Below are 56,390 nucleotides of genomic sequence, written 5' to 3' on the forward strand. Positions count from 1 at the left end.
CGTGGTGCTGCTGGTGCCGCTGACCGAGCAGACCCGGGGGCTGGTCGACGAGACGTTCCTCGCCGCGATGCGGGACGGTGCCCTGCTGGTGAACGCCGCCCGGGGCCCGGTGGCCCGGACCGACGCCCTGGTGGCCGAGCTGGCCACCGGACGGATCTCCGCCGCGCTGGACGTGACCGATCCCGAGCCGCTGCCCGCCGACCATCCGCTCTGGGAGATGCCGAACGTGCTGATCACTCCGCACGTCGCCGGTTCGGTGCGGGGTCTGCTGCCCAGGGCGTACCGCCTGGTCGGTCAGCAGATCCGACGGTTCGTGGCCGGTGAGCCGCCGCGCAACGTGGTGGTGGACGGCTACTGATCCGATCCGGTGAGGTTGCGTCCGGCCGCTGCCACCAGCCTCGGCAGGTCCTCACCACGCACGGCCGGGAGCACGAACCACCGGCCGTCGTCGAGTTGGGCCACCGCCCGCCCGCGCGGGTCGGCCGCCAACTCGACCACCTGGTCCCAGGGGATCCGGCGCTCTCCGGCGAGCGCCCGTACCCGTAACCCACGCACGTCGGCGTCGGTGCCGGCCCGCCAGGCCCAGACGGCCACCGCCAGCGGCACGAGCAGCACCGGCAGCAGATAGGTGCGGGAGCTGGCCAGTGGCAGGGCGCCGATGGTGGCGACGATCGCCCCGACCAGGATGGCCTGGTTGTGCCGGAATCGTGCGGTGTCGGTGCGAGGCATGACCAGATGATCCCACCCGGGCGGAGACGGCCGGCGGTGGGTCGAGGTCGCGAGCGGCACGACCGCCGGGTTGAAGCGTGGGTCGTACGTCTCGACACTCAGTTGCCGTGAGATGACTCACTGTCGATTGGCCGTCACTTCCCGCCGAGCGACTCGTTCATCGATGGTGGGCGGTGGACCATGTCCGTCGTCCGCGTACCGCCCCCGTGCCCCCTCACGAAGGCGACCGTCGTGCCCGTCACGTCTGTGTTCCGTGCCGCCCCGTTGCGGGCCGGCGCACACCGTCCGCTCCTGCCGGAGATCTGCGTGTTCGCGGTCGCCGCCGTGCTGATCGCCCTCGGTGCCGCCGGTCCGGTGCCCGCCCTCGCCGTGGTGGCGCTCGCCGGTGCAGCCGCGTCCACACTGGCCGGGGTACGGCTGTCCCGGCTGACCCTCGCCCCCGAGGCGCTGGCCGGCGGCCCAGCTGCCGGACGGCTGGCCCGCCGTCGGGCGGCGCGTCCGCGTCGGGCGGCCGCCCTGCTGCACGCCGCGGTGGTGACCGCCGGCCTGACCGCGGCGGTGCTGCCGCTGGCCTCCGCCGGATACCGCCCGGCGGCCGCCACGGCCGGGCTCGCCGGCACCACCGCACTGCTCGGCGGTGGGCTGTTCAGCCTGCATCGGTCCCGTCCGTCGGTCCGTGGCCGGCTGCGTCGCCAACTCGACCAGGCCGTGCCCGGTGTCTGCCTGGTGCTCGCCGCCTGGCTGCTGCTGCCGTACGCCGGTGTGCCGGCCCCGGTGCGGCTGGCGGTCGCGGTGGCCCTGGGGCTGCTGGCCGTCGACGCGTTGGCCGTGCTGACCGGGGCCGGCCGTGACGGCGGCGCCGCCCGCTGCCGTGGCGGTGCCGGGTTGACTCTGCTCGCCCTGGTGCTGCTGGCCGCGCTGCCGGCCGGTCCCGCCGCCGGCCGTGCGGCGCTGCTGGCCGTGCCGCCACTGGTGGTCGGCGTGCTGCTGGTCGCCGCCGGGGTCCGACAGGTTGCGCAGGCCGCGCCCGCCCGGCGGACCGCCCTGGTCTGGCCACGGGCGGTGCTCCCACCGGTCGTCGTGGTGCTCGCCGTCGTCCACCAGTTGCAGGCCGGCCTCCTACCCGACCGTACGGCGGTGCTGCTCGCGCTCGCCGTGGTTCCGCCGCTGGTGGCGCGCGAGCTGTTCGGTGTCGCCGCCCCGACGCCGCCGGAGGAGTCGGCGGCCATCGCCCCGGCACCCTCGACGGCACCGACACCCGCCGGGCCGGGCGGCCCGGCCGGTCGCGTCGCCCTGCTACGGGCGCTGGCGGCCCGCCCCGAGCCGGTCTGCGGCGCTCTGCTCGTGGTCGACCTGCACCTCACCGAGTTGCCCGGCCGGCTGGTGCGCGACGACGTAACCGCCGAGGCCGTCCGTCGGGCCCGAGCCGTGGCGGCCGACGAGGACGAGGTGTTCGACCTGGCCGGTAGCGGCCTCGCGGTGGTAAGCGGGTCCGGGCCGGTGCTGGCGTACGCGCTGGGTACCCGGCTGCTCACCGCGCTGAGCCGGCCCTACGAGGTTTCCGGGGCGGTGTTGCGGTCGCGCCCCAGCGTCGGGCTGGCCGAGCTGGGCCGGAGCCGGCCGGAGGATCTGCTCCGCCAGGCGGACCTGGCCCGTCGGCGCGCGGCCCAGCTCGGCCGGGAGCGGGTCGAGTGGTACGACGCCTACCTGGAGGAGCAACTGGTCCGTCGGCTGGACCTGGAGCGGGAGCTGCCCGGCGCGGTTGCCCGGGGCGAGTTGGACCTGGTCTACCAGCCGGTGCTCGGCCTGGCCGATCGGGCTCCGGTCGGTACGGAGGCGCTGCTGCGGTGGCGCAACCCGGTACTGGGCACCGTGTTCCCGGCGGAGTTGCTCCCGGTGGCCGAGGATCTCGACATCATGGGCGAGCTGGGCGTGTGGGTGCTGGACCGGGCCTGTCGACAGTTGGCCGACTGGACCGTGGGCGGCCGACGGCTGTGGATGGCGGTCAACGTGACCACCCGGGAACTCATCTCACCGGACTTCGTGCCCCGGACGGCAGCGGTGCTGGAGGCGTACGGGGTGGGGCCCGACCAGTTGGTGATCGAGGTCGCCGAGCCGAAGGTGGCCGCCGAGTTGCCGACGGTGGTGGCCCGGCTGGCCGGCCTCCGCTCGATGGGCATCCGCACCGCGTTGGACGATTTCCGGGCCGAGCACGCCTCTCTCGCTCAGCTCCGGCGGCTACCGATCGACCTGCTCAAGGTCGGGCCAGAGGTGGCCACGGCAGGCGGTGACCCGCACCGGCCTCTGTTGGACGTGGTGGTCACCGTGGCCGAGCGGTTGGGCCTTGAGGTGGTGGCCGAGGAGCTGGAATCGGCTCACCAGGTCGAGGGGGCGCATCGGGCCGGCTGCCGGTACGGCCAGGGCTTCGAGCTGGCCCGGCCGGCGACCGCCGAGCGGGTCGAGGCGTACTTCGAGGAGTTCCCCTCGACGTCGCGCTGACCGGTGCGGCTTAACCGTTTCACCTGCTGGCGGGGGCAGGGCCGGTGCTGCCGCGTGGGGTCAGGTGCGGGGCCTCGTCCTCCAGCCCGACCGTCGGGGCTCCCTCGATCAGCTGTAGCAACTGGCGCGCCGCGTGCGCCCCGTACGCCGGGATGTCCCGACCCAGTGCGGTGAGCGGCGGATGCACCAGCCGGCACAGCGGGGAGTCGTCCCAGGCCACGATGGACAGGTCGGCGGGAACCGCGAGCCCCATCTCCTGGGCGACCGACAGCCCGGCGATCGCCATCACGTCGTTGTCGTAGATCACCGCGGTCGGGCGGACCCGGGAGCTGAGCAGCCGCCGGGTGGCCCGCGCGCCCTCCTCGCCGGTGTAGTCGGAGGAGGCGGTGACCGCGTCGGCGAGGCCGAGACGCCCGCACACCTCGGTGAACGCCTGGGTGCGGATCGCGGTGTGCTGTAGCTCGGGCAGGCCGCCGACCCGGGCGATCCGCCGGTGACCCAGGGCGTAGAGGTACTCCACCGTCTCCACCAACGCCGCCGCGTCGTTCGACCAGACACTTGGCAACCCGCCGGTGCCGGCGGGACCGCCGATCACCACGGCCGGCAGGCCCAGTTCCTCAAGCACCGGCACCCGCCCGTCGTCGGTCCGCAGGTCGCAGACCAGCACGCCGTCGACCCGCCGCTCGCCCCACCAGCGCCGGTAGACCGCGATCTCGGCGCTCTGGTCGGCCACCACCTGGAGGGTCAGCGCGTACGACCGGGCGGACAATTCCGCCTCGACGCCGCTGATCAGCTCCATGAAGAAGGGCTCGATGCCGAGGGTGCGGGCCGGTCGGGCGAGGATCAGGCCGATGGCGCGGGCGGTCGCGCCGGACAGGGCCCGGGCGGCGCTGCTCGGGCTGAACCCGATCTCGGCGGCGATGGCGAGAATGCGCTGCCGGGTCGCCTCGGAGACGCCCGGCTGGCCGTTCAGCGCGTACGAGACCGCGCCCTTGGAGACTCCCGCCCGCCGGGCGACGTCCGCGATCGTGGGGCGCTTCACCGGCGTACGTCCTCCTGAACCAGCTCGTCCTGCCGGCCGCATCGATGGCGCGGGCGGCGTGGGACACGCTACCCGTCCGCCTGCCCGTGGCGGCGGTACGGGGCGGCTCGCCGCCGACCGGAACCCGAACTTGTGCGGTTCAGTCTACTGGATCGGCTTGCCGCTGCCGTGCCTCGTCGCGGTCGGACTCACCCGTACCGGTGCGCAGAACTGCTTAATGTCAGGCGATTTCACGCATCCGAGCGGGCGCGAGGTTACGGCTCGGGCGCGGTGTTAACCCGTCGTTGACACGCTGAGACCACCCCCGTACGGTGGCCTCACTTATCCGGTTCAGTCAACGTTCCTCGATCTCTGGAGCGTTTCCAATGGTCTCGGAGGATGGGTCATGAGACGGTCTACGCCTCGGTGGCTGCGGGTCGCAGCCGTAGGTCTGACGGTTGGCTCTCTGGTCGTCGCGTGCAGCGGGCGCAGCACCCAGGGCGGCGGCGACAGCGGTGGCGCGGTGACGCTGACGATCAATTTCTGGGGCGACTTCGGGCTCACCGACCTGAAGGCGAAGTACGAGGCGGAGAACCAGAACGTCAAGATCGCCCTCAACTCGGGCGAGTACAACGCCCAGCACGAGGACCTGCAGAAGAAGCTGATCGCCGGCTCGGGCGCGCCCGACATCGCGGCCATCGACGAAGGCTTCATGGTCCAGTTCCGCAGCCAGGCCGACAAGTTCGTAAACCTGCTCGACTCCGGTGCCGGCAAGTACGAGACCAACTACCTGCCGTGGAAGTGGAAGCAGTCCCTGTCGGCCGACGGTGCCACCCAGATCGGTCTCGGCACCGACGTCGGTGGTCTGGCCATGTGCTACCGCACCGATCTGTTCGAGGCCGCCGGCCTGCCCACCGAGCGGGACCAGGTCTCCGCCCTCTGGCCCACCTGGGACAGGTTCCTGGAGGTCGGCCAGCAGTACACCGCCAAGACCAAGAAGAAGTTCCTCGACAACGCGACGAACCTGTTCAACCCGATCCTCGGACAGCAGCAGGTCGGCTTCTACGACGAGAACGAGCAACTGCGGATGGAGGGCGGCCCCAAGGTCGCCTTCGACTACGCGGTCCGGGCCGCCGACGCCGGTCTGTCAGCAAACCTCACCAGCTTCCAGGCCGACTGGGACAAGGGCTTCACCAGCGGCTCCTTCGCCGTACTGGCCTGCCCGGCCTGGATGCTCGGGCACATCCAGAACACCGCCCCCGGCACCAAGGGCAAGTGGGACATCGCCGCGGTGCCCGGCGGTGGCGGCAACTGGGGTGGTTCCTTCCTGACCATCCCCAAGCAGGGCAGGAACGTCGACGAGGCGTACAAGTTCGTGGAGTGGTTGATCCAGCCGGAGCAGCAGATCGAGGTCTTCAAGACGGTCGGCAACCTGCCGTCGCAGCCGGCGCTCTACGCCGACCCCGCGATCGCCGACTTCAAGAACGAGTTCTTCAACTCCGCGCCGGTCGGCCAGATCTTCCCCAGGATGGCGGAGGGCCTGACGCCGCAGTACCTGGGCAAGAAGAACGGCCCTACCCGGGTCGCCGTGGAGAACGTCATCAACCGGGTGCAGAACGGCACGCTCACGTCGGACGCCGCCTGGGCCGAGGCGATCAAGGAAGCCGAGAAGGCCAGCAGGTAACGCCATCGAGGTGGTGCGGGCGCGTGGTCGCCCGCGCCACCTCGGTTCCGGTCCGAATTCCCCGTCGCCCCTGGAGTGCCCATGCCCACCACGCGCGCGGCCCCCGAACCGGCCACCCGGCGCCCGCGACCCATTCCCGGCCGGTCGATGACCTGGCGTGACCGGCTGCACCGCTTCGACATGCGGTACGTGCCGTACCTGATGATCGCGCCGTTCTTCCTGCTCTTCCTCGTCTTCGGGCTCTTCCCGATGATCTTCAACGGCGTGGTGGCGCTGCGCCACTGGCGTCTGGACGACCCGGAGCTGACCGGCTGGGCCGGCGTCGAGAACTTCAGCCGACTGTTCACCGACGGCGACTTCGGCAACGCCCTCTACAACACCTTCGGCATCTTCCTGCTCTCCACCGTCCCGCAACTGCTGCTCGCGCTGATCATCGCGTCGCTGCTCAACCGCCGGCTACGAGCCCAGACCTGGTGGCGGGTCGGCGCGCTGCTGCCCTACATCACCCCGATCACCGCCTCCACGCTTGTCTTCAACGTCTTCTTCGCCCGTGACCTCGGCATGGCGAACTGGGCACTGGGCCTGATCGGCATCGGCACCGAGAACCCGATCGACTGGCGGGCCGACAAACTGCACTCCTGGATCGCCATCGCCACGATGGTCAACTGGAAGTGGATCGGCTACAACGCGCTGCTCTACCTGGCGGCGATGCAGTCCATCCCGCGCGACGTGTACGAGGCGTCGGCGCTCGACGGTGCCGGCCCGTGGCGTCAGCTCTGGCGGATCACCGTGCCGATGATCCGGCCGGTGGTCATCTTCACCGTGGTGCTGTCCACAATCGGCGGGCTGCAACTGTTCACCGAACCGATGCTGTTCGACCTCAACGCGCAGGCCGCCACCGGTGGCGCCGGCGGCGAGTGGCAGACCGTCGCGCAGCTGATCTACAAGGTCGGCTGGAAGGACCTCAACCTCGGCTACGCCGCCGCGATGTCCTGGGCACTGTTCCTGATCATCCTCGTGGTCGCGGCCCTGAACACGCTGTTGACCAACCGCATCTCGGGGGGACGCAAATGAGCGAGCGAAGCGAGGTGGCGGGATGAGCCTTCTGGAGCAACCCCGGCAGGCGACGCCGGCACCGCGCGGCGGACGCCGGCGGGCCGTGCTGCTGGGCCGGGCTCCGCAGGACACCCCGGCCGGCTTCTGGACCTACCTGCTTCTGGCCCTGAGCACACTGTTCGCGGCGTTCCCGCTGTACTGGATGTTCGTCATCTCCACCAGCACCGACGAGGCGACCTCCCAACTGCCGCCGGTGGTGATCCCGGGGGACCGGTTCCTGGTCAACCTGGACGAGGTCTTCTCTCTCCAGGATGTGTACTTCGCCGCCTCGCTGGTGAACAGCGTGATCGTCTCGACCGTGGTCACCGCGTCGGTGCTGTTCTTCTGCTCGTTGGCCGGCTTCGCCTTCGCCAAGCTGCGGTTCCGGGGCAGCAAGCCGCTGATGCTGTTCGTGATCCTCACCCTGACCGTGCCGAACCAGCTCGGCGTGGTCGCGCTCTACATCGTGATGGGCAAGCTGGGCTGGAACGGCACCCTGCTGGCGGTGATCGTGCCCGGTCTGGTCACCGCCTTCGGGGTGTTCTACATGCGGCAGTTCATCGTCAACACGGTGCCGGACGAGTTGGTCGAGTCGGCCCGGGTGGACGGCGCCACCACCATGCGGGTCTACTGGAACATCGTGTTGCCGGCGGTGCGGCCGGCGCTGGCGGTGCTCGGCCTGCTCACCTTCGTGGCCACCTGGAACGACTTCCAGTGGCCCCTGATCACCCTCAACGGCACCGACTATCCCACCTCGATGGTGGCCATCTCCGACCTGGCCAGCGGCAACTACGTCATCTACCGACGGGTGCTGGCCGGTGCGTTCGTGGCCACCGTCCCATTGTTGATCATGCTCGTCATCGGCGGTCGGCAGATCGTCCGGGGAATCATGGAAGGCGCGGTGAAATCTTGAGCGACGCGCGGGGGACCGGTCCGATCCGGCTGGCACTGCACGACGGGTGGACCATGCGGGCGGTGCCCGGCCAGCAGGTGCCACCCGAGGTCGACGGGGCGACGGTGCCGGCCACCCTGCCGGGCTGTGTGCACACCGACCTGCTGGACGCCGGGCTGATCCCCGACCCGTACCTCGACGACAACGAAACCGCGCTGGCCTGGATCGGCCGCACCGACTGGGCGTACGAGACCACCTTCGACCGGCCGGTCGGCGTGCACGGCCGCCTCGACCTGGTCTGCGCCGGCCTGGACACGGTCGCCACGATCACGCTCAACGACGTCGAGGTCGGCCGTACCGAGAACATGCACCGAGGTCACCGCTTCGACATCGGGTCGCTGCTCCGCGCCGAGGACAACCACCTGGTCGTACGCTTCGACTCCGCCTACCGGTACGCCGAGGCCCAGCGTGACCGGCTCGGCGACCGACCCAACGCGTACCCGGAGCCGTTCCAGTTCATCCGCAAGATGGCCTGCAACTTCGGCTGGGACTGGGGACCGACGCTGGTCACCGCCGGCATCTGGCAGGAGATCGCCCTGCACGGCTGGTCGGTCGCCCGCCTGGCGGCGGTACGCCCACTTGTCACAGTCGACGGTGACACCGGCCGGGTGGAGGTGCACGTCGACGTGGAACGGGCCGTCGACCGGCCGCTCACCGTGCGGGCGCAGGTGGCGGGTCAGCGGGCCGAGGTGACAGTCCCGGCGGGGCAACGCTCCGCGGTGCTGGCTCTCACCGTCCACCGCCCGGAACTCTGGTGGCCCCGGGGCTACGGGGCGGCCCGCCGCCACGAGCTGACGGTCACCCTGCACGATTCCGACGGCGGCCCGCTCGACGAATGGCACCGCCGGATCGGCTTCCGGTCGGTACGCCTGGACACCACCCCCGACGAGCACGGTGCCCCGTTCACGCTGTACGTCAACGAGGTGCCGGTCTTCGTCCGGGGCGTCAACTGGATCCCCGACGACGTCTTCCCCAACCGGGTCACCCGCCAGCGCCTGGCCCACCGCTTCGACCAGGCCGAGGCGGCCAACGTCAACCTGCTGCGGATCTGGGGCGGCGGCCGGTACGAGTCGGCGGACTTCTACGACCTGGCCGACGAACGTGGACTGCTGGTCCAGCAGGACTTCCTCTTCGCCTGCGCCGCGTACCCGGAGGAGGAGCCGTTCGCCACCGAGGTGGCCGCCGAGGCCACCGAACAGGTGACCCGCCTCGCATCGCACCCCTCGCTGGTGTTGTGGACCGGCAACAACGAGAACATCTGGGGCTGGCACGACTGGGACTGGCAGGAACCGCTGGCCGGGCGCAGTTGGGGGCGTGGCTACTACCTGGACGTGCTGCCCCGCATCGTCGCCGAGCTGGACCCGACCCGCCCGTACTGGCCGGGCAGCCCCTGGTCGGGCAGCGAGGAGATCCACCCCAACGACCCGGCGTACGGCACCACGCACATCTGGGACGTGTGGAACACCGACGACTACGTGAAGTACCGGGAGTACCTGCCCCGGTTCGTCGCCGAGTTCGGCTACCAGGGACCACCCGCGTACGCGACGCTGCGCCGGGCCCTCTCCGACGAGCCTCTCGCCCACGATTCGCCCGGCATGGCACACCACCAGAAGGCGGCCGACGGTGACCGGAAGCTGCGCCGAGGGCTGGACGCGCACCTGCCCGAGCCGCGCGACTTCGACGACTGGCACTGGCTGACCCAGCTCAACCAGGCCCGGGCCATCGCCCTCGGGGTGGAACACTTCCGCTCCCACCGGGGTCGGTGCATGGGCACCATCGTCTGGCAGCTCAACGACTGCTGGCCGGTCACCTCGTGGGCCGCCATCGACGGCGACGGCCGCCGCAAACCACTCTGGTACGCGCTACGCCGCGCCTACGCCGACCGGCTGCTCACCGTACAGCCGCGCGACGGTGGACTGGCCCTGGTCGCGGTGAACGACGGCGGGCTGCCGTGGCAGGCGTCGATCACGGTCACCCGGCTCACCCTGGCCGGGGAACCGAAGGCGAAGTCCACCCTGGAGCTGGCGGTGCCCGCGTACGACACGGTGACCCTGGCACTGGCGGCGGAGCTGGCCCGGCCCGACGACGCCCGGGACGAACTGCTGGTCGCCGACACCGGCGACCCGGCCGACCGGGCGTGGTGGTTCTTCGCCGAGGACCGCGACGTCCGATGGCCGGCGGCGGCCTTCGACGCGACGGTGCAGCCGACCGACGGCGGCCAGCAGGTACGTGTCACCGCCCGCACGATCCTGCGCGACGTGACCCTGTTCCCGGACCGCCTCGACCCGTCCGCCGAGGTCGACCCGGCGCTGGTGACCCTGCTCCCGGGTGAGTCGGCGACGTTCACCGTGCGGTCGGCGGCACCCATCGACCCCACCGCCCTCACCACCCGCCCGGTGCTGCGCTGCGTCAACGACCTGCCAGGAAGGGCCCCCTTCGCACGCCTCCGGTAGCGGAAGGCCCCTTCCTGACGGACACCACCACCAACCGAAGGGGAAGCCGATGAGGAAGAGACTGGCCGGCGTACTGCTGGCCGTGGCTGGCCTGCTGGCCACGGCGAACGCCGGGCCGGCCGTGGCCGCGACCCCGCGGGCACCGGCCGATGCCGCACCCCCGGCGAATGCCGCACCCCCGGCGACTGCCGCAGCCCCGACGCTGCCGGCGGGCGCCGAGGTTGCCGGCGGCCGGCACCAGGGGTTCGTGGTCCGCAAGGGCGACCGGCTGTTCGTCGACGGCAGGCCGTTCCGGTTCGCCGGGACGAACAACTACTACCTGATGTACAAGTCCCGGACGATGGTCGACGACGTGTTCGCCGACGCGAAGGCCGCCGGGTTCACCGTGCTGCGGCACTGGGGTTTCCTCGACATCGGCACCCCGGGCGGCTCCGACTCGGTGCACGGCCCCGCCGACGGCGTGTGGTTCCAGTACTGGGACGGCGAGAAGCCCGCGTTCAACGACGGCCCCGACGGCCTCCAGCGCCTCGACTACGTGCTCTACGCGGCCCGCCAGGCCGGCATCCGCGTGGTCATCCCGCTGACGAACAACTGGCGTGACTTCGGCGGCATCGACCAGTACGTGCGCTGGCGCGGCGCGGAGCATCACGACGACTTCTACATCGACCCGGTGATCCGTGGCTGGTACCGCGACTGGGTGTCACACCTGCTCAACCGGGTCAACCCGCTGACCGGGGTGGCGTACAAGGACGATCCGACAATCATGATCTGGGAGCTGGCGAACGAGCCGCGCTGCAAGGGCTCCGGGGTCTACCCGGCGTCGCCGCAGTGCTCCACCGCCACCATCACCGCCTGGGCCGACGAGATGAGCCGACACATCAAGTCGGTCGACCGTCGGCACCTGGTCGGCGTCGGCGACGAGGGCTTCTTCTGTGACGGTCCGGACGCCGGGCACTGGACTGTCAACTGCGGTGAGGGCGTCGACTCGGTCGCGCTGAGCCGGCTGCCCGCCGTCGACGTGCTCGGCTACCACCTGTACCCGGACCACTGGGGCACCGACGCCGACTGGAGTGTGCGCTGGATCGAGCGGCACAACCGGGAGGCGAAGCGGATCGGCAAGCCGGCGGTGCTCGGCGAGTTCGGCTGGCACGACAAGGCCACCCGCAACCCGGTCTACAAGCGCTGGGCCGACACGTTCATCCGCACCGGCGGCACCGGCCTGATGCACTGGATCCTCTCCGGCATCCAGGACGACGGCACGCTCTACCCGGACTACGACGGCTACACCGTCTACTGCCCGAGCCCGGTCTGCACCACCCTGAGCAACGCGGGCGAGACGATCAGGCGCGGCTTCCGCCCGCGCCCGCCGGTCGCCGACCACGACACCGCTGTCACCGAGGCCGGCACACCCGTCACCCTCAACCCGACAAGCAACGACATCGCGTACGCGGCAGCGATCCGGCCGTCCACAGTCGATCTCGATCCGGGCGTACGCGGACAGCAGCGCACGGTGTCCGTCTCCGGTGGCGCGTTCGCGCTGGGCGTCGACGGGTCTGTCGAGTTCACCCCGACCGACGGGTTCCAGGGCCGCGCCGTCGCCTCGTACACGGTCCAGGACACCGCCGGTCGGCGGTCCAACCTGGCCGAGTTGACCGTCACCGTCAAGCCGGCACCCGGTGACCCGATCGTGCTGGCCTCCTGGGAGAGCGGCCTGGAGGGCTGGGCGCCCGGCGACTGGCAGCCCGACGCCGGCACCCTGGCACAGTCCGACGCCTTCGCCACGGCTGGCGCGTACGGCCTGCGGGTCAGTGCGACCGGCGGCGGCTGGTTCGGGGTGACCCTGCCCGAGCCGGTGGACCTGTCGACCAAGGGCGTGCTCCGCTACGACCTGCGTACCTCGGCCTCGGCGGGCACCTCCACCTCGATCGCGGTGCAGACCGGCGAAGGTTGGGCCTGGTGCCAGTCGGCGTTCGGCTGGGTGGGCGAGGGCACCACCACCACCGTGGAGATCGATCTGCTGACCCAGATGTCCTGCGACGCCTCGGCCCTCGCCGACGTCCGCGGCATCCTGATCTGGGTCAGCCCAGGAGTCCACGACCTGGACCACCTGCGCGCTGAGTAGGCCGCGTCGGGGAGCGGTGCCGGGCCGGCGCGTGGTCCCACGACGCGCCGGCCCGGTAGCCCCTACCTGCCGGTCCTGCTCGCACCGCAGGGCCGGTGGCGGCAGGTGTCAGGCGCAGAGCGGGTCGCTTGTGTACGTCGTGCCGGAGGCGGTGGTCACCTTGCCGACCGCGCAGACCGTCATGTTCTGGCCGTAGAGCTGGTCGCCGTAGTACTGGGTGCCCGTACCGCCGTACCAACTGGTGTTGCCGTGCGGGTTCGACCGGTACACCCGGACCTGGACGGTGTTGTGCGGGCTGACCCGGTTGGAGATCCGACCCCAGTTGGTCTGGCAGGTCTCGCTCCAGCGCAGCTCCACGACGGCGAGGGTGGTCGAGCCCTGCATGATGTACTTCGGGTAGGTCGTGGCGTTGCGGGCGTTGGCGGAGCACCCGGTGTCGATCGGATCGGTGCCGTCGCAGCCGTGGCCGCTACAGGTGGCGGCACTGGCGGGCGTCGCGACCAGGAGGCTGGCCGTGATGAGGGCGCCTGCGGCAGCGGCGGCCAACCGCCGGGCGTTCCGGATCATTGTCTCTCCTGACCTCTGATGGGGCTGTGTCGGCCCCGGGGAATCGGCTCCTCATCTCTACCGTCCGTCGACACTGATCTCTACGCTGTGTCGCGTCGGACAATGAATCCCGGTTGTGGTCAATCAATTCGAGGAGCGGCCCATGGCCCGGGCGGAACGCCCCCTGGACCCCACCGCCGACCCGCTTCAGGCGTTCGCCGCCGACCTGAGGACCCTTCGTGACAAGGCGGGCCGCCCGACCTATCAGGCCCTCGCCCGGCGGGCCCACCGGTCCGCGAGTTCGCTGTCCGAGGCGGCCGGCGGCCGGAGGCTGCCCACGCTGGACACGACGCTGGCGTACGTGCGGGCGCTCGGCGGCGACGAGGCGGAGTGGACCGAGCGGTGGCGCGTCGTCGCCGGGCACGTCACGGCCAAGCAGGGGCACGTCGACCCGACCGGCGACCACGACGGCGGAAGCGAGACACGACCTGCCACCGTGCCGCCGGCCGCTGCGGGTTCCGGCGCGGCAACGCCTGCGGCTGCGGGTCCGGTCGCCGCGCCGCCCGCCGCGTCGGCGCAGGACGGTCAGGAACCGCTTGATCCGCCCACCCCGGCAGGTGACACCGCTTCGTCCCGACCGGTCGGGCGCACCGCCCGCGCGGTTCTCGCCGGGGCGCTGGTGCTGGCCGGGCTCGTCGCGGTGCCCTGGCTCGCCGGAGGGGTCGGCGAGCCGGAGGCGGGCAGCACCACCTCACCTGCGGCGGAGCCGACGACCGTGACGGTGGGCGTCCGCGACGGTGCCGACCCGAAGGACGCCGGGTGCGCCGCCGATGCCGAGGTGACCACGCTGGACAGCGCCGCCGTCCTGCTCGACGAAGGGGTGATCGGCACGGTCGAGTTGCGCTACGCACCGTCCTGCGGTGCGAGTTGGCCGCGATTCGTGCCGGTGCCGGCAGCGGTGGAGGTGCCTCGGCCCGCCCGGATCCAGCTCACCGTGTTCGACGGTGACGATGCCGGCCGGCAGGCCGACTTCGCGATGGATTACGCCGGCATCTCCACCTTCGGCAACCTGCTGACCAGCACACGGACCTGCGTCTGGGCCCAGGTGCAGCTTTCCGGCCAGGGCTGGGCCTCGCCCCTGGCGCGCACCGGCTGCTGGCGAGGCGCCACCCAGGTGAGACCGATCCCCTGAACCGCTCGCCCGGCTCACCGCGGCTCTCACCGAGGTCGCGGCGAACAGGCCGACGTCCTTGACGAACACGAGAGGAGCAGCGGCCATGGCCCTGGCGGATGCGTCGACCAAGGCTCCGACAGACGTCCCGGAGCTTGCCGTGGCCGAGCCGCCGGCCCCGTCGGACCTGCTCCAAGCGGTGGTTGACGCCGTCTTCGGCCCCGGCAGTGTGATCGCCTGGTTCGTCGGTCTGTTGATTCTCGTCGGGCTCTGGCTGAGATTCGGGTTCGACATCTACCGCGGTGCCCGGCAGGCGGGCGAGACGATCCGGGCCGCGGTCCGGATCAGCCTCCAACACCTGAGCCGGCACCCTCGACACCGGATCGTGGCGGCCTTCGTGACGACCCTGGTCGGTCTGGCCCTTCAGGCAGTATGGGTGTTCGCCACCTTCGCGTTCGTGTGTGCAGTCTCGGCGGCCGTGGGTGCAGCCGACACGGCCGACCCCCTGCGATGGGACCGCTTCACCGGCTCGTACACGATGACCTGTGTTCTTCTGCTGGTGGCCGCCTACGTGCTGGCCGTCGCCCGGCAGGACCGTCATCTCTCCTGGCTGGCCGTCCCGCCGGCCGCGCTGCCGATCGTCACGGGGGCGGTCGTCGCTCTGATCGCCCTGGTCGTGACGATCGCCTATCTGCTCTCGTGGTTGTTCGTGCTGGTCACGAAGCTCTTCACCGATCGGGCGGAGGGACCTGACTTCCTTGACGACGCCGTCGGGATGTGGGCGGTGGTGGTGGTTCTCGTTCTGCTGGCCCTCGGTGGATTTCTGGCAATGTGGCTCTCGGCTGTCACGGTGTCTGCCTGGCGGGGGCCGGCGCAAGAGCCGACCGGCGACCTTGAGTAGGCAGTGAGGTGCGGCGGCTCCGACCGGGGTTCGCCGCATCGGGTGCTCCCGACCTGCCGAGTTGAAGAATTTCGCAAGTGCTAAAGTCGTCAAGGTGCTGTCGGGATGGCGGCACCCGGAGGGAGGAGCGTGGCGTGTCGGTGCCGCTGTACCAGGCGAAGGCGGAGCTGTTCCGCACCCTCGGGCACCCGGTCCGGATCCGGGTCCTGGAACTACTCCAGGACGGCCCCAGGCCGGTGCGCGACCTGCTGGCCGCCATCGACGTCGAGGCGTCGAACCTCTCCCAGCAGCTAGCCGTGCTGCGCCGGGCCGGCATGGTCACGTCGCACCGGGACGGCCCCCTGGTGATGTACGCGCTGAGCACGCCCGACGTGGCCGACCTGCTGGCCGCCGGGCGGCGGATCCTCGGCGCGGTGCTCACCGACCGGGACGGGCTGCTCGACGAGTTGCGCGCTGGCGGACCGGACCGGTGACGGCCACCGACACCGGTCCGGCCAGCCCGGCCGGACCCGCCCTGTCCGCCGCCTGGGGCCGGGTCCGCGACCTGCTGCCGGGCCGCGCCGACTGGCAGGCGGTACGCCGCTCACCCCGCCGTGACCTGGTCGCCGGGCTCACCGTCGCCGTGGTCGCGTTGCCGTTGGCACTCGCCTTCGGGGTCACCTCCGGGCTCGGCGCGGAGGCCGGGCTGATCACCGCCGTGGTCGCCGGTGCGGTGGCGGCCGTCTTCGGCGGCTCGAACCTCCAGGTGTCCGGCCCGACCGGCGCGATGACAGTGGTGCTGGTGCCGGTCGTGGCGCAGTTCGGGGCGACCGGGGTGCTGATGGTCGGCGCGCTGGCCGGGCTGATCCTGATCGCCCTGGCCCTGGCCCGCCTCGGTCGCTACGTCCGCTACCTGCCGGTGCCGGTGATCGAGGGCTTCACCGCCGGCATCGCCGTGGTCATCGCCCTGCAACAGGTGCCGGCCGCGCTCGGCGTCACCGACGCGCAGGGCGACCGGGTGTGGGCGGTGGCGGCCGACGCGGTCACCCGTTTCGTCGTACACCCTCGGCCGGCCGCCGTCGCGGTGGCCCTCGGTGTCGCGGCGGTGATGCTGCTCGGTGCCCGGTGGCGTCCGGCGTTGCCCTTCTCGCTGCTGGCGGTGGCCGCCGCCACGCTGTTCGCCGAGTTCGTGCCGGTCGACCTGGTCCGGATCGGCGCGTTGCCGCAGGCGTTGCCCGCACCGTCGCTGGACTTTCTCGACCTGTCGGCGGTGGGCGTGCTGCTGCCCGCCGCGTTCGCGGTGGCGGCGCTGGCCGCGTTGGAGAGTCTGCTCTCGGCCACCGTCGCCGACGGGATGACCGTCGGCCAGCGACACGATCCGGACCGGGAACTCTTCGGCCAGGGCCTGGCCAACCTGGCCTCCCCGCTGTTCGGCGGCATCCCGGCCACCGCGGCCATCGCACGGACCGCCGTCAACGTACGGGCCGGAGCGGCCTCGAAACTGGCGGCGCTGACCCACGCGGTGGCGCTGGCCGTCATCGTGCTGGCCGCCGCTCCACTGGTGGGCCGCATCCCGCTCGCCGCCCTGGCCGGCGTGCTGCTGGCCACCACCGTACGGATGGTCGAGGCCGCGTCGCTGCGGGCACTGGCCCGATCCACCCGGGGCGACGCGCTCGTGCTGGTGCTGACCTTCGCGGTCACTGTCATCTGGGACCTGGTCACCGCCGTGGCCGTCGGCGTCGGGGTCGCGGTCGTCGTGGCGCTGCGCGCCATCGCCCGCAGCGCCAAACTCGAACAGGTGCCGCTCGACTCCGGCGAGCACACCGCCGAGGAGCAGGCCCTGCTCGCCGAGCACATCGTGGCCTACCGACTCGACGGCCCGCTGTTCTTCGCCGCCGCGCACACCTTCCTGCTCCGACTCTCCGACGTTGCCGACGTACGGGTGGTCATCCTGAGGATGTCCCGGGTCTCCACCATCGACGCCACCGGCGCCCACGTGCTCGGCGACGCCATCCGCCGACTCCAGGGGCGCGGCATCACCGTGCTGCTCTCCGGCATCGTGCCCGGTCACGACCAGGTGCTCGACGCGCTCGGCGTGGCCGACCAGCTGCGCCGCGACGGACTGGTCTTCCCCGACACACCGGCCGCCATCGCGTACGCCAGGAATCTCGCGCTGGCCCCCGCCGGTGACCGGTACTGGCATCAATGCGGCGAAGGTGAGAGTGTGTCCGCTGCGGTCCTTTGATCATGTCCGGGTCAGGCGTGTGCGCTGAACAAGCAGGAGAGCACCATGTCCCAGAACGGCAACGCTCGGTCACACCTGCGGATAGGTGGCTGGCTTCCGGGGACGGACAGGCCACCGTCTCGACCGTCGACCAGCAGCGCGGCGCCGACCGTCCCGCAGCCGGGTGCGTACGCCGGTCGGACCAACCACGCTTACCCGGTAACCGGGAAACCCGCCCCCGCGCACCGTGGCCGCGACGAAGCGCCATCCGCCACCACGGGCAACCAGGGTGAGATCATCGGACGGGTCGCCCCACGGCGTACGCAGTTGCTGGGCGGCGTCGCCCTCGTCGTCGTCACCGCAGTCGTCGGGGTGATAGCGCTGCGCGCCGGGACTTCCCAGGAGCCGATCCGCAGCGAGTTCGTTGCCGGGATGCCCCTTCCCGACGGTGCGGCGAATGACCCTGCCAACGACTGGCCCTCCGGCACGGACGGCACCGGCTCCCAAGGCGACGGGGTCGCTTCGCAGAACCCGACCACCGACCCTGTCGTCCGCCCCGGCCTCAACCCGCGCACCGACGGCAGCGACGCGGACGACGCCGGCTCGACCAGCCCCGGCCGCCCACCGGCCAACCCGGCCACCAAGAACCCACCACCGGCCCCGAGCGCCCCCGCAACACCTGCCAAACCGGCTGGACCGGTGCTGGCTCCCGGCACCCGGATCGGTCTGGAAGCTGCCGGCGCACCCGGTCACCGGGTACGGCACGCCAACTTCCAGGCCCGAGTCGATCCGATGGATGGCGCGAGCAACGCCGGTACGAGAGCCGACGCCGCGTTCATCGTCCGTTCCGGACTCGCCAGCGACAACTGCGTCTCCTTCGAGTCGGTCAACTTCCCCGGCCACTACCTACGACACTCGGAATTCCGGGTATTCCTGCACCGCGCCGACGGCAGCGCCCTGTTCCGCGCCGACGCCACGTTCTGCCCGGTCACCGGCATCGGCGGCCGGCACACGTCACTACGGTCGCACAACTTCCCGGATCGGTACCTGAGCCACGACCGCCACGAGCAGATGCGGATCTTCCCGATCGGTGGAGGTGCCGGACCCTCGACGGCCACCTTCCGGATCCGTCCCGCCCTGTAGCCGTCCCCGCAGCCCGGCCCAATGGCCGGTCCAGTTGGCCGGCTCGCAGCGGTCCGGTCGGAGCGTCCCGGCGATCCGTTCCGGAATCAACTGCCCACTTGTCGTGGGCTGACTGGGATACTTACTGGAGGTGCGAACCATTCGCGTGGTTGCATGACCGTCATGGTGTCTCCCGATCGGCTGCTCGCCTTCGCGGCCATGTCATTCCTGCTGATCCTGATCCCTGGGCCCAGCGTGCTGTTCGTGATCGGGCGGGCGCTTGCGCACGGTCGTCGTGTCGCACTGACCACGGTGGTGGGGAACACGCTCGGCGCATCCGTACTCGTCGTGGCCGTGGCCCTGGGGATCGGGTCCGTCGTGGAACGATCGATCGTCGTCTTCACGGTGCTCAAGCTGGCGGGCGCCGCCTACCTGGTCTATCTCGGGATCAAGGCGTGGCAGGAACGTGATTCGTTGCAGGGTGCCGTGACCACCACCGAAACGGTGCGCAGCGGCCGGCGGACCTTCTGGGAAGGGTTCACCGTCGGTGTGTCGAACCCGAAGACCATCGTGTTCTTCGCCGCCGTGCTGCCGCAGTTCGTGGACCGTGGTCAGGGAAGTGTCGCGGTGCAGATGCTGGTGCTCGGTCTGGTCTTCAACGCCATCGCCGTCGTATCCGACAGCACCTGGGGGCTGCTCGCGGCCACCGCCCGGCAATGGGTCGCCCGCTCACCCCGACGACTCTCCCTGATCGGCGGGGCCGGTGGGCTCACCCTGATCGGGCTCGGCGTCACCGTGGCCGTCACCGGACGCAAGGATTGAACCTGTCGCCGGTGAGCCTGGCGCTGACCATGCGTCAGGTGCCGGCCGCCGCGGCGCGGGTGAGGCGGGCGCCGAGCAGACGCAGGTGGTCGACCAGTTCTACCGGCTCATGGACGGTGAAGTCGCAGCTGAGCAGGGTCAGCCGGACGGCGAGCCAGTCGATGGTGTCCTCCGGGCTGTGCCAGCGGCACGACGCGTCGTCGACGGGCTCCAGCTCGCCAACGTGGTCGCCGAGCCGGGTGGCTGCCTGCGGGGCCGGGAGGGCGAGCGTCACGACCGCCCGGAAGGTCGGAGCCAGGCTGTGCAGCTGAGTGGTGACGAACGACGCAGGGTCGGTGGCCGGTGGTTGGCGCGGTGGTACCCGAGTCCCGGTCGTCCGAGCGTTGTCGATGCGATCGATGCGGAAGGTTCGCCAGTCGGCGCGTTCGTCGTCGTAGGCGAGTAGATACCAGCGTCGGTCCACCACGACCAGCCGGTGTGGTTCGACGAGTCGTCGGGTGACGCTGCCGTGGTGGTCGCGATAATCGAACCGGACCCGTTCGTTGACCGAGGACGCGGCGGCGAGGACGGTCAGTTGGGTGGGGTCGACCAATGAGGCCGCCGCTGCCGCGGGCGTCGGCAGGGTGGCCGAGGTGAAGGCGCTGACGCGGCGGCCGAGCCGTGGTGGCAGCACCTGCTGGAGCTTGGCCAGCGCCCGCAGCGACGCCTCGGCGATGCCGGCGACCGGCTGCCTCGCCGCCGTACGCAGACCCACGGCGATGGCCACGGCCTCATCGTCATCCAGCAGCAGTGGCGGCAGCGCCTTGCCCGCCACCAGCCGGTACCCGCCGTAGGTGCCCATCGTGGCGTGGACCGGATAGCCGAGGTCACGCAGCCGCTCGACGTCGCGGCGTACCGTGCGTCGGGTTACCTGGAGCCGTTCGGCGAGTTCGCTGCCGGGCCACTCCCGGGGCGTCTGCAACAGGGAGAGCAGGCGCAGCAGGCGGGCGGAGGTCATGTTCACCCGCCCATGATGTCCGCGATGTAGGACCGGATCCGACCTGTATCGGCTCTAGCGTGGCCTCTGGCGGTGCGCAGACGGCGCACCGGAAGGAGGAGATGAGCGATGCAGGTCGTGCCCGACGGCTACCACACCGTGACCCCGTGGATGATCTCTCCAGGAACCACCGCACAGTTGATCGACTTCGTCGTGGATGTCTTCGACGCCACCGAGTTGGCTCGCCTGGAAGTGGGTGGGGTAATCGGTCATGCCGAGGTCCGCATCGGGGACTCGGTAGTCATGATGTTCGACCGGCCGGACTGGCCGTCGACCCCGGCCTTCCTGCGTCTGTACGTCGCCGACGACGCCGAGGTACTGCGTCGAGCCGTCGAACGCGGCGCGAGCGTTGTCACCGAGCCGACCGAACTGTTCTGGGGCGACCGGGTCAGCCGTTTCCGCGACCCGTTCGGCCACCTGTGGTGGATCCACCAGCGCGTGGCAGAACCCACCGAGGAACAGATGAACCAGCGGCTGCACGACCCCGAGTTCGCCAAGGCGATGGAGTACGTACAGGGCTCTGTCGGGCGGTGACACCAGGCTGGCCCTGCCGGCCGGATGTCACCAGCCCGCGGACCGGGTGCGGGCTGTTTCGCGTGACGATTCGGGCTGCCGTCGTTCGTCATCTCGGTACGGGCACCATGGCCCACACTGGGAGCGAAGGAGACGACCATGCGTTATGCGCTGCTGATTCACTACCGCGAGCCGGGCGAGGGTGAGCTGTCCGACGAGGTCGTGGCCGAGGCGAGGGCGGCCTTCGACGCGTACGGTCGGGCGTTGGTGTCGGCCGGGGTGCTGCTGGCGGCCGACGTGTTGCAGCCGAGCGCGGCGACGACGACCGTCACCCGTAGGGACGGTGACCTACGCGTGCAGGACGGCCCGTTCGCCGAGACCAGGGAGGCACTGGCCGGGGTGTTCCTCCTCGACGTACCGGACCTGGACGCCGCGATCGGTTGGGCGGAGAAGTGCCCGGCCGCGCAGTGGGGTGTGGTGGAGGTACGGCCCAGCGCGACGGCGATCGTCGACGGGGTATGGACGAGTTGACCGTCGGCGACGAGGGACGGGCAGCCGCAGCCGTCGCGGCTCGCGACAGTTACGGGCGGCTGCTCGCCCTGTTGGCCGCGTCGACCGGCGACCTCGCCGCCGCCGAGGACGCCCTGGCCGACGCGTTCGAGCGGGCCCTGCGAAGCTGGCCCGACCAGGGCGTGCCGGAGACTCCCGACGGGTGGCTGCTGACCGTGGCGCGTAACCGGCTGCGGGACCTGTGGCGGTCGGCGCACTGGCAGCGCACCAGGCCGCTCGACGTCGAGCGGGACGCCCCCGTACACCTCGACGACCTCGACGTCGACGCCATCCCGGACCGGCGGCTTGAGCTGATGCTGGTGTGCGCGCACCCGGCGATCGAGCGCGCCGTGCACACCCCGCTCATGCTCAACACGGTGCTCGGCTTCACGGCCGCCCAAGTCGGCCGAGTCTTCTCGGTGCCGGCGTCAACGATGGCGACCCGCCTGGTGCGGGCGAAGCGGCGCATCAAGGCCGCGCGGATCCCGTTCCGCATCCCTGACCGCGGCGATCTGCCGGAACGGATGGCGGCGGTGCTGGAGGCGGTTTACGGGGCGTACGTTATCGAGTGGGCGACGACCGGTCCAGAGTCCCGCCAGGTACCCACCGAGGCCCTGCACCTGGCTGAGGTGCTGACGACGTTGGTGCCCGACGACCCGGAGGCGCACGGCCTCGCCGCCCTCGTGCAGCTCTCGTCCGCGCGCCTGCCCGCCCGTCTCGACGGGCACGGTCGGTTCGTGCCGCTGGCCGAGCAGGACCCGTCGCGCTGGGACGATCACCTGATCCAGCGGGCGTACGAGCACCTACGCGCCGCGCATACGCGCGGGCAGGTCGGCCGCTTCCAGCTTGAGGCCGCCATCCAGGCCGTGCATTGCGCCCGGCGGGAGACCGGCACCACCGACTGGCCGGCGCTGCTGGAGCTGCACCGCGCCCTACACGCGGTCGCGCCGTCGCTCGGCGGCGCGGTCGCCTACGCGGTCGCCACCGCCGAGGTCGAGGGCCCGGTGGCCGGGCTGGCCCGGCTCGACGAGCTGCTGGGCGACCGGGCCAGACCATTTCAACCGGCCCGGGTCACCCGTGCCCACCTGCTCGAACGGCTCGGCCACCACGGCGAGGCCGCCGCGGCCTATGCCAGTGCGATCGACCTCACCCACGACCCCGCCGAGCGCGCATACCTCCGGCATCGCCGGGAACGGACCCTCTCGTTCCCGCCCGGCTGAGCAGTCACACCCGGCTGGCCAGCGCTGCTGCATCGGCGAGAAGCTCGTCTAGCTCGTCGTCATCGACACCACCTTTGCCCAAGATATTCAGGATCACCAGTCCCTGGATTCGTCCGGCCATCTGGGGGTCTATGGCCGTCTCGACATCGGGATCCACAGCGGCTCGAATCAGCGTCTCGGCTGCGTTGGCGTCGATTTCCGGGGTGCCGGCGGGGGCTGCTGCTCGCATGTCGGCCACGAAGCGCATGATCTCGCCCGGGGATGTCCGCTCATTGAAGCGCTGGTTGACCGCGAAGTAGAAGACCGCACCGAGGAGGGCTGGGAAGCCGTCCCAGCCGATCTCGTCGAGGCGAGCTTCGATTCGGTCGTTGGACTCGTGATCGCCTCTGATCATCGTCCGGATGTACTCGACCATCTCAGGGCTGTTCATCAGATCGCTTCCTCTCGCGGTGCTTCTTCGCCATGTTCCAGATACCGCGGAGCCCCACGGCGACCGCACCAGCAGCCATGATGACCGAGGTCACCGGGTGCTCCAACTGAGGACGGTCCACCGGCGTGCCGGGGTCGGCAGCCGTCGTCGTCGTGCCACCACTCGATCCCGAGCCCTTCAAGCCTTTTTGAAGCTCGCGAAAGCCGGTGGTGATCGCCTGTTCGGTCTGCTTGAGGGTGTCTTCGGTATCGTCCGCTTTCTTGACGTGCCGGCGGAGGAACGCCTCGCCCTTACGGCTGCGTTCCTCCGTCTCCTCAACGAGGCGATCCCCGGACGGCGAGGCCACATCATCTGGTTCGGTGGGCGCCGCACCGGGGGCGATTGTGTTGACGTACGTGGTGATGTGGCGGGCAGCCTCAGCCAAGAGGCGGGCGTACCGGCCGGCTTTGTCTCGGGCCACCTCGGCGTCCGTGACGGCGGCGCGTAGCCGCTTGTCGCTGCTTCCCCGCTGAACCTCGGCCAGCCGCGCCAAGGCCACCTCGGCGTCCGTCCGGGCGCGCAGCGCGGTGACAGCTGCGGCATCAAGCTTTGCGCGTACGCCGAGGAGTTGTGCGACCAGTTCGGCGATGCTGCCGCTCATCCGAGTCGGGTGAGGTAGTCGCTCGCGTTGTCGGCGATGCGGTCGAACCGGCGGTGGGTCGGTTCGACTTCCGACTTGGCGGCGGCGAGTGCCTGATGGGTGGCGGTCACATGCTCGTGTTTGCTGCCGTGCAGGACGGCGTTTGCCGTTGCGGTCGCCGCGCTGGCTTCGGATACGGCCTGGTCGAACACCCGCCGTCCCTGGCGAGCGGCTTCGACGGCGGCGCGGAGGGTCGCCTTGACCTCGCTGACGCTCATGGTGACGGGTGCTCAGCCGAGGATGCCGACGTAGCGGCGGGCGGCCTCCGAACTGCCCTGCACGAGCGTCATGGCCTCGGCCAAGCGTTGCTTGCTCTGCTCACCGCGGGCGATGGCTTCGGCGATCGCCGGATGACCGGTGCCGGCGGCGACGGCACGTAGCCGGGCCAGCATCTGCTCGGTGTTCTCGGCGGCGGCGCGGATCTGGTTGATCGTCACATTGCCCTGCTCGGCTGCCTGCATCAGTGCCGCCTTGACCTCTTCGATGCTGGCCATGCCGCCCCTCCGTCGTCTGTGAATCAGGATCACATCTGCGTAGTCGGACGGACACTATCGGACACCAAGGCGGCTTGCAGCCCCGTGACTACAGGTGTTCGGCTGCGGTGCGCTCCACGTCGGCGATGAATTCTTCAAGCTGCGCTTCGTCGTGGTCGCGGTCCTGTAGCAACTTGCCGAGGAAGACGATCTGCATCTGGAGGGCGGTCTCGGGGTTGAGGTTCTCGATCAGGTCGACCTCGCCGAGCGCCGCTCGGACGAGTCCTTCCATCTCCAGCGCGGGAAGCGACTGCGCGTCGGGGAACTGCGACCGCGTCTCGGCTACGAAGCGAGCGACGTCGGTCGGAGAGTGGTTGGCGGGAAAGCGTTCGTTGACTGCGATGGCGAAAGCCGCACCGATCACCTGGCTGCCACCGCGCCAACCGGTTGTCTCCAAGCCGTTCAGGATCTGGTCGACCGTGCCCCAGTCACGACGCGCCATCGCGCGGATCAGGTCGCTGAATTCCGTCCGTACGCTCACGGCCTCGTAACCTCGCTATTCCTTTGCGGATCGAAACGACGGAGCGGTGGACGGCGATGCCCGCCACCAGCCCGACTACGACCAGATGCCCTGCGGTGTCCGGTGCTTCGTTGGCGAGACGCTGGCCCAGCGCCGGGCTGGCGCTCGGTGTAGTGGTGCCGGTGTGCGTTCCTGCCGGGCCTTGTGGGCCTCGGATGAAGTTGAAGGCTTCCCGCGCTGCCGTCACGGTCTTCTGGGTGTTGTCCTGAAGGTCTTCGACTTTCCGGGTCATCGTACCCAGGAAGGACCCGACGTTCCGTCGGCTGGATTCGCGTTCGACGCTTTCGGCCAGCAGCCGCTCGCCAGAAGGCATGGCGGACTCCGTGGGGTCGGCCTTGGGGGCGGAGCCGGGAACTATGGCGTTCGAGTAGGCGGCAACACTGTCGGCCGCCTTGCTGATCAGATTGGCGAAGCGGCCAGCCTTCGCGCCGGCTGCCTTGCTCTCTTGCACGGCGCTGGTCAAGTTGGCGTGGCTGCTGCCGCGTGCCGCCTCGCTGTAGTGAGCGGCGGCATGCTGCGCGTCCGACTGTGCCCGCTGAGCGACGACGGCAGCCTTCCGCAGGGTGTCGATGACGTGGCGTAGTTGCGCGACGACCGCGTCCAAGCCCTCACTCATCCGATGGTGCCGAGGTAAGCCTCTGCATGGTCCTGGGCGGCGTTGATCCGACGTAACGTCAGATCGACCTCGTCGGCGGCAGCGAGCAGCGTCTTTCTGGCCTCTTCTGCCTCGGCGCGTCGGCTGTCGTGAAGAGTGGCGAGTGTCAGGGTCGAGGCGTCCTGCAACTGGGCGTTGGCCATCTCGATGCTCTTCTTGGCATCGTCGAGAGACTGGTTGCCAAGCCGGATCGTAGCTTTGACGTCACCGATCGTCACGTCCCCGACGCTATCCGAAATGGACCTCCGCTCGCAGCCCGGGAAGAGGGTCAGGTCGAGGACGTCGGCGTCACAGTAGGGGTGCTCGACCGTCAATCTTGGACAGAACTCGTTTGCGATAAACGGGAACTGTCCAAGATCTCGGCGTGCTGCGGGCGGAGCGATCAGTGGTCGCTGCGGGTGAGCGCGATGAAGGTGGTCCAGGCGGTGGGGGTGAAGGTGAGGGCGGGGCCGTGCGGGTCTTTGCTGTCGCGTACGGCGACGACGCCGGGCAGATTGTCGGCAACCTCGACACACTCGCCGCCGTTTCCGCCGCTGCGGGTGCTCTTGCGCCAGCGAGCGCCGGTCAAGTCAGCCATGGTGGACCTCCCCGATGATCTTGTCGATCAGTTGTCTCGATTGTTCCTCATCGAGAGCGAGCCTGAGCAGGCTCGACCAGACTTTCTCGTAGGCGGCGAACTCGGCCGATCGGTCCAGGTACAACGCACCGGTCCACGACTCGCAGTAGACGACGGAGGGCTCGGGCGTGCTGCGGTTACCCAAGGGAAAGTCGAGCATGACGAACTCGCCGCCGACCGCCCCGTGGTGCGGGCTGGCGGTGAGCGGTAAGAATCGGATCGAGACATTCGGCATCCTGCCGATTTCGTGCAGGTGCTTCAACTGCTGCGCTGTCACGGCTGGCGTGCTGACCGGTCGGAGTAGGACGGACTCGCAGAGGACGACCTGCACCTGTGGTGCCTTCGGCAGACGGCGGGTCAGTAGCGACTGGCGTTGCAGGCGAAGGTCGACGGCGCGTTCCCGGTCGTCGTCGGTCATGTCGGGCTGGTCGATCCGGTAGATGCCCCGGGCGTAGTCCCGCGTCTGGAAGATTCCCGGTACGAGGCTGTTCTTGTAGAACCGCAGTCGCGATGCGGCGGATTCGAGGCCGACGTACAGCTCGAACCAGTCGGGGATGGCGTCGCCGTAGGCGTGCCACCAGCCTTTCGCCTTTGTCTCGCCGGCCAGGGCGGTAAGCGCCCGGGTCAGTTCGCCGCGTGCGCCGTACAGCTCGCACATGGCCCGGACGTCGACGCCGCGCACCGAGCCGAGGCCGCTCTCGATGCGCCACACCTTCTGCCGGCTGCATTCCAGGGCCTCGGCGGCGGCGTCGAGGGTCACCCCGGCCTCGGTGCGCAGGTCACGCAGTGCCCGGCCTAGTTGGCGGCGGGGCACCGTCGACCCCATGTCATCGGCCACCCGGCTCTCCCTCCGGTCGAATTTTGCAACATCCCGGCGGCCGTTCTGCAACGTGAAAACGTTGCCCACGAATAGCGGAACAGTTTGACGGGACATTCATTGCCATGGTGTCTCCGACCCTACAAGATGGAGCCGACAAACGCGATGAGCGTGGAATTCCCGTCGCCCGTGAATTGTCGAGACAATCTGTCACAGAGCAAAGGTGGGGGTGCTGTCGTGCGTGCGTTTCTTCGGCATTGTCGGGCCGATCCTGCCCAGCCGGCGGCGTACCGGGCGGGCAACTACGTGCCGTTGCGGCCCTGGCAGGTCCGTGAACGCCGGTTCACCCGGCGGGGCCGGCGCGGTGTGGACGCCGTCGAGGTCGCCGAGTTCCTCGACCGGGTCGCCGACGACCTGGCCGAGGTCTACGCGGCCCTGGGCAGCAGCCAGCACGAGACCCAGCGGATCAAGGACGCGTTGAAGAGCTGGCAGTCGAAGCTGGCCCGCGAGGCGCAGGCGGCTCGCCGGTGACCCGCCGCTGGGTGGCGCACCTGCCGTTCACCGCCGCCGATCTGCCCGCCGCCCGGCAGTTCGCCGGCACCCTGGCCCGCTCGCTGAGTTTCCTGTCCGAGGTGGACGCCGGTGAGACCACCGTCTCCGCCGAGGACGAGCAGGGCGTACGCCATCGGGTCTTCTGCGACCTGGCGTTGCCGCACGGCCGGCGGTGCGGACGCCGGGCGGGCCACGACGGGGCCTGCGCGTGGCGGACCGCACGGTGACCGCGGCGACCAGCATCGTCTGCCCCGACTGCGACGGCACGACGTTCACGTTGCTGCCGTGCCGGTGCACCAGCTTCGGTGACCGGTTCCTCGCCGACGAGGAAGCGACGCTCGTCCAGCGTGAGGCGTACCGCGACTGTGAGCAGTGCCGGGGGACGGGCAGTGTCGCGTACCCCTGTCATCGCTGCCGACGGCGCGGGCGGCGGCGGGCGCAGCTGGTGCTCAGCGTGGCCAACCTGGACACCGGCGCGGTCGCCTCCCACAGCATGGTGCCCGGCGGCCTGGACCCGCAGCCGGAGCCGTCCGGCGGCTGGGTGGTCCGGCTGGCCGACCGGGTACGCGAGCTGGCCGCCGTCGTCGGCGCGGCCGTCACCGGCGACGAGCCGCCGCTGCGGCTGCCGGCGCAGTGGCGGCCCGACCTGCCGGCCGCGCGGCGACACGAGTTGGAGGCCCAGGCGATCGTGGGCCTGGACCACTCGCCCTGGCGGCTGTTCGTCGGCCGGTCGGACGCCGCGCCGCCGGTCGAGCCGGCCGCCCGGCTGGGGCGGCTCTGCGTCCTGGCCGACCTGCTCCTGCTCGACCTGGTGATCGACGCCCGCCGGCAGGGCGCGGGGGTCGACTGGGACATCCGCTACGAGGTGCCCGGCTCGCCGGTGCCGAAGATCTGGCTCGGGCACGTCGACCTGCCGGCCGCGCTGGCCGGCACCGACGTGGCCGACGCGCTCGCCGGCCTCACCGAGCGTGGCCGCAGCGCCCCCGCCCGGCTGCTGCGCCTCGACGGGCCGCGCCCGCCCGCCGTGCCGGCAGTCGACGTGGACCAGCTCGAACGCCGCATCCTCGCCGACTGCGTCGACCCGAAGACCGGCGTCGAGCTGCCCGGCGCGCAGGCGCTCTGGCGCGACGGCCGCTGGTGGCACACCAGCCTGCGGGGCGGCGAACCGGTCGAACACCTGGTGGAGCAGCCCACCGGCCAGGTCGTGCGCCGGGTGCGGGTTCCGCTGCGGCGGGGCTGCCCGCCACCCGACCCGCCGTGGCTCGGTGAGCCGATCGCCTGGCGGCGCTGCCCGGACTGCGTTCCCGGCAGCCGGCTGCGCAGCTGCGACTGCCGCCTCGGTGGCCGACCCGCCGACGCCGACTGTGTCCACTGCGGTGGTGTCGGGATGCGGCCGTCCGCGCTGACCTGCCTCACCTGCTGCGGCACCCACCGGCTGTACGAGGCGGTGCTGGTCACCCTGACCGACCTGCGGCACCGGGTGGTGCACCTGGCCTGGCAGTCCGGCACGCCGGAGGAGGCCACGCTGGTCGCCACGCAGCCCGGCGGCAAGCCGGTGGTCCAGCTTCCCGACCGCTACCGGCTCGGATCGTGGGCACCCATCCTCGGCGTACGCCCCGAGGACCTCGCCGAGGCCGATGGCGGCCACGAGATCGACCACGACCTGCGCGGCGGGTACGTCACCCTGCCCTGGGCCGGGGCCGACCCGATGGCCGCGCACGTACGGGCCGCCGGGCGGGGCCAGCCGGCGGCCCGGCTGATCGTGTCGGCGGTACGCCCCGACGCCCCGCCCCTGGCCGAGCTGATCCGGCTCGCGCTCGGCCTCGACCTGGCGCTTGAGGTCAGCGTCTGCGACCTGCGGCACCACGCCGGTGACCCGCTGCGCCTGGACGGGCTGCGCTGGTCGGTCCACCTGCGGAACCGCGACGCACCGGTCCACCCGGACGAGCTGCCGTACCGGCCAAGCGTGGAGGCCGCCCTCGCTTGGTGCCGGGAGTGCCTGGACGACACCGTCGCGGCAGCAGTTCCCGCCGATCCGGCCGAGCCCGTCCCGGTGCCCCGGTCCGGGCCGCGTGACCTGGTCGCAGACCCGGTGCCGGTCCTGCTGCGGCTGGCCGCCCGGCACGCCGGGCAGACCCTGACCGTGCGCTTCACCCGCGCCGGCTGCACCCTGCTCCGCCACGACGGCGACGGCGTACGTGTGGTTGCCACCGCCCGCGACCTGGACACTTTCGAGCGATGAGAAGATGAACGGAAGCGACCGGCCGTGGCACGGTGGGTGGGGGTGGCGGGTGAGCAGGGCGGTCGAGGAGACGAACCGGGCGATGTTGCGCGCCCGGGACGCCATGGACCGGGCGTACGCCCAACCGCTCGACATCCCGACGCTGGCGAAGATCGCGCACGTCTCCGAGGCGCATTTCATCCGCACCTTCCGGGCCACATTCGGTGAGACCCCGCACCGCTACCTGCAACGGCGTCGGGTGGAGCGGGCCATGTACCTGCTGCTGCACACCGGCCAGGACGTGACGGAGGTCTGCACGGCGGTCGGTTTCGGCAGTCTCGGCACGTTCAGCCGTACCTTCCGGCAGATCGTGGGTGAGTCGCCCACCGACTACCGCAGGCGGCGGACGGCGCCCGCCGCGCCGGTGCCGAGTTGCTTCACGAAGGCGTGGACCAGACCGAGCAGTTTTGGATAAGCAGCAGGTCAGGGCGTTGCACTAGCGTTTCGGGCATGACGATGAACGCGATCAGCCGCTCCCAGATCTACGTCCTCGACCAGGACGAGGCGCTCGACTTCTACATCGGCAAGCTCGGTCTGGAGCTGAACACCGATCAGGATCTCGGCTTCATGCGCTGGCTCACGGTGAACATCCCCGGCGATCGGCAGCGGGAGATCCTGCTGGAGAAGCCCGGCCCGCCGAACCTCGACCCGGCCACCGCCGAGCAGGTCCGCGAACTGCTCACCAAGGGCGCCGCGGGCGGCTTCCTCTTCATGACCACCGACGACGCCCACAAGACGTACGAGGAGTTGGTCGCCAAGGGTGTCGACATCACCGACGAGCCGATGGAACGGCCGTACGGCATCGACTTCGGCATCCGCGACCCGTTCGGTAACCGGATCCGCATCGGGCAGATGTTCGACCGGAAGGCCGAGCACTGCTGACGCTCGCAGATCTATCTGGCCCCGGCGCCGGTCACCGACGCCGGGGCAGGCGACACCTCAGCGGCGCAGGTCGAGCCAGACCAGCCGGTGGTCGGAGGTGGGGAAGCCGCCCGGCAGGGCCGGGTCGTAGTCGCCGACCAGCCGGAACAGCGGATCACCCGGCACCGGCCAGAAGACCCCGGTGGCGCCGACCGGCAGGCCCCGGCTCGGCAGCAGGTAGTCGACCCGCAGGTTGCCGGGGCTGGTGTCGGCGAAGTCGGCGGTGTCGTAACGCGGTTCGCCGCGGTGGTCGAGGTTGGCAGCGCCCTGCCGCCGGGCCGCCGCGGCGCCGCCCGCGCTGGCCGGCACGACCCGGTCGTTGACCCGGGGGTGGCCGAGCAGTTGCTGCGCCGCGCCGGGCAGGCTGTCTCCGTCGTACGGGTCGGAGTTGAGGTCCCCGGCGATCACGAAGGCCGCCCCTGGCCGCAGCCCGCCGTGCCGCCCGGCGTCGTCGTAGATGTAGCCGGCCCGCCCCGGCGAGACGTAGTCGGCCCAGAAGCGGATCTCGTCGTGGTTGCGGCGGCCGTTGCGGTCCTCCGGCCCGTCGAAGACCGGCGGCGTGGGGTGGCTGGCCAGCAGGTGCACGGTACGGCCGGGCAGCCGGATCGGCAGGTCCCAGTGGCTCTTGGAGGACAGCCGCACGTCGGCCAGTTCCTGTGGGGAGTACCAGTCGGCCGGCGCGGGGGTGGTCGGGTCGTCGGGCAGCAGCGCGCCGGGCATGTCCCGCCAGCGGAACGTCTGGAAGGTGCGCACCCGGGCCAGGTCGATCGGGTAGGCCGAGTAGACCGCCATGCCGTACTGGCCGGGGAAGAGCCCGAAGCCGTACGCGTCGTCGGGCCCACCGACGGTCCCGTCGTTATTGAGATCGTGTCCGGCGGGGAGACCGGTGTTCGACGGGGCCGTGTAGCGGTACGGGTAGCGGATCGCCCGGGTGCCGTTGCGCGGCACGGAGAGGTAGTTGTCCTGGAACAGCGCCAACGCCCGCCCCTGCGGGTCGTGGTCGAACTCGTTGATCAGCAGCACGTCGGGGCGTACCCGTTGGATCACCTCGGCGACGTTGCCGGCCTGCGCGTTGTCTCGGCGGGACAGGTCGGCGATCAGCCCGCCGGCGGCACCCCGGTTCAGTGAGGCGTTGAAGGTCGCCACCCGCAGCGCGCCCGGTTGCCCCCTACCCGCACTCGCCGGTGACGCCACCACGACCGCCGCCGTTGCGGCGAGCAGCGCCGCCGTGATCGCGGCACTGACCTTTCGCTTCGCACCCATCGACACCCTCCCGATCCACGATCGACGATCGCCACGCTACCGGGAGCGGCATGACGCCAGGGTGAACCGTGATCGACGATCCGCCGCGTCCCGCACGGCGGTGTTCAGGCTGGACGGAGCGGGTGCAGCGCGGCGGCGACGGCGCGGGCCCGGGCGGCTGCGCTGAGCACGTCGGTGCTGTCCACGAACTGGTCGACACCGCCGACGTGTGGCGGCAGCGCCGATACCTGCGGATCCGTGACCGACCGGCGGGTGGCGTCGGCGAACCGGTCCGCGGCCAGCACGCGGAACGGCCGGTCGTGGAACGGGCGCACGGTGGGCTCGACCGGCTCGCTCAGCCCGAGCTCGTTGTGGGCGCGGGCGAGATGTTCGTACGCGGCGCAGAGCGCGTCCTCGCGGCGCGGCCAGTCGGCGGCAGCGAGGGCGTCGGCGAGCAGCGGTTGCAGCGTCGGGGCGCAGCGCAGTTGTGCGAACGCGGTACCCAGCCACTTGCTGTAGGGCGGGTATCGACGCTCGATCAGCGACGCCAGGCGCATCAGATCCCGGACCAGTCGGGCGGTGACCAGCCGGGAACCCAGGTCGTCGCCATTCTCCGCGCAGCGGCCGGGGAAGGCTTCCTCCTGGGCGATGCGTCGCCACTGGCAGGCCAGCAGATAGCGCCAGACGTCGTCGGGATACCAGGCCAGCGCGGCGCGGATGGGCCCGAGCTGGCCGAGCCCGTCGTGGAAGACCGCCCCGGCGGTGACCTCAAGCAGCAGTTGGGTCGGGATGGCCAGCCAGTCGCGGGCGTGCATGTCGTTGCGCGGGTCGACGCCGACGCGGGAGGCCAGCCAGGTGTCGAGATCGAGTAGTTCGACGCGGTGCTCGACGGGGGCGTCGCCGGCGGCCCGCAGGGTGCGGGAGCGTCCGGGCTCAACTGGGCTGAAGCTGGTGCTCCAGCCGTGTACCGAGGCGGGCATCCGCTCGGCGAGCACGCGGCTGAGATCACGGGCGTGCTGACGGGCGTCGGCGGGCCGGAGGAACAGCTGTAGACGTGGACCCCAGTCGTGATCGGTCGAACGAGCGGTGTCGAAGCCGAGCACCTCGGAGCCGGGGCCCAGTAGCGCCGCCGAATGCGCCAGCCCTGGGAAGGCGGTATCGAGGATCGGCCGTACCGCCTCGTGGTACGTGCTGGCGGCCAGCGACAGGCCGGGTACGAATGTCGCCTTCAGGTGACCCGCTGTTGTCCGCATGGGCTCCGCGGCGCTCACAGCGGCCCCAGGACGTCGTGCGGGTCCGCGTCCAGGGCGAGCGTGTCGAGTACCGCCAGCAGTTGGCGTTCCTCGTAACGGAAGTGGCTCTCCATGATGGCGGCGATCCCCTCGACGTGGCGGTCGAGTTCGGCCGGGGAGGCGGCCCGGTCCACGGCGGCCTGCAATCCCGCGAGCAGATGCGCGATCATCGAGTGGTCCTGCTTGAGATGTCGCAGGGTGTCGCGCAGCTCCGGATGGGCGGCGGCGATCGCGGGAAAGAGTTCGCGATCCTCGCCCTCGTGGTGCCCGGTCAGCGCGGCACAGAAGCCGTGGCAGAACAGCAGCAGGTCACGGGTGGCTGGGCCAGCCGCGTCGCCGTGATCCAGTGCGCTGCGGGTCAGGCGTAAGGCTTCGCGCAGCCGATCGTGCACGCTGCGCAGCTCGTGGCTCCAGGCGACGAGCCTGGTCTTCTCGCCCTCAGTCACAGGAGGGCGAAGGCAACGACAATGTCATCGTCGTGGTCCTTCGTATCCGACGCCTCCATGCCTGACACGGTCTGCCACCGGCACGCGACGTTGAGACGAGGCTACCGGACGAGTCCGGTGGCTGTGGCCCCGGACGGCCCGGCAGCAGCGGCCGGGCCGTCCGGCCGGTCACTCCGGGACGCGGCGGTAGGCGCCGTCGCTGGCCGAGGTGGCCATCGAGGCGTACGCGCGTAGCGCCGCCGACACCGGGCGTTGCCGGTCGACCGGGGTGTACGGGCGGTCCCGCTTCTCCTGGGCGACCCGGCGGGCGTCCAGGACGTCGGCCGGCACGTTCAGCTCGATCGAGCGCGCCGGAATGTCGATGACGATCTCGTCGCCCGGCTCGACCAGCGCGATCAGCCCACCGGAGGCGGCCTCGGGGGAGGCGTGCCCGATGGAGAGACCGGACGTGCCGCCGGAGAAGCGGCCGTCGGTGAGCAGCGCGCAGGCGCGGCCCAGCCCTCGGCCCTTGAGGAACGAGGTGGGGTAGAGCATCTCCTGCATGCCGGGGCCGCCCTTGGGCCCCTCGTAGCGGATCACCACGACGTCCCCGGCGACGATCTCCTTGGCCAGGATTGCGGTCACCGCGTCGTCCTGCGACTCGTAGACCTTCGCCGGGCCGCGGAAGGTCAGGCACTCCTCGGGCACCCCGGCGGTCTTCACCACGCAGCCCTCGGGTGCGAGGTTGCCGTAGAGGATGGCCAGCCCGCCGTCGGCGGTGTACGCGTGCTCGCGGTCCCGGATGCAGCCGCCGGCCGCGTCGGTGTCCAGCGACGACCAGCGGTTGGTGGTGGAGAACGGCTCGGTGGTGCGCACCCCTCCCGGTGCGGCGTGGAACAGCTCGGTCGCCTCGGAGCTGGCGGTACCGGCGCGCACGTCCCAGTCGGCCAGCCAGCGCTCCAGGGTGGGGGAGTGCACCGCGTGCACGTCCCGGCGCAGCAGGCCGGCGCGGTCGAGTTCGCCGAGGATGGCCGGGATTCCACCGGCGCGGTGCACGTCCTCCATGTGGTACTGCGGCGAGTTCGGGGCGACCTTGGCCAGGCACGGCACCCGGCGGGAGATCGCGTCGATGTCGGCCACGGAGAAGTCCAGCTCGGCCTCGCGGGCGGCGGCCAGCAGGTGCAGGATCGTGTTCGTCGATCCGCCCATCGCCACGTCCAGGGCGACGGCGTTCTCGAACGCGGCCCGGGAGGCCACCTCGCGGGGCAGCACCGAGGCGTCGTCGCCGTCGTACCACCGCTTGGCGATCTCCACGGCGGTGCGGCCGGCCTCGACGAAGAGCGACCGACGCGCGGCGTGGGTGGCAAGCGTCGAGCCGTTGCCCGGCAGCGCCAGCCCGATCGCCTCGGTGAGGCAGTTCATCGAGTTCGCGGTGAACATGCCGGAGCAGGAGCCGCAGGTGGGACAGGCGGACCGCTCGATCTCGCCGAGCTGCTCGTCGGTGACGGCCTCATTCGAGGAGGCGATCATCGCGTCGATCAGGTCGATCTTGCTGTGCACGATCCCCTCGATCGCCACCGTCTTACCGGCCTCCATCGGGCCGCCGGAGACGAACACGGTTGGGATGTTCAGCCGCAGCGCGGCCAGCAGCATGCCCGGGGTGATCTTGTCGCAGTTGGAGATGCAGACCAGGGCGTCCGCGCAGTGCGCGTTGACCATGTACTCGACCGCGTCGGCGATCAACTCCCGGCTGGGCAGGGAGTAGAGCATGCCACCGTGGCCCATGGCGATGCCGTCGTCCACCGCGATGGTGTTGAACTCCCGGCCCACCCCGCCGGCCTCGGCCACCGCGTCGGCGACCAGGCCACCCATGTCCTTGAGGTGTACGTGGCCCGGCACGAACTGGGTGAAACTGTTCGCGATGGCGACGATCGGCTTGCCGAAATCGTCGTCGGTCATCCCGGTGGCCCGCCAGAGGGCCCGGGCGCCGGCCATCGTCCGACCGTGCGTGGAGGTCTTCGACCGCAGCTCAGGCATGTGCACCAGTCTGACACCGCTGCGGCCGGTCGGACACGGGCGTCGCGCCGTGTCCCAACAGATGCACACCCGATCCCCACGGCGGGCATCGATCCGGCAGAGTTGAGGTCGTGCACACACCCCCGGCCATGATCGGCGCTGCGGTGCTGAGCGCGCTGATCGCCCTGACGGCCGGCGTGTTGCTTGCCGCCGCCGTCCGGCGCCGGGCCGCGCCCCACCGTCCGGCGTACGCCGTGCTGGCCGTCGGCGGCGCATTCGCGGTGGTGACCATGCTGGTCGGGGTGGCCGTGGCGGTGACCACGAGCGAGCACTGGGCGCACGAGCAGCAGCAGCGCATCACCTGGGCCACGCTAGTGGCGCTCGGCACGGCCACCGGCGGCCTGCTGTTCTGCTTCGGTCTGCTCCGCCTGCCCGGGGTGACCGGGTCGGTGCCCTCGGCGGCCCGGCTCGCGCTGGACGGCGTGATCGTGGGCACCGCGCTGTGGTTCGTCGGCTGGGTGCTGTTCTCCGAGCCGACCCGGCTGCTCGGCGACGCGACGCCGACGGCCTGCCCGTCGATCCTGATCGCCTCGGTCAGCGCGGCGTTGAGCGCCGGCCTCTCCGCGATCATGGTGCTCCGGGCACCGGCGCCCCGAGGCTGCCTGGCCGTGCTGGGCACCGGCATAACCGCCGTGTCGGTGGGTGGGTTGGGTGTCGCGGCCGGGCTCTGCCAGGCCGGGCCGGCACTGGCGCTGACCGGCGCGGTCGTGATCGCCGTGGGGCTGCTGATCGCCGCGGTGGCGGCCTACCGCATCGACCCGCCGGGCCAGCTCGCCATCGACGTGATCCGCCACGACGGCGAGTACGCCTTCGTGCCGATGGGCGCCATGGCCGCCTCGGCGATGTACCACCTCTTCCAAGACGGCCGGTTCGACGGGTTGGCCATCGCGGCCGGCAGCGTCGAGGGGTTCGCCCTGGTCGCCCGGCAGTACCTCACCCTGCACGACGTGCGGGCCTACGCCCGCCGGCTGGCCGACCGCGAGGCGCATTTCCGGCAGCTCGCGCACACCGACGCACTCACCGGCCTGGCCAACCGTCGCGGCCTGCTCCGGGCCCTGCACCGCTGCGCCGAGGAGCGGGTGCCGTGCGTGCTGCTCGGGCTGGACCTGGACGGCTTCAAGAACGTCAACGACATGCGGGGCCACGACGTCGGCGACGCCGTGCTGGCCGAGGTGGGGCGGCGACTGCGTGGCAATCTGCGTCCCGGTGATCTCGCCGCCCGGCTCGGTGGTGACGAGTTCGCGGTGCTCATGCACGGCGGCCCGGCCGGGGCAGGGGTGGTCGCGGAGCGGCTGCTGAGGGTGCTCGGTGGCGCCTACGAGCAGCCCGAGGCTCCCGTCTTCCTCTCGGTCAGCATCGGCCTGGCCGGCTGGGCCGACGAACCCGACGTCGAGCTGCTACTGCGGCACGCGGACCTGGCGCTGCGCTACGCCAAGCAACGCGGCAAGAACCGGATCGAGCGCTACGACGGTGCGTACGACCGGCTGCTGCGCCGGCGCACCACGCTGGAGCACGAGTTGCGCGGCGCGATCGAGCGCGACGAGTTGCGGCTGGTGTTCCAGCCGGTGGCCTCCCTGCCGTCGGTACGCCCGGTCGGCGCGGAGGCGCTGCTGCGGTGGCGTCACCCCGACCTGGGCAACGTCCGGCCGGACGAGTTCATCCCCCTCGCCGAGGAGAGCGGGATGATCGCCAAGCTCGGTGCCTGGGTGCTGCACCAGGCCTGCTATCAGCTGTCCCGCTGGCTGGCCGAGGGCCACGACGTCTGGGTGTCGGTAAACGTCTCCCCGCGTGAGCTGCACGCCCCCGAGTACGTCGTACAGGTCGCCGAGGCGCTGCGCGCCCATCACGTGCCGCCGCAGCGGCTGGTGCTGGAGGTCACCGAGCACGCGGTCGCCACCGACCTTGACGAGCTGATCCGGCGGCTGACCGCGCTGCGGCTGACCGGTGTGCGGATCGCCCTGGACGACTTCGGTGCCGGCTACTCCTCGCTCAACCAGCTCCGACGGCTCCCGATCGACATCCTCAAGATCGATCATGGGCTGGTCGCCGAGCACGAGCCGGTCCAGCCGGAAGGACGCGATGGCCCGGCCTTCGCCCCGATGGTCGACATCGTGATGCGGTTGGGCCACCAGTTCGGCCTGGAGGTGATCGCCGAGGGGGTCACCACGCCCACGGAGCTGGCTGCGGTGGTGGCCGCCGGTTGCCGGTTCGGTCAGGGCGCGTTGTTCGGCTGGGGCGTACCGGCCGAGCACCTGGAGGCGATGCTGGACGCGGCCACGTCGCCGGGTGCCCGTCCGGCCCGTCCAGCGGCTGCGGCCAGCCCAGCCCCGCGGCCCGTCGGGCCACCCGCCCAGCGTCGGGGCGAGGGCGTCCCCGGGCAGGTCACGCCCGGTCCGATCGGCGCGCCGGGTGGCGACGCGCCGACGTCCGTGAACCAAAATGTGGGATCAGTTGACTCATCGCATGAGATGCGTCAGTCTTGAGCCCATGTCGTCGTACCGGTCGCTGCGAGTACTTACCTGAGCGCACTCTCCCTGACTGAGAGTGCGCTGGCCCCGTGCATCTGGCACGCGGGCCTTTTTAGTGCCGTCGAACCAATCGAACGCCGGCCGCGCCCGCGTTCCACAGTGTGAGCAGCCCCACCCACTCCAGCCGAAGGCCAACCGCCATGACGAGACCCACGCCCGAGACGCTCGCCCACTCCGCCCGGCGCGCCCGCACCGCCGCCGAGACGCCGGGTGACGCCGACCACACCCGCGCCGCCTCGCCGGCCGTCCCGGCGGCACGTCCCGCCCCGGCCCAGGTGTCCGGTGCCGGCTCGCTGGTGCGTTCCCTGGAGGCACTCGGCGTAGACGTCGTCTTCGGTATCCCGGGCGGCGCGATCCTGCCGGCGTACGACCCGCTCTACGACTCGACCGTGCGGCACATCCTGGTCCGGCACGAGCAGGGTGCCGGTCACGCCGCCACCGGCTACGCCCAGGCCACCGGCCGGGTCGGGGTGTGCATCGCCACCTCCGGTCCGGGCGCGACGAACCTGGTCACCCCGATCGCCGACGCGTACATGGACTCGGTGCCGCTGGTGGCGATCACCGGTCAGGTGGCCAGCCCGTCGATCGGCACCGACGCCTTCCAGGAGGCGGACATCCAGGGCATCACGCTGCCGATCACCAAGCACAACTTCCTGGTGCAGGAGGCCAGCGAGATTCCCCGGGTGCTGGCCGAGGCGTTCCACCTGGCCTCGACCGGGCGTCCCGGGCCGGTCCTGGTGGACATCCCCAAGGACATCCTCCAGGCGCCGACCACCTTCGCCTGGCCGCCCACCCTGGACCTGCCCGGTTACCGGCCGACGCTGCACCCGCACGGCAAGCAGATCCGCGAGGCGGCACGGCTGATCAGCGCCGCCCGCCGGCCGGTGCTCTACGTCGGCGGTGGCGTGCTGAAGGCCGGCGCCACCGAGGGGCTACGCAAGCTGGCCGAGCTGACCGGCATCCCGGTGATCACCACGCTGATGGCGCTCGGCGCGTTCCCCGACTCGCACCGGCAGCACCTGGGCATGCCCGGCATGCACGGCACCGTCGCCGCGGTCTACGGGCTGCAGAAGGCCGACCTGATCGTGGCGCTGGGTGCCCGGTTCGACGACCGGGTCACCGGAAAGCTGGACTCCTTCGCGCCGGACGCCACCGTCGTGCACGCCGACATCGACCCGGCGGAGATCGGCAAGAACCGGCACGCGGACGTGCCGATCGTCGGCGACGCCCGGCACGTCATCGACGAGTTGCTGGCCGCGGTCACCGCCGAACGCGCGGCGGGGCGGGGCGCCGACATCGCCGACTGGTGGACGCAGCTGGACGACCTGCGCGAGCGTTACCCGCTGGGCTACGAGGAGCCGTCCGACGGCACCCTCTCCCCGCAGTACGTGATCAAGCGACTGGGTGAGATCGCCGGTCCGGACACGATCTACGTCGCCGGTGTCGGCCAGCACCAGATGTGGGCCTCGCAGTTCATCTCGTACGAGAAGCCGCAGACCTGGCTCAACTCCGGCGGCCTCGGCACCATGGGCTACGCGGTGCCGGCGGCGATGGGCGCCAAGGTGGGCCGGCCGGACACGGTGGTCTGGGCCATCGACGGTGACGGCTGCTTCCAGATGACCAACCAGGAGCTGGCCACCTGCGCGTTGGAGGGCATCCCGGTCAAGATCGCCGTTATCAACAACGGCAACCTCGGCATGGTCCGCCAGTGGCAGACGCTCTTCTACGGCGAGCGGTACTCCAACACCGACCTCGGCACCCACAAGCACCGCATCCCCGATTTCGTCAAGCTGGCCGAGGCACTCGGCTGCGTCGGGCTGCGCTGCGAGACCGCCGAGGAGGTGGACCGGACCATCGAGATGGCCATGTCCATCAACGACGCGCCGGTGGTCATCGACTTCGTGGTCGGCAAGGACGCCATGGTGTGGCCGATGGTTCCTGCCGGCACCAGCAACGACGAGATCATGTTCGCCCGCGGCGTCCGCCCGGCCTTCGACGAGGACGACATTTAATGACCATTCACACCCTCTCCGTTCTGGTGGAGAACAAGCCCGGCGTGCTGGCCCGGGTCTCCGGGCTGTTCTCCCGGCGCGGGTTCAACATCGACAGCCTCGCGGTCGGCGAGACCGAGAACCCGGACGTCTCGCGGATCACCATCGTGGTCAACGCGGAGTCCTCGCCGCTGGAACAGGTCACCAAGCAGCTCAACAAGCTGGTCAACGTACTCAAGATCGTCGAGCTGGATCCGAGCACCTCGGTGGCCCGCGAGCTGCTGCTGGTGAAGGTGCGGGCGGACCGGAACGCCCGCGGCCAGGTCCTGGAGACGGTGAACCTGTTCCGGGCCCGGGTGGTCGATGTGGCCGCCGACACCCTCACCGTCGAGGCGACCGGCACTCCGGACAAGCTCGACGCGCTGCTGCGCGACCTTGAGCCCTTCGGCATCAAGGAGATGGTCCAGTCGGGCCTGGTGGCGATCGGGCGCGGCTCGCGTGCGATCACCGCCGGTCCGGCCCTGCGGGCCGCCTGACCCCATTCCCGGCCCGGGTCCGCGTGACCGGGGCCGGCCACCAGCCACGACGGGCCGCTGCGGCCGCCGTACGAAAGGGAAGTCATGAGCGTTGAGGTGTACTACGACGACGACGCCGACCTGGGCCTGATCCAGGCGAAGAAGGTCGCCGTGATCGGTTACGGCAGCCAGGGGCACGCGCACGCGTTGTCGCTGCGTGATTCCGGTGTCGACGTGGTGATCGGTCTGCCGGAGGGCTCGAAGAGCCGGCCGAAGGCCGAGGAGCAGGGGCTGCGGGTGCTCACCCCGGCCGAGGCGGCGGCCGAGGCCGACGTGATCATGATCCTCGCCCCGGACACCGCGCAGCGCCACATCTACGCCGAGTCGATCGCGCCGAACCTAGCTCCCGGCAAGGCACTGTTCTTCGGGCACGGCTTCAACATCCGGTACGGGCTGATCAAGCCCCCGGCCGAGGTGGACGTGGCGATGGTCGCCCCGAAGGGCCCCGGTCACCTGGTTCGCCGGCAGTACGTCGACGGCAAGGGCGTGCCCTGCCTGGTCGCCGTCGAGCAGGACGGTAGCGGCAGCGCGTTCGCGCTGGCCCTGTCGTACGCCAAGGGCATCGGCGGCACCCGGGCCGGCGCGATCAAGACCACCTTCACCGAGGAGACCGAGACCGACCTCTTCGGTGAGCAGGCGGTGCTCTGCGGCGGTGCGGCGGCGCTTGTGCAGACCGGTTTCGAGGTGCTCACCGAGGCGGGCTACGCGCCCGAGGTGGCCTACTTCGAGTGCCTGCACGAGCTGAAGCTGATCGTGGACCTGATGTACGAGGGCGGCATCGCCCGGATGCGCTACAGCGTCTCCGACACCGCGGAGTACGGCGACCTCTCCCGTGGACCTCGGGTCATCGACGGCCGGGTCAAGGAGGAGATGCGCAAGATCCTCGGTGAGATCCAGAACGGCGAGTTCGCCCGCGAGTGGGTGGCCGAGGACGAGGCCGGCCGCCCCAACTACAACAAGTGGCGGACCGAGGGCGCGGCGCACCCGATCGAGGAGACCGGCGCGAAGCTGCGCGGCATGATGAGCTGGGTGGACCGGCCGATCACCGAGACCGCCTGAGCGCTTTCCCCAGCGGCACCCGGACCCGGCGTTCTCCCCGACGCCGGGTCCGGGTGCCGTGCTGTATCCGCGCGGCTAACGATCGTTAACACGCACGTCACGTCCGGTTTGTGAGGGCACTCACCCCACACTCCGGGGCACGCCGGGCGGCCCGCCCCCTACGATCGCGGGTAGGTGCTCCAGGCGGCACCTGACGGCCATGGCCCGGGAGCGCGCCGGGCGCAGCGCAGCGCCCAGCCTCCGGCCGACCGCTCTGACGACATCTACGAGGACCAATGACTCCTGTCGTACTGATCGCCGAAGAACTCGCCCCCGCCGCCATCGAGGTGCTCGCCCACGACTTCGACGTCCGGCACGTGGACGGCACCGACCGCCCGGCCCTGCTCTCGGCGCTCTCCGAGGCCGACGCCGTCATCGTCCGCAGCGCCACCCAGATCGACGCCGAGGCGATCGCCGCCGCCCCCCGACTCAAGGTCGTGGCCCGGGCCGGTGTCGGCCTGGACAACGTCGAGGTGCCGGCCGCCACCGCACGGGGCGTCATGGTCGTCAACGCACCCACCTCCAACATCGTCTCCGCCGCCGAGCAGGCCGTCGCGCTGCTGCTCGCGGTCGCCCGCAACACCGCCAGCGCCAGCGCAGCGCTCAAGGCGGGGGAGTGGAAGCGGTCGAAGTACACCGGGGTGGAGCTCCAGGGCAAGACCGTCGGCGTGGTCGGTCTCGGTCGTATCGGCGTGCTCTTCGCCTCCCGGATCGCCGCGTTCGGCACCCGGCTCATCGCGTACGACCCGTACATCCAGCCGGCCCGGGCCGCGCAGCTCGGCGTACGTCTGGTCGGTCTGGAGGAGCTGCTGCGGGAGAGCGACTTCATCTCGATCCACCTGCCGAAGACCCCCGAGACGGTGGGCCTGATCGGCGAGAAGGAGCTGTCCATCGTCAAGCCGGGCGTACGGATCGTCAACGCCGCCCGGGGTGGGCTGATCGACGAGCAGGCCCTCGCCGACGCGCTCGCCGAGGGCCGGGTCGCCGGTGCCGGGGTGGACGTCTACGCCAAGGAGCCGTGCACCTCCTCGCCGCTGTTCGCCTTCGACAACGTCGTGGCCACCCCGCACCTGGGCGCCTCCACCGCCGAGGCGCAGGACAAGGCCGGTTTGGCGGTCGCCAAGAGCGTGAAGCTCGCCCTGCAGGGTGAGTTCGTGCCGGACGCGGTAAACGTGCAGGCCGGTGGCGTGGTCGCCGAGGACGTCCGGCCGTTGCTGCCGCTGGCCGAGAAGCTCGGCCGCGCCTTCACCGCGGTGGCCGGTGGGGTCGCCGCCAGCGTCACCGTCGAGGTACGCGGTGAGATCGTCGACCACGACGTGACGGTGCTCAAGCTCGCCGCCACCAAGGGCCTGTTCAGCTCGGTGGTCGAGGAGCAGGTGACCTACGTCAACGCGCCGCACCTGGCCGCGCAGCGCGGGGTGGAGGTGTCGCTGGCCACCCAGACCGAGACCGTCGACCACCCGGTCCTGGTCACCGTACGTGGCGCGCTGCCGGACGGCCGCACGGTCAGTGTCTCCGGCACCGTCACCCAGGCCGGCGCCCGCGACGTCATCAAGTTGACCGAGGTGGACGGCTTCGACGTGGAGATCGGCGCCGAGGGCATCTTGCTCTTCCTCCGCTACGCCGACCGCCCGGGCGTGGTGGGCATCGTCGGCACCCTGCTCGGTCAGGCCGGCATCAACATCGCGGCGATGCAGGTGGCCCGCCGGGAGGCCGGCGGTGAGACGCTGATGACCCTCACCGTGGACCAGGCGCTCGGTGCCGATCTGCTCACCTCGGCCGCCGACTCGATCGGCGCCGTCTCGGCCAGCGCCGCCGACCTGCGCGACGAGTAGCCCGCGCGAACGCTCCAGGCACGCCACGACGGGGCCCGGCCTATGGTCGGGCCCCTCGTCATCCGATCGCCGAGCAGCGGCGGTCGGGTCACCGCGTCCGCCGTGGCGGCGCCTTGCCGGACAGACCGGAAGCCGTCCGACCCGCGGCCAACCCGGCGACGCCGTCGCGGACCCGCCGCCCGCACCGGTGGATCGGTCAGCCGGGCAGCCGTACCCCGGGCGGCGGGTAGACCGAGCCGTCCTGGGCGTCGAACAGCATCAGCCGATGCTCGCCGGCCAGCCGCTCGATGTCGAGCAGCACCTGGTCGGGGCAGGCAGGGTCCAGGTTCAGCTCGATGTGATCGGCCGCCTTGTGCAGCGGCGCGACCGCCCAGGGAGTGTTCGGGCCGGCCGGCTGCTCGGGGTAGCTGGCGGTGATCGCCCGGTAAAAGGCCACACATCGTGGGTCCGGTTGACGCTCGTGGTGCCGGCCGCTGCGGCACTGCTGCACCGCCGCTCGTACATCCTCGGGCGTCGCCCCGTCCGCCAGGGCCCACACGCTCAGATCGAAACTCACGGCGGACAGCGTGCCATCTGCGGTTCACCTTGTCGAAAGGGCCCTGCGGGCGAGCCGTCGGGATACCGGGATTGCGCAGATGCTCCCCTGTGGAACCCTTGCCGCGAAACGCGTCAATTCGATAACGTACGGGTGCGGTCACCTGCCGAGCACGTGGCGCCGGCCCGTCTTCGGGTGGCGAGGTCGACGTCCGGCCGAGCGGCCCGCACCCCTCGATTGCGCGAGCCACGCGCACTCGTCGTCGACCGGCCTCCACGGTCGTTGCCGCGACCGTGGAGGCCGATCGCTGTTCCTGCCACGCGCGGCCCCCAACCCCTCCGCGAGTTCCGCCGGCCGCGCGGGTCAGCGGGGTGCGGCGAAGAGCACCCGGTAGTCCGACCCGGGGCGGAACCAGGCCAACCCGGCCGGCCCGGCGGCGTACAGGGCGGTGGCGTAGGCGTCGGCGACGGCGAGGTCGGGCCCGATCACGGTCGCGGCGACCAGATGCCCGGCCGGCTCGCCCGTGTGCGGGTCCACCACGTGGCCCTGCCGTCCGGTCACCCCCGAGGTGCCGAGCGCGCCGGCCGTCATCTCCAGCAGCAGCGGTGCCCGGCCCCGGTCGGTGGGGTGGTGCACCGCGACCCGCCACGGGCCACCGTGTGCGGCCTGGCCGCGTACCACCAGGTCGGCGCCGGTGAGCACGGCGTAGTCGTGGATGCCGGCGTCGCGCAACCGGGCCGCGGCCCGCTCGACCGCCCACCCGCCGAGCAGACCGCCCGGGTCGAAGCCGCCGGGTACCGCCCAGGCGTCGAACCAGCCGTCCGTGGCCGCGCGCATCGCGGCGCACCGGTCCACCAGGTCGGTCAACGGTGGGTACGACTCGGGGCTGATCTCTCCCCGGCGCAGCCGGGACACCAGGCTGTCCGGGCGGTTTGGGCCGTACGTCAGGTCGATCGCCCGCAACTCGGCCACGGCGTCGCGCAGCGCCTCGCCGGTGCCGCGCCGGCCCAGCCACTCGGGGGCGTTCAGCAGCAGGGTGTACGCGGCAGTCGAGGTGCGGACGGTGTGCCGGACGGCGATCCGGTCCCCGGCTACCAGGTCGGCGCGGTCCGGCCGCTGCTCCCGGGCACCGAGTCGCAGGTCGGGCCGGCGGAAGCGAAAGACCGTTGGGTCCACCCAGCGGGTTCGTGGTTGCTCATCGGTCCACATCGCGTCCGTCCCCTCCTCGGCGTGTGCCGCCCCGTCGCGGCGCTCGCCCGGGCCCACGGCCCGTCCCGCTCAGGCTCACGCTAGGCAGCGGAGATGACCGAGCCATGAATGCCGCCTGGGAAGCTGCTGTGCGTCACTGAATTCCCGAAAAGTGGAACACTCGTACCGGGGGGCGGGACGGCGGCGTACCGTCGAGCCATTCGAGCGAAGGAGCTGACGGACGTGGCACGGATCGCGGTGGTGGCCGGGGACGGGATCGGCCCCGAGGTGGTCGCGGAGGCCCGCAAGGTCGTCGACGCGGTGCTGCCCGGTGTCGAGGTGACCGAGTACGACCTCGGTGCGGCACGTTACCACCGCACCGGCGAGGTCCTGCCCGACGCGGTGCTCAACGAGCTGGCCGGGCACGACGCGATCCTGCTCGGCGCGGTGGGTGACCCGACGGTGCCGCCCGGCGTGCTGGAACGCGGTCTGCTGCTGAAGCTGCGCTTCGCCTTCGACCAGTACGTCAACCTGCGTCCGTCGCGGCTCTGGCCGGGCGTGACCAGCCCGCTCGCGGCGGTCAAGCCGGGCGAGGTCGACCTGGTGGTCGTCCGCGAGGGCACCGAGGGCCTGTACGCCGGTGCCGGCGGCTCGCTGCACCGGGGCACCCCGGCCGAGATCGCCACCGAGGAGAGTCTGAACACCCGGCACGGTGTCGAGCGGGTGATCCGGGACGCCTTCGCTCGCGCGGCCCGGCGCGAGCGGCGCAAGGTGACGCTGGTGCACAAGACGAACGTGCTCACCCACGCCGGCTCGCTGTGGTCGCGCACCTTCGAGGCGGTCGCCGCCGAGCACCCCGACATCGCCACCGAGTACCAGCACGTCGACGCCGCGGCGATGTTCCTGGTCACCCAGCCGCAGCGGTACGACGTGGTGGTCACGGACAACCTCTTCGGTGACATCCTCACCGACATCGCCGCCGCGGTGACCGGCGGCATCGGGTTGGCCGCCAGCGGCTGCATCAACCCCGAGGGGGCGTACCCGTCGATGTTCGAGCCGGTGCACGGCTCCGCGCCGGACATCGCCGGCCGTGGCGTGGCCGACCCGGCCGCCGCCGTACTCTCGGCGGCGCTGCTGCTCGATCAGCTCGGGCACGCCGACGCCGCCGCCCGGATCACCGCCGCGGTCAGCGCGGAGCTGGCCGCCCGGAGCCCCGAGGTAGCCGTACGTACCGCCGAGGTGGGCGACCGGATCGCGGCGCAGGCCGCCGGCTGAACCGGTCGGATCCCACCGGCCGTCGATGCTGCCCCGATCCGGCCGGGCAGGGGCGGCGCGGCGGCCACGCACCGGTGGCGTGCCACCTGTCCACCGGTGGACCTATCCGCTGAACGACCGTTCGGGGTAGGTTTCTGGCACAAACATGTTTCCGGCGTGCGGTCGGCGCATGCCGTCGTCCCCCCCAGGGAGGTCAGCGCGATGAGCGGTGGTGACAAGATCGACTTCGAGATCCGTCCGAACCCCGCACCGGTATCCGCCACCGACCGGGCTGCGCTGCTGGCAAACCCCGGGTTCGGCCGGGTGTTCACCGACCATATGGTCACCATCCGCTACGCCGACGGCAAGGGCTGGTACGACGCCCGGGTCGAGGCGCGCGCGCCGATCCCGATGGATCCCGCCAGTGCCGTGCTGCACTACGCCCAGGAGATCTTCGAGGGCATGAAGGCGTACCGCGCGGCCGACGGCGGAGTGACGATGTTCCGCCCGTACGCGAACGCGGCCCGGTTCAACACCTCGGCCGCCCGGATGGCCATGCCGGCGCTGCCGGAGCAGACCTTCGTGGACTCGCTGCACCGGCTGATCGAGATCGACCGGGAGTGGATTCCCGACGGCGACGACGGCGGCAGCCTCTACCTGCGGCCGTTCATGTTCGCCAGCGAGGTCTTCCTCGGCGTCCGTCCGGCCAACGAGTACCTCTACTCGGTGATCGCCTCACCCGTCGGGGCGTACTTCTCCGGCGGGGTCAAGCCGGTGACGGTCTGGGTCTCGCCCGACTACACCCGGGCGGCGCCCGGCGGCACCGGCGCGGCCAAGTGCGGCGGCAACTACGCCGCCTCGCTGGCCGCCCAGGCCGAGGCCCTCGAACACGGCTGCGACCAGGTGGTCTTCCTCGACGCCGTGGAGCGCCGGTTCGTCGACGAGCTGGGCGGTATGAACGTCTTCTTCGTCTACGACGACGGGTCGATCGCCACTCCGCCGCTGACCGGCACGATCCTGCCCGGCATCACCCGCGAGTCGGTGCTCACCCTGGCCGCGGCGGCCGGGCACCGGGTCGAGGAGCGGCCGGTGACCTTCGACGACTGGCGGGCCGACGCCGCCAGCGGCCGGCTGCGCGAGGTCTTCGCCTGCGGCACCGCGGCGGTGATCACCCCGATCGGGCAGGTCCGTTACCCGGACGGGGAGTTCGCTGTGGCCGGCGGGGAGCCGGGCACCGTCACCATGGCGCTGCGCCAACAGTTGGTGGATCTTCAGCGGGGCAAGGCGGAGGACCCGCACAACTGGGTCCACCGCGTGTTCTGAGAGGTGCGAAGGGCTCCGCGTCACGCCCGGCGTGACGCGGAGAGCCTTCAGTGCCTGGTACGGGCCCTCGACACGCTTCAGCCCAGCAGGTGGGTTCGCAGCGCGGCGAGCTGGGCGTCGGTGACGCCCGCGTGGCGCAGGTAGTTGTCGACGGAGCCGTGACCCTCGCGGATCTCGGCGAGGAAGAGCAGCATCGTCTCGGCCGGTGAGGACAGGAACGGTGCCGGGATCTCGGGGGAGTCCGGGAAGGTGGCCGAGACCCAGGCGCTGAACCGCTGCGACGCCTCGGTGCTCAGCGCGTAGTCCGCCGCGATCTCGCCGTCGTCGACCCCGAGGACGGCGAGCGTCAGCCCGCAGACGATGCCGGTGCGATCCTTGCCGGCGACGCAGTGCACCACCACCGGCGCGTTCGCCCCGTCGGCGATCAAGCCGATCGCCTCGGCCAGCCCGGCGGTCCCGGTGCGGGCCAGGTCGGCGTACCGGTCGGCGAGGTAGCGGGCCAGGTCGCTGCCGGGCTGGTAGGGCCGCTTGCCCCATTCCGCGTGCTCCGGGTGGATGTGCCGGTAGGTCAGCCCGTCGAAGTCGGGGACCCGGCCGTCGCGTTCGACCTCCTGCGGCCGGCGCAGGTCGATGACGGTCCGTACGCCGAGTGCTGCGAAGGTGTCCCGGTCGTCGTCACCGATGCGGTGCAGCGAGTCGGATCGGTAGAGCCGGCCGGTGCGCACCGCGCGGCCGTCCTCGGTGCGGTAGCCGCCCACGTCCCGGAAGTTGAAGGCGGTGGTGAACGGAATCCTGCGGTTGACCTCGATGGAACCCACCCTGACACGGTAAACGGCCGGTGGGTCGATGCCCACCGGCCGTTCAACCGGTTCGCGTTACCGCAGCCCGCTACCGGGCGGGGTGGCCGCGTACGTGTCGTTGTAGTAGCCGCCGAGCTTGTCCCGGTAGGCCGGGTCGGTGGCCGTCTCGTCGTACTCCGGCGCCGCCTTGATCTGGTCCTTGGTGCGGTCGACGAAGACCTTCTGCTCCTCGTGGTCGACGTGGTTCACCGTGCCGGCCGGCAGCATGACCTTCTTGCCGAAGATCCACGGCCCGGTGTCCACCACCAGGTAGCTGGCGTTGACCTCGCTGCTGTCACTGTCGATCTTGCCGATCGAGCCGTCGCTGGCCTCCACCTTGTAGCCGACCAGGTTTGCGCCGGCCACGCCGGCCTCGTTCCGGTAGCTCCAGGGGTCGAAGGCACCGGCGGGGGTGCCGCCCGCGACGACGCTCTGGTCGACGGCGCGCAGCTCCGGGTCGGGCGTGGCGTTAGTGGTGTTCGTGGTGTTCGTGGTGTTCGGGTCGAGCCTGTCCATGGGATGTCTCCTGCCCCGGCCCCTCATCGGGCCGTCTCGGAGGAAGGTGTTTCGTTGTCCCGAAAGCTCCTACCCGTGGACCGGCGGTCTACACCAGGAAAACCATCCGGCACAGAGGTCACCGACTGTCCCGAGATGTGGATTGTGCCTCCCAAAAGCGATCCGGAGGTGGCAGAGTACCGATCGTGACCAGCACCGCCCGCATTATTGGCAACTAGCGCGCCGGCCTTCCCCTCGCCGAGCGCGCAGACCTCCCGCAGCCGCGGGGGGTCTTTTTGTTGCGCTGGCCGGTGCCTGACGAAGGGATCACCATGACGTTTCAGGTCTACGACACCACGCTGCGCGACGGCGCCCAGCGCGAGGGGCTCAGCTACTCGGTGGTCGACAAGCTCGCGGTGGCCCGGCTGCTCGACGAGTTCGGTGTCGGGTTCATCGAGGGCGGATGGCCGGGCGCGGTGCCGAAGGACACCGAGTTCTTCCGCCGGGCGCTCACCGAACTCGACCTCAGGCACGCGGTGCTGGTCGCGTTCGGTGCCACCCGCCGGGCCGGTGCGGTGGCCGCCGACGACCCGCAGGTGCGTGGTCTGCTCGACGCGCAGACCCCGGCGATCGCCCTGGTCGCCAAGGCCGACCTGCGGCACGTCGAGCGGGCGTTGCGCACCACCGCCAAGGAGAACCTGGCGATGATCCACGACACGGTGGCCCACCTGGTCGCCGAGGGTCGGCGGGTCTTCGTCGACGGCGAGCACAGCTTCGACGGCTACCGCCACGATCCGGCGTACACCGCGTCGGTGGTGGAGACCGCCCTCGCGGCGGGTGCCGAGCGGTTCGTACTCTGCGACACCAACGGCGGAATGCTGCCGTCCCAGGTGACCGCCGCCATCGTCGACCTCACCGACCGGATCGGCATCGCGCCGGAACTGCTCGGCATGCACGCCCAGAACGACACCGCCTGCGCGGTGGCCAACACCATCGCCGCCGTCGAGGCCGGGGTCCGCCACGTGCAGGGCACCGCCAACGGGTACGGCGAGCGGCCCGGCAACGCCGACATCTTCGCGGTCGTCGCGAACCTCCAACTCAAGCTCGGGCTGCCGGTCCTACCGGATGGCTGCCTGGAGCAGATGGTGCGGGTCTCCCACGCCATCGCCGAGATCGCCAACATCGCCCCCGACACCCACCAGGCGTACGCCGGGGCTGCGGCCTTCGCCCACAAGGCGGGGCTGCACGCGAGTGCGATCAAGGTGGATCCGCTGCTCTACAACCACGTGGAGCCCGAGGTGGTCGGCAACGACATGCGGATCCTGGTCACCGAGATGGCCGGCCGGGCCAGCATCGAGCTGAAGAGCCGCGAGCTGGGGTTGGAGCTGGCCGGCCATCCGGAGACCCTGTCCCGGGTCACCAACCGGGTCAAGGAACTGGAGGCCGGCGGCTGGTCGTTCGAGGCCGCCGATGCCTCGTTCGAGCTGCTGGTCCGCTCCGAGCTGCCGGACGCCGCGCCGGCGCGGCCGTTCGCGTTGGAGTCGTACCGGGTGCTGGTCGAGCACCGCGAGGACGGCGCAGTCGTCTCCGAGGCGACCGTCAAGATCCGGGTACGCGGGGAACGGGTGATCGCCACGGCCGAGGGCAACGGGCCGGTGAACGCGTTGGACGAGGCACTCCGCGTCGGCCTCGGCCGGCACTACCCGGAGTTGCGGGACTTCGAGTTGGCCGACTACAAGGTGCGGATCCTCGAGGGCAGTCACGGCACGGGCGCGGTGACCCGGGTACTTGTCGAGACGGCCGACGGGCGGGGCGGCGGTTGGACCACCGTCGGCGTACACCCCAACGTGGTCGAGGCGAGCTGGCACGCGCTGGTCGACGCGCTGACCTACGGGCTGGACCGCGCCCGGGTGTAGCCGGCGCCGGAATGCAGGCCCGCGCCGGGGTGCGGGCGTGCCCTACCGGCTCTCGGCGGTGGGTAGCCGCAGCTCGGCGAGGACCATGCGGTGGTCGCTGCCGGGCAACGGGTGGACCGTCACGTCCCGCACGGCGATGCGACGGTCCACCAGCACGTGGTCGATCACCACGGGCGGGATGGGGTCGCCGTCGTACGGCCCCCAGGTGCCGGTGAGCCCGGCGCCGACCGAGGCGGCGGCGTCGACATAGCCGGTGCCGAGCAGGGTGCGCAGCGGACCGTGGTCGAGGGTGGCGTTGAAGTCCCCGGCGAGGATGCTCAACGGTCCGTCGGGGGTGGCCGCCGGCTGGGCGGCCAGGTCGGCGCGCCAGAACTCCACCTGGTCGATCGCGTACGGGGCGGCCGGGTGCGCCGACTCGACGCGTACCGGGGGCGCGCCGGGCACCGCGACGGTCGCGTACGCCTGCGTGAAGCCCCAGGCGCTGCGTAGCCGGCGGATGCCGCCGTCGCTGAGCGGGTGACGGGCGTACAGCCCGGAGCCGGGGGTGCCGACGACCGGGTTGAGCTGCCGGTGCGCCAGCAAGCGGTCGAGGCCGAGCCGGTCCAGCCCGGCCTCGGCCGCCGGCGTGAGCTCCTGCACGAGCAGCAGGTCGACCTGCCGGGTGCGCACCAGCTCCACCACCGCCTCCCTGTCGGCGGCACCGGCGAGCAGGTTGGCGGTGAGCACCCGCACGGTCGGCCCGGCGGCGTTCGGCTGCGGCGCGGGCAGGGCGCGGGGTGCGACAAGCGCGACCAGGGCCAGGGTGGTCAGCGCCGCGACGAACGCCGGGGCCCGGCGGCGCAGGGCGAGCGCGAGCACCAGTGGGGCCAGGCTCCCGAGCGTCACGTACGGCGTGAAGGCCAACGCCTGCACCAGCGGTCCCCGGTCCAGACCGATCGACCGCGCCAACGCCCACCCGGCACCCGGCACGACCGCCAGCCAGCAGAGCAGACCGACGCCTGACGGCCGCCATGTCCGGCGACCGATGGTGATCTCCACGGCAGGCAGGCTACTGAATCTCGCCCGGCGCGCACCGCCCGGCGTCGAAACGCCGCCCGACCGTGCCTCGTACGACAGCCAGAAAAAGATCCGCAGTGGCTTCTCGAATCGATTTCGCGAATTGTCCACGGCTTCACTTTTCGCGATTGCTGGCGTTGATCCGACAACTCGCCGAGGGCATTTGCACTATTGACCCCCGGCATTTTTCGGTGCTACGTTTCAGCTGCTCGGGAGGCTGCGCTCTGGCATGAATCCCCAGCTCAGGGTGCATGACAGTCGGCGAGCGGGATACGCCTGCGGGTGCGCTCCCGGACGGGGTGCGCAGGCGGTGATCTCATTGCCGCCCGAATCGAAAAAGGCAACAACCGCCCCGTGTGCCACGGGCCGGCCGTATCTCCACGCCTGAAAAAGGGAGACCCGTCATGACCAGATTATTCCGACGTAAGACGGCTGCGGTGGCGATCGCGGCCCTGGCGCTGGCACTGGCCGGCGGCGGCATCGCCGCGGCGAAGCCGACCGCCGAGTCCGCCCAGCCCGCCGCCCGCACCGCCCAGCAGCCGGCCGTCACCACGGCCTCACTGAACAGCGCGAAGGCCGCCCTCGCGAAGGGCGACGGGATGAGCACCCAGGCCGTCGCCGGCTTCTACGCCACGGCCGTCAACGCCAACGGCACCAAGGCTCGCGGCGCCGGCGTCGTCATCAAGTACGGCGTCGGTGAGTACGAGGTGCAGTTCGGCAGCAACGTCACGAACGGCATCTACGTGGCGACGATCGGCCGGGCGACCTCGTGCTGCATCCCACCTGCCGGTGAGATTTCGGTCGCGCGGCGGCTGCTCACCCCGAACGCGGTCTTCATTCAGACCCGCGACTCCGCCGGCGTCCCCGCCGACCTCCCGTTCTACCTCCTCGTGCACCGCTGATCCGTCCACTGTCACCGGCCTCCGTCACGCGACGGAGGCCGGTGTCGTGCCGGGGCCGCTCCGGCAGGCCGGCGACCAGCCGCAGGTGCTGTCCGGTAACGGTGCCGATCGCGTGGTCTGGGTGGCCGAGGGCCGGAAATTCCGACGTTTGTCCGCCGGTCGCCTCGGGAAGCAAGCACCGTGACGGACATCTCGGACACCATGGCCAGCCTGCCCAGCCCGGCCGATCCGGACGCGACCGCGGCGCAGTTGGACCAGACGCTCTTCGAGGTCAAACGCGTGATCGTCGGGCAGGATCGGCTCGTCGAACGCCTCCTGGTCGCGCTGCTCGCCGACGGGCACTGCCTGCTGGAGGGCGTACCGGGGGTGGCCAAGACCCTCGCCGCGCAGACCCTCGCGACGGTGGTGGGTGGCAACTTCTCCCGCATCCAGTTCACCCCCGACCTCGTACCCTCCGACATCGTCGGCACCCGGATCTACCGCGCCTCGAAGGAGAGCTTCGACGTCGAGCTGGGCCCGGTGATGGCGAACCTGGTGCTGGCGGACGAAATCAACCGCGCGCCGGCGAAGGTGCAGTCAGCGTTGCTGGAGGCGATGGCTGAGCGTCAGGTGTCGATCGGCGGACGCAGCCACCCGGTACCGGAGCCGTTCCTGGTGCTGGCCACCCAGAACCCCATCGAATCGGAAGGGGTCTACCAGCTGCCGGAGGCGCAGCGGGACCGTTTCCTGATGAGGATCGTCGTCGACTACCCGGACGGCGCCGACGAGTTGGCCATTCTCTACCGGATGAGCGCCGACCGTCCCCGAGCCCACCGGGTGCTCGACCCGGACCGGCTGCGCGAGTTCCAGCGTCAGGCCAGGCAGGTGTTCGTCCATCACGCCATCGCCGAGTACGTGGTCCGGCTCATCCTCGCCACCCGTGATCCAGGCCGGTTCGGGCTGCCGGAGATGGCCGGGCTGCTCGCCTACGGTGCCAGCCCACGTGCCACCCTCGGCCTGGTCTCGGCCGCCCGCGCCCAGGCCCTGCTCCGGGGACGTGGCTACGTCCTGCCCGACGACGTCCGGGAACTCGCCGTGGACGTACTGGCCCATCGGCTGGTGCTCTCCTTCGACGCGGTCGCCGACGGGGTCAGCGCCGAGTGGGTCGTCCATCGGCTGGTCGAGGCGATCCCGCCGCCCCGGGTGGCCACCACCAGGCCGGAGTACGCGACCGACCTGGCGATCGCCTGATGGGCCGCCGGAACCCCACGCCGCCGGTGGCGGCCGACCCGGTGCTCGCCGACCTCACCCCCGACCAGCGGTTGCGGCGGCTGGAACTCACGGTGACCCGGCGTCTCGACGGCCTGCTGCACGGCGAGCGGCACGGCCTGCTGCCCGGTCCCGGCAGCGAACCAGCGGGCAGCCGCGAGTACCGGCCGGGTGAGGACGAGGTGCGTCGGATGGACTGGTCGGTGACGGCCCGCACCGCCGTGCCGCACGTGCGGGAGGTGGACGCCGACCGGGAGCTGACCACGTGGCTGCTTGTCGACGCCAGCCCCAGCATGGAGTACGGCACCGCCGAGTTGGACAAGCGGGAACTGGCGGTCGCTGCGGTCGCCACCATCGGTTTCCTCACCGCCGGACCGGGCAACCGGCTCGGCGCGCAGGTGCTCACGCCGTACGGGCTGCACCGGGTGCCGGCGCGCGGCGGGCGTACCCACCTGTTCGGGCTGCTGCGCGCGTTGCTGGCCGCGCCCCGGGCCGGCGACCACCCGGACACCGCGCCCCGGGCGGCGCCCGCCGCCGGGCTGGCCGACGCGCTGGCCGAGGTGCGCCGGGTGGCTCACCGGCGTGGTCTGGTGGTGGTGGTCTCCGATTTCCTCGACGGCCTGCCCGACGATCCGCGGCTGCCGGCCCTCTGGGAGCGTCCGCTACGCCGGCTCTCGGTGCGCCACCGGGTGCTCGCGGTCGAGGTCACCGACCCCCGCGAGCTGGAGCTGCCGGACGTCGGACTGATCACCCTGGTCGACCCGGAGACCGGCGAACGCCGCGAGGTGTGGACCGGCGACCGACACCTGCGCGAGCGCTACGCGGCGGCGGCGGCCGCCCAACGTGAACAGGTCCGGCACGCCCTGCGTCGGGCCGGTGCGACCCACCTGGCGCTGCGTACCGACCGGGACTGGACCGTCGACATCGTCCGGCACGTGCACGCGCAGCGTCGGCTGGCGACCGCGGCGGCCCCGGCGCATCGGGGAGGTGTGGCGTGATCTGGCAGTCACCCGTCCGGCTCTGGCTGCTGCTCGGCGTGCTCGCACTGGCGGCGGCGTATCTGGTGGCGCAGCGGCGTCGCAGCCGGTACGCGGTCCGCTTCACCAACCTGCGGTTGCTCGACCGGGTGGCACCCCGGCGCCCGACCTGGCGCCGGCACCTGCCGGCCGGCCTCTTCCTCGCGATGCTGGCCCTGCTCGTGGTCGGTTTCGCCCGTCCCACCGCCGAGGTCCGGGTGCCCCGGGAACGCGCCACCGTGATGGTCGCGGTGGACGTCTCCACCTCGATGCTCGCCGGTGACGTCGAGCCGGACCGGCTCAGCGCGGCCAAGAGCGCCGCCCGGCGGTTCGCCGACGGCCTGCCCCGGGAGTTCAACGTGGGACTTGTCGCGTTCGCCGGCAGCGCGGCGGTGCTGGTGCCACCGGGCACCGACCGGGAAGCGCTGCACGACGGGATCGAGCGGCTGGCCGAGGGGGCGACGGGTGTGCAGGGCACCGCGATCGGCGAGGCGATCAGCACCTCGCTGGGTGCCGTGAAGGCGCTCGACGACAAGGCCGCGACCGAGCCGCCACCGGCCCGGATCATCCTGCTCTCCGACGGAGCGAACACCTCGGGCATGGATCCGATGGAGGCCGCCGCCGAGGCGCTGGCCCTCGACGTACCGGTGCACAGCATCTCGTTCGGCACCCCGGGCGGCTTCGTCGACCGGGGTGGGCGGCCGATCCAGGTGCCGGTCGACGGGGAGACGCTGCGGGCCGTGGCCGAGGAGACCGGGGGCGGCTTCCACGAGGCCGGTACGAGCGCCGAACTACGGGCCGTCTACGACGACATCGGCAGCTCGGTGGGTTGGCGCAAGGTGCGGCAGGACGTCTCGGCCCGGTTCATCGGGCTCGGGTTGGTCTTCGCGATGGGCGCGGCGGTCGGCTCGATG

General features: G+C 71.3%; 55 protein-coding genes (2 of these 55 only partly in view). 33 read left to right on the top strand and 22 right to left on the bottom strand.

The features are described from left to right. Positions 1–358 carry the 3' portion of a 2-hydroxyacid dehydrogenase gene (locus tag ACFY2A_RS05165; protein ID WP_387168714.1) on the top strand. 569 nt of this gene lie to the left of the window's left edge, so the window shows 358 of its 927 coding nt (coding positions 570–927); its start codon lies off the left edge, out of view; the stop codon is at positions 356–358. On the opposite strand, the gene ACFY2A_RS05170 is transcribed toward ACFY2A_RS05165, so the two are convergent. After that, entirely contained in the window at positions 352–729 is a 378-nt protein-coding gene (locus ACFY2A_RS05170; RefSeq protein ID WP_387168717.1) for a PH domain-containing protein, read from the bottom strand. The genes ACFY2A_RS05165 and ACFY2A_RS05170 overlap by 7 nt on opposite strands. 231 nt (positions 730–960) lie before the next feature. Between ACFY2A_RS05170 and ACFY2A_RS05175 the strand changes: the two genes are divergently transcribed. Further along, a complete protein-coding gene (locus ACFY2A_RS05175; protein ID WP_387168720.1) occupies positions 961–3,228 on the top strand; it encodes an EAL domain-containing protein in 2,268 nt (755 codons plus the stop codon). Positions 3,229–3,247: 19 nt separating this feature from the next. Here ACFY2A_RS05175 and ACFY2A_RS05180 read toward each other — a convergent pair whose 3' ends face one another. Beyond that, a complete protein-coding gene (locus tag ACFY2A_RS05180; RefSeq protein ID WP_387168723.1) occupies positions 3,248–4,312 on the bottom strand; it encodes a LacI family DNA-binding transcriptional regulator in 1,065 nt (354 codons plus the stop codon). A gap of 460 nt (positions 4,313–4,772) precedes the next feature. Here ACFY2A_RS05180 and ACFY2A_RS05185 point away from each other — a divergent pair, with 460 nt between their 5' ends. The 5 genes from ACFY2A_RS05185 (at position 4,773) to ACFY2A_RS05205 (ending at position 12,555) form a co-directional block, all read left to right on the top strand. Beyond that, positions 4,773–5,933 (top strand): extracellular solute-binding protein, encoded by a 1,161-nt coding sequence (locus ACFY2A_RS05185; protein ID WP_363916826.1) that lies wholly within the window; start codon positions 4,773–4,775, stop codon positions 5,931–5,933. Between the two features lie 81 nt (positions 5,934–6,014). Next, entirely contained in the window at positions 6,015–7,007 is a 993-nt protein-coding gene (locus tag ACFY2A_RS05190; RefSeq protein WP_363916828.1) for a sugar ABC transporter permease, read from the top strand. 22 nt (positions 7,008–7,029) lie between these two features. After that, on the top strand, positions 7,030–7,941 hold the full coding sequence (locus tag ACFY2A_RS05195) for a carbohydrate ABC transporter permease (protein ID WP_387168727.1): 912 nt from the start codon (positions 7,030–7,032) through the stop codon (positions 7,939–7,941). 53 nt (positions 7,942–7,994) lie between these two features. Beyond that, positions 7,995–10,433 (top strand): glycoside hydrolase family 2 protein, encoded by a 2,439-nt coding sequence (locus tag ACFY2A_RS05200; RefSeq protein WP_387169476.1) that lies wholly within the window; start codon positions 7,995–7,997, stop codon positions 10,431–10,433. A gap of 49 nt (positions 10,434–10,482) precedes the next feature. Beyond that, positions 10,483–12,555, top strand: a complete 2,073-nt coding sequence (locus ACFY2A_RS05205; RefSeq protein WP_387168730.1) for a cellulase family glycosylhydrolase — start codon at positions 10,483–10,485, stop codon at positions 12,553–12,555. Between the two features lie 108 nt (positions 12,556–12,663). On the opposite strand, the gene ACFY2A_RS05210 is transcribed toward ACFY2A_RS05205, so the two are convergent. After that, a complete protein-coding gene (locus ACFY2A_RS05210; RefSeq protein ID WP_363916834.1) occupies positions 12,664–13,122 on the bottom strand; it encodes a DUF2690 domain-containing protein in 459 nt (152 codons plus the stop codon). Positions 13,123–13,264: 142 nt separating this feature from the next. Here ACFY2A_RS05210 and ACFY2A_RS05215 point away from each other — a divergent pair, with 142 nt between their 5' ends. The 6 genes from ACFY2A_RS05215 (at position 13,265) to ACFY2A_RS05240 (ending at position 19,320) form a co-directional block, all read left to right on the top strand. Further along, positions 13,265–14,293: a helix-turn-helix domain-containing protein gene (locus ACFY2A_RS05215; protein ID WP_387168733.1), complete on the top strand. Its 1,029-nt coding sequence runs from the start codon at positions 13,265–13,267 to the stop codon at positions 14,291–14,293. An 85-nt stretch (positions 14,294–14,378) separates the two neighbouring features. Beyond that, positions 14,379–15,173: a hypothetical protein gene (locus ACFY2A_RS05220; RefSeq protein ID WP_387168736.1), complete on the top strand. Its 795-nt coding sequence runs from the start codon at positions 14,379–14,381 to the stop codon at positions 15,171–15,173. 134 nt (positions 15,174–15,307) lie between these two features. Beyond that, positions 15,308–15,646 (top strand): helix-turn-helix transcriptional regulator, encoded by a 339-nt coding sequence (locus ACFY2A_RS05225; protein WP_093401775.1) that lies wholly within the window; start codon positions 15,308–15,310, stop codon positions 15,644–15,646. Then, a complete protein-coding gene (locus ACFY2A_RS05230; RefSeq protein WP_387168739.1) occupies positions 15,643–17,397 on the top strand; it encodes a SulP family inorganic anion transporter in 1,755 nt (584 codons plus the stop codon). Before ACFY2A_RS05225 ends, ACFY2A_RS05230 begins: the two co-directional genes overlap by 4 nt. A gap of 45 nt (positions 17,398–17,442) precedes the next feature. Next, on the top strand, positions 17,443–18,519 hold the full coding sequence (locus tag ACFY2A_RS05235) for an AbfB domain-containing protein (protein ID WP_387168742.1): 1,077 nt from the start codon (positions 17,443–17,445) through the stop codon (positions 18,517–18,519). A gap of 153 nt (positions 18,520–18,672) precedes the next feature. Beyond that, positions 18,673–19,320: a LysE family translocator gene (locus ACFY2A_RS05240; protein ID WP_387168744.1), complete on the top strand. Its 648-nt coding sequence runs from the start codon at positions 18,673–18,675 to the stop codon at positions 19,318–19,320. 34 nt (positions 19,321–19,354) lie between these two features. Here the strand turns inward: ACFY2A_RS05240 and ACFY2A_RS05245 are convergent, their stop codons facing one another. Then, positions 19,355–20,317, bottom strand: coding sequence for a helix-turn-helix transcriptional regulator (locus tag ACFY2A_RS05245; RefSeq protein ID WP_387169477.1), 963 nt, complete (start codon positions 20,315–20,317; stop codon positions 19,355–19,357). 108 nt (positions 20,318–20,425) lie between these two features. Between ACFY2A_RS05245 and ACFY2A_RS05250 the strand changes: the two genes are divergently transcribed. The 3 genes from ACFY2A_RS05250 to ACFY2A_RS05260 all read left to right on the top strand — a co-directional run bounded on the left by ACFY2A_RS05250 (position 20,426) and on the right by ACFY2A_RS05260 (position 22,638). Then, complete coding sequence (locus ACFY2A_RS05250; protein ID WP_387168747.1) at positions 20,426–20,890, top strand: VOC family protein; 465 nt, start codon at positions 20,426–20,428, stop codon at positions 20,888–20,890. A 138-nt stretch (positions 20,891–21,028) separates the two neighbouring features. Beyond that, on the top strand, positions 21,029–21,400 hold the full coding sequence (locus tag ACFY2A_RS05255; protein WP_387168750.1) for a YciI family protein: 372 nt from the start codon (positions 21,029–21,031) through the stop codon (positions 21,398–21,400). Then, positions 21,388–22,638 (top strand): RNA polymerase sigma factor, encoded by a 1,251-nt coding sequence (locus tag ACFY2A_RS05260; protein ID WP_387168753.1) that lies wholly within the window; start codon positions 21,388–21,390, stop codon positions 22,636–22,638. The genes ACFY2A_RS05255 and ACFY2A_RS05260 overlap by 13 nt, the downstream gene beginning before the upstream one ends. Before the next feature lie 4 nt (positions 22,639–22,642). Here ACFY2A_RS05260 and ACFY2A_RS05265 read toward each other — a convergent pair whose 3' ends face one another. The 9 genes from ACFY2A_RS05265 to ACFY2A_RS05305 form a co-directional block, all read right to left on the bottom strand. Then, positions 22,643–23,068 carry a hypothetical protein gene (locus tag ACFY2A_RS05265; protein ID WP_387168757.1) on the bottom strand — a complete coding sequence of 142 codons (426 nt, stop codon included), beginning with the start codon at positions 23,066–23,068 and terminating at the stop codon, positions 22,643–22,645. Beyond that, entirely contained in the window at positions 23,055–23,708 is a 654-nt protein-coding gene (locus ACFY2A_RS05270; RefSeq protein ID WP_387168760.1) for a hypothetical protein, read from the bottom strand. The genes ACFY2A_RS05265 and ACFY2A_RS05270 overlap by 14 nt, the downstream gene beginning before the upstream one ends. Further along, a complete protein-coding gene (locus ACFY2A_RS05275; protein WP_387168763.1) occupies positions 23,705–23,965 on the bottom strand; it encodes a hypothetical protein in 261 nt (86 codons plus the stop codon). The genes ACFY2A_RS05270 and ACFY2A_RS05275 overlap by 4 nt, the downstream gene beginning before the upstream one ends. A gap of 12 nt (positions 23,966–23,977) precedes the next feature. Next, positions 23,978–24,241: a hypothetical protein gene (locus ACFY2A_RS05280; RefSeq protein WP_203998166.1), complete on the bottom strand. Its 264-nt coding sequence runs from the start codon at positions 24,239–24,241 to the stop codon at positions 23,978–23,980. Between the two features lie 88 nt (positions 24,242–24,329). Beyond that, the gene (locus ACFY2A_RS05285; RefSeq protein ID WP_387168766.1) at positions 24,330–24,761 is read right to left on the bottom strand and encodes a hypothetical protein; all 432 of its coding nucleotides are present in this window, start codon (positions 24,759–24,761) and stop codon (positions 24,330–24,332) included. Next, positions 24,709–25,404, bottom strand: a complete 696-nt coding sequence (locus tag ACFY2A_RS05290) for a hypothetical protein (protein WP_387168769.1) — start codon at positions 25,402–25,404, stop codon at positions 24,709–24,711. Before ACFY2A_RS05290 ends, ACFY2A_RS05285 begins: the two co-directional genes overlap by 53 nt. 8 nt (positions 25,405–25,412) lie before the next feature. Then, complete coding sequence (locus ACFY2A_RS05295) at positions 25,413–25,673, bottom strand: hypothetical protein (protein ID WP_387168772.1); 261 nt, start codon at positions 25,671–25,673, stop codon at positions 25,413–25,415. A 164-nt stretch (positions 25,674–25,837) separates the two neighbouring features. Further along, positions 25,838–26,032, bottom strand: coding sequence for a DUF397 domain-containing protein (locus ACFY2A_RS05300; RefSeq protein WP_387168775.1), 195 nt, complete (start codon positions 26,030–26,032; stop codon positions 25,838–25,840). Beyond that, positions 26,025–26,909, bottom strand: a complete 885-nt coding sequence (locus ACFY2A_RS05305; RefSeq protein WP_387168778.1) for a helix-turn-helix domain-containing protein — start codon at positions 26,907–26,909, stop codon at positions 26,025–26,027. The genes ACFY2A_RS05300 and ACFY2A_RS05305 overlap by 8 nt, the downstream gene beginning before the upstream one ends. Before the next feature lie 216 nt (positions 26,910–27,125). Between ACFY2A_RS05305 and ACFY2A_RS05310 the strand changes: the two genes are divergently transcribed. From ACFY2A_RS05310 to ACFY2A_RS05330, 5 genes are read left to right on the top strand one after another with little or no spacing between them, the layout of a single operon-like run. Beyond that, positions 27,126–27,419, top strand: coding sequence for a DivIVA domain-containing protein (locus tag ACFY2A_RS05310; protein WP_387168781.1), 294 nt, complete (start codon positions 27,126–27,128; stop codon positions 27,417–27,419). Further along, positions 27,416–27,667 carry a hypothetical protein gene (locus tag ACFY2A_RS05315; protein ID WP_387168784.1) on the top strand — a complete coding sequence of 84 codons (252 nt, stop codon included), beginning with the start codon at positions 27,416–27,418 and terminating at the stop codon, positions 27,665–27,667. The genes ACFY2A_RS05310 and ACFY2A_RS05315 overlap by 4 nt, the downstream gene beginning before the upstream one ends. Then, on the top strand, positions 27,664–29,682 hold the full coding sequence (locus ACFY2A_RS05320; RefSeq protein WP_387168787.1) for a hypothetical protein: 2,019 nt from the start codon (positions 27,664–27,666) through the stop codon (positions 29,680–29,682). The genes ACFY2A_RS05315 and ACFY2A_RS05320 overlap by 4 nt, the downstream gene beginning before the upstream one ends. A gap of 49 nt (positions 29,683–29,731) precedes the next feature. Next, positions 29,732–30,136, top strand: coding sequence for a helix-turn-helix domain-containing protein (locus tag ACFY2A_RS05325; RefSeq protein WP_387168790.1), 405 nt, complete (start codon positions 29,732–29,734; stop codon positions 30,134–30,136). 35 nt (positions 30,137–30,171) lie between these two features. Beyond that, positions 30,172–30,603, top strand: a complete 432-nt coding sequence (locus tag ACFY2A_RS05330; RefSeq protein WP_387168793.1) for a VOC family protein — start codon at positions 30,172–30,174, stop codon at positions 30,601–30,603. 57 nt (positions 30,604–30,660) lie between these two features. On the opposite strand, the gene ACFY2A_RS05335 is transcribed toward ACFY2A_RS05330, so the two are convergent. The 4 genes from ACFY2A_RS05335 to ilvD all read right to left on the bottom strand — a co-directional run bounded on the left by ACFY2A_RS05335 (position 30,661) and on the right by ilvD (position 35,638). Then, on the bottom strand, positions 30,661–31,905 hold the full coding sequence (locus ACFY2A_RS05335) for an endonuclease/exonuclease/phosphatase family protein (protein ID WP_387168796.1): 1,245 nt from the start codon (positions 31,903–31,905) through the stop codon (positions 30,661–30,663). A 104-nt stretch (positions 31,906–32,009) separates the two neighbouring features. Further along, positions 32,010–33,137 (bottom strand): DUF4037 domain-containing protein, encoded by a 1,128-nt coding sequence (locus tag ACFY2A_RS05340; RefSeq protein ID WP_387168799.1) that lies wholly within the window; start codon positions 33,135–33,137, stop codon positions 32,010–32,012. A gap of 14 nt (positions 33,138–33,151) precedes the next feature. Beyond that, complete coding sequence (locus ACFY2A_RS05345; protein ID WP_363916874.1) at positions 33,152–33,622, bottom strand: hemerythrin domain-containing protein; 471 nt, start codon at positions 33,620–33,622, stop codon at positions 33,152–33,154. 168 nt (positions 33,623–33,790) lie between these two features. After that, positions 33,791–35,638, bottom strand: a complete 1,848-nt coding sequence (gene ilvD, locus ACFY2A_RS05350) for a dihydroxy-acid dehydratase (RefSeq protein ID WP_387168802.1) — start codon at positions 35,636–35,638, stop codon at positions 33,791–33,793. Positions 35,639–35,748: 110 nt separating this feature from the next. On the opposite strand from ilvD, the gene ACFY2A_RS05355 reads away from it, so the two are divergent. The 5 genes from ACFY2A_RS05355 (at position 35,749) to serA (ending at position 43,704) form a co-directional block, all read left to right on the top strand. Next, entirely contained in the window at positions 35,749–38,160 is a 2,412-nt protein-coding gene (locus tag ACFY2A_RS05355; protein WP_387168805.1) for a putative bifunctional diguanylate cyclase/phosphodiesterase, read from the top strand. 185 nt (positions 38,161–38,345) lie between these two features. Further along, a complete protein-coding gene (locus ACFY2A_RS05360; RefSeq protein ID WP_387168807.1) occupies positions 38,346–40,217 on the top strand; it encodes an acetolactate synthase large subunit in 1,872 nt (623 codons plus the stop codon). Beyond that, on the top strand, positions 40,217–40,732 hold the full coding sequence (gene ilvN, locus ACFY2A_RS05365; RefSeq protein WP_210830076.1) for an acetolactate synthase small subunit: 516 nt from the start codon (positions 40,217–40,219) through the stop codon (positions 40,730–40,732). The genes ACFY2A_RS05360 and ilvN overlap by 1 nt, the downstream gene beginning before the upstream one ends. 84 nt (positions 40,733–40,816) lie before the next feature. Then, the gene (ilvC, locus tag ACFY2A_RS05370; protein WP_363916882.1) at positions 40,817–41,830 is read left to right on the top strand and encodes a ketol-acid reductoisomerase; all 1,014 of its coding nucleotides are present in this window, start codon (positions 40,817–40,819) and stop codon (positions 41,828–41,830) included. Positions 41,831–42,105: 275 nt separating this feature from the next. Beyond that, complete coding sequence (gene serA / locus ACFY2A_RS05375) at positions 42,106–43,704, top strand: phosphoglycerate dehydrogenase (protein ID WP_363916884.1); 1,599 nt, start codon at positions 42,106–42,108, stop codon at positions 43,702–43,704. A gap of 196 nt (positions 43,705–43,900) precedes the next feature. On the opposite strand, the gene ACFY2A_RS05380 is transcribed toward serA, so the two are convergent. Both ACFY2A_RS05380 and ACFY2A_RS05385 read right to left on the bottom strand, forming a co-directional pair. Then, positions 43,901–44,260 carry a hypothetical protein gene (locus ACFY2A_RS05380; protein ID WP_363916886.1) on the bottom strand — a complete coding sequence of 120 codons (360 nt, stop codon included), beginning with the start codon at positions 44,258–44,260 and terminating at the stop codon, positions 43,901–43,903. A gap of 342 nt (positions 44,261–44,602) precedes the next feature. Then, positions 44,603–45,448 (bottom strand): FAD:protein FMN transferase, encoded by an 846-nt coding sequence (locus ACFY2A_RS05385; protein ID WP_387169478.1) that lies wholly within the window; start codon positions 45,446–45,448, stop codon positions 44,603–44,605. A gap of 222 nt (positions 45,449–45,670) precedes the next feature. Here ACFY2A_RS05385 and ACFY2A_RS05390 point away from each other — a divergent pair, with 222 nt between their 5' ends. Both ACFY2A_RS05390 and ACFY2A_RS05395 read left to right on the top strand, forming a co-directional pair. Continuing rightward, positions 45,671–46,702 carry a 3-isopropylmalate dehydrogenase gene (locus ACFY2A_RS05390; protein WP_387168812.1) on the top strand — a complete coding sequence of 344 codons (1,032 nt, stop codon included), beginning with the start codon at positions 45,671–45,673 and terminating at the stop codon, positions 46,700–46,702. A gap of 201 nt (positions 46,703–46,903) precedes the next feature. Then, entirely contained in the window at positions 46,904–48,004 is a 1,101-nt protein-coding gene (locus ACFY2A_RS05395) for a branched-chain amino acid aminotransferase (protein ID WP_387168816.1), read from the top strand. Positions 48,005–48,081: 77 nt separating this feature from the next. Here the strand turns inward: ACFY2A_RS05395 and ACFY2A_RS05400 are convergent, their stop codons facing one another. Then, positions 48,082–48,852, bottom strand: a complete 771-nt coding sequence (locus tag ACFY2A_RS05400) for a tyrosine-protein phosphatase (protein WP_387169480.1) — start codon at positions 48,850–48,852, stop codon at positions 48,082–48,084. A gap of 27 nt (positions 48,853–48,879) precedes the next feature. After that, on the bottom strand, positions 48,880–49,359 hold the full coding sequence (locus ACFY2A_RS05405; protein WP_387168819.1) for a PRC-barrel domain-containing protein: 480 nt from the start codon (positions 49,357–49,359) through the stop codon (positions 48,880–48,882). 311 nt (positions 49,360–49,670) lie between these two features. Here ACFY2A_RS05405 and cimA point away from each other — a divergent pair, with 311 nt between their 5' ends. Then, the gene (gene cimA / locus ACFY2A_RS05410; RefSeq protein ID WP_387168822.1) at positions 49,671–51,254 is read left to right on the top strand and encodes a citramalate synthase; all 1,584 of its coding nucleotides are present in this window, start codon (positions 49,671–49,673) and stop codon (positions 51,252–51,254) included. A 42-nt stretch (positions 51,255–51,296) separates the two neighbouring features. Here cimA and ACFY2A_RS05415 read toward each other — a convergent pair whose 3' ends face one another. After that, the gene (locus ACFY2A_RS05415; protein ID WP_387169481.1) at positions 51,297–52,286 is read right to left on the bottom strand and encodes an endonuclease/exonuclease/phosphatase family protein; all 990 of its coding nucleotides are present in this window, start codon (positions 52,284–52,286) and stop codon (positions 51,297–51,299) included. A gap of 428 nt (positions 52,287–52,714) precedes the next feature. On the opposite strand from ACFY2A_RS05415, the gene ACFY2A_RS05420 reads away from it, so the two are divergent. From ACFY2A_RS05420 to ACFY2A_RS05435, 4 genes are all read left to right on the top strand, one after another. Continuing rightward, positions 52,715–53,212, top strand: a complete 498-nt coding sequence (locus tag ACFY2A_RS05420; protein ID WP_363916897.1) for a hypothetical protein — start codon at positions 52,715–52,717, stop codon at positions 53,210–53,212. 180 nt (positions 53,213–53,392) lie between these two features. After that, positions 53,393–54,442 carry an AAA family ATPase gene (locus ACFY2A_RS05425; RefSeq protein ID WP_387168825.1) on the top strand — a complete coding sequence of 350 codons (1,050 nt, stop codon included), beginning with the start codon at positions 53,393–53,395 and terminating at the stop codon, positions 54,440–54,442. Between the two features lie 26 nt (positions 54,443–54,468). Continuing rightward, complete coding sequence (locus tag ACFY2A_RS05430) at positions 54,469–55,458, top strand: DUF58 domain-containing protein (RefSeq protein WP_387169483.1); 990 nt, start codon at positions 54,469–54,471, stop codon at positions 55,456–55,458. Beyond that, on the top strand, positions 55,455–56,390 hold the 5' portion of the coding sequence (locus ACFY2A_RS05435; protein ID WP_387168828.1) for a VWA domain-containing protein. Its footprint extends 24 nt past the window's final position; only the first 936 of its 960 coding nucleotides appear in the window; its start codon is at positions 55,455–55,457; its stop codon lies beyond the right edge, outside the window. The genes ACFY2A_RS05430 and ACFY2A_RS05435 overlap by 4 nt, the downstream gene beginning before the upstream one ends.

It is taken from the genome of Micromonospora sp. NPDC000442, from assembly GCF_042898635.1.
Lineage (GTDB): Bacteria > Actinomycetota > Actinomycetes > Mycobacteriales > Micromonosporaceae > Micromonospora.

Bases quoted from the DNA above. Each gene is read 5' to 3' on its own strand.
- ACFY2A_RS05405 (WP_387168819.1), bottom strand. From the start codon at position 49,359: ATGGACAGGCTCGACCCGAACACCACGAACACCACGAACACCACTAAC.
- ACFY2A_RS05360 (WP_387168807.1), top strand. From the start codon at position 38,346: ATGACGAGACCCACGCCCGAGACGCTCGCCCACTCCGCCCGGCGCGCC.
- ACFY2A_RS05215 (WP_387168733.1), top strand. From the start codon at position 13,265: ATGGCCCGGGCGGAACGCCCCCTGGACCCCACCGCCGACCCGCTTCAG.
- serA (WP_363916884.1), top strand. From the start codon at position 42,106: ATGACTCCTGTCGTACTGATCGCCGAAGAACTCGCCCCCGCCGCCATC.
- ACFY2A_RS05245 (WP_387169477.1), bottom strand. From the start codon at position 20,317: ATGACCTCCGCCCGCCTGCTGCGCCTGCTCTCCCTGTTGCAGACGCCC.
- ACFY2A_RS05180 (WP_387168723.1), bottom strand. From the start codon at position 4,312: ATGCGGCCGGCAGGACGAGCTGGTTCAGGAGGACGTACGCCGGTGAAG.
- ACFY2A_RS05340 (WP_387168799.1), bottom strand. From the start codon at position 33,137: ATGCGGACAACAGCGGGTCACCTGAAGGCGACATTCGTACCCGGCCTG.
- ACFY2A_RS05210 (WP_363916834.1), bottom strand. From the start codon at position 13,122: ATGATCCGGAACGCCCGGCGGTTGGCCGCCGCTGCCGCAGGCGCCCTC.
- ACFY2A_RS05420 (WP_363916897.1), top strand. From the start codon at position 52,715: ATGACCAGATTATTCCGACGTAAGACGGCTGCGGTGGCGATCGCGGCC.
- ACFY2A_RS05170 (WP_387168717.1), bottom strand. From the start codon at position 729: ATGCCTCGCACCGACACCGCACGATTCCGGCACAACCAGGCCATCCTG.
- ACFY2A_RS05220 (WP_387168736.1), top strand. From the start codon at position 14,379: ATGGCCCTGGCGGATGCGTCGACCAAGGCTCCGACAGACGTCCCGGAG.
- ACFY2A_RS05260 (WP_387168753.1), top strand. From the start codon at position 21,388: ATGGACGAGTTGACCGTCGGCGACGAGGGACGGGCAGCCGCAGCCGTC.
- ACFY2A_RS05265 (WP_387168757.1), bottom strand. From the start codon at position 23,068: ATGAACAGCCCTGAGATGGTCGAGTACATCCGGACGATGATCAGAGGC.
- ACFY2A_RS05250 (WP_387168747.1), top strand. From the start codon at position 20,426: ATGCAGGTCGTGCCCGACGGCTACCACACCGTGACCCCGTGGATGATC.
- ACFY2A_RS05395 (WP_387168816.1), top strand. From the start codon at position 46,904: ATGAGCGGTGGTGACAAGATCGACTTCGAGATCCGTCCGAACCCCGCA.
- ACFY2A_RS05200 (WP_387169476.1), top strand. From the start codon at position 7,995: ATGCGGGCGGTGCCCGGCCAGCAGGTGCCACCCGAGGTCGACGGGGCG.
- ACFY2A_RS05300 (WP_387168775.1), bottom strand. From the start codon at position 26,032: ATGGCTGACTTGACCGGCGCTCGCTGGCGCAAGAGCACCCGCAGCGGC.
- ACFY2A_RS05330 (WP_387168793.1), top strand. From the start codon at position 30,172: ATGACGATGAACGCGATCAGCCGCTCCCAGATCTACGTCCTCGACCAG.
- cimA (WP_387168822.1), top strand. From the start codon at position 49,671: ATGACGTTTCAGGTCTACGACACCACGCTGCGCGACGGCGCCCAGCGC.
- ACFY2A_RS05205 (WP_387168730.1), top strand. From the start codon at position 10,483: ATGAGGAAGAGACTGGCCGGCGTACTGCTGGCCGTGGCTGGCCTGCTG.
- ACFY2A_RS05235 (WP_387168742.1), top strand. From the start codon at position 17,443: ATGTCCCAGAACGGCAACGCTCGGTCACACCTGCGGATAGGTGGCTGG.
- ACFY2A_RS05195 (WP_387168727.1), top strand. From the start codon at position 7,030: ATGAGCCTTCTGGAGCAACCCCGGCAGGCGACGCCGGCACCGCGCGGC.
- ACFY2A_RS05385 (WP_387169478.1), bottom strand. From the start codon at position 45,448: ATGTGGACCGATGAGCAACCACGAACCCGCTGGGTGGACCCAACGGTC.
- ilvD (WP_387168802.1), bottom strand. From the start codon at position 35,638: ATGCCTGAGCTGCGGTCGAAGACCTCCACGCACGGTCGGACGATGGCC.
- ACFY2A_RS05270 (WP_387168760.1), bottom strand. From the start codon at position 23,708: ATGAGCGGCAGCATCGCCGAACTGGTCGCACAACTCCTCGGCGTACGC.
- ACFY2A_RS05240 (WP_387168744.1), top strand. From the start codon at position 18,673: ATGACCGTCATGGTGTCTCCCGATCGGCTGCTCGCCTTCGCGGCCATG.
- ACFY2A_RS05335 (WP_387168796.1), bottom strand. From the start codon at position 31,905: ATGGGTGCGAAGCGAAAGGTCAGTGCCGCGATCACGGCGGCGCTGCTC.
- ACFY2A_RS05190 (WP_363916828.1), top strand. From the start codon at position 6,015: ATGCCCACCACGCGCGCGGCCCCCGAACCGGCCACCCGGCGCCCGCGA.
- ilvC (WP_363916882.1), top strand. From the start codon at position 40,817: ATGAGCGTTGAGGTGTACTACGACGACGACGCCGACCTGGGCCTGATC.
- ACFY2A_RS05255 (WP_387168750.1), top strand. From the start codon at position 21,029: ATGCGTTATGCGCTGCTGATTCACTACCGCGAGCCGGGCGAGGGTGAG.
- ilvN (WP_210830076.1), top strand. From the start codon at position 40,217: ATGACCATTCACACCCTCTCCGTTCTGGTGGAGAACAAGCCCGGCGTG.
- ACFY2A_RS05275 (WP_387168763.1), bottom strand. From the start codon at position 23,965: ATGAGCGTCAGCGAGGTCAAGGCGACCCTCCGCGCCGCCGTCGAAGCC.
- ACFY2A_RS05280 (WP_203998166.1), bottom strand. From the start codon at position 24,241: ATGGCCAGCATCGAAGAGGTCAAGGCGGCACTGATGCAGGCAGCCGAG.